General features: G+C 63.3%; 44 protein-coding genes (1 of these 44 running past the window's edge). 25 read left to right on the forward strand and 19 right to left on the reverse strand.

Going from position 1 to position 57,671, the window contains the following annotated elements; genetic code table 11:
* The 3 genes from F7R19_RS02670 to tldD form a co-directional block, all read left to right on the forward strand.
* On the forward strand, nt 1-4,190 hold a 4,190-nt coding region (locus F7R19_RS02670; protein WP_322790253.1), incomplete at its 5' end, for a YhdP family protein.
* Nucleotides 4,191-4,287: 97 nt separating this feature from the next.
* Nucleotides 4,288-5,118: a carbon-nitrogen hydrolase family protein gene (locus F7R19_RS02675; RefSeq protein WP_150979300.1), complete on the forward strand. Its 831-nt coding sequence runs from the start codon at nt 4,288-4,290 to the stop codon at nt 5,116-5,118.
* A 70-nt stretch (nt 5,119-5,188) separates the two neighbouring features.
* Entirely contained in the window at nt 5,189-6,649 is a 1,461-nt protein-coding gene (tldD, locus tag F7R19_RS02680) for a metalloprotease TldD (RefSeq protein WP_061959068.1), read from the forward strand.
* A gap of 89 nt (nt 6,650-6,738) precedes the next feature.
* Here the strand turns inward: tldD and F7R19_RS02685 are convergent, their stop codons facing one another.
* Entirely contained in the window at nt 6,739-7,794 is a 1,056-nt protein-coding gene (locus tag F7R19_RS02685) for a class I SAM-dependent methyltransferase (RefSeq protein ID WP_150979301.1), read from the reverse strand.
* Nucleotides 7,795-8,270: 476 nt separating this feature from the next.
* Here F7R19_RS02685 and aroG point away from each other — a divergent pair, with 476 nt between their 5' ends.
* Nucleotides 8,271-9,350, forward strand: coding sequence for a 3-deoxy-7-phosphoheptulonate synthase AroG (gene aroG, locus F7R19_RS02690; RefSeq protein ID WP_061959071.1), 1,080 nt, complete (start codon nt 8,271-8,273; stop codon nt 9,348-9,350).
* A 92-nt stretch (nt 9,351-9,442) separates the two neighbouring features.
* On the opposite strand, the gene F7R19_RS02695 is transcribed toward aroG, so the two are convergent.
* Entirely contained in the window at nt 9,443-9,841 is a 399-nt protein-coding gene (locus tag F7R19_RS02695; RefSeq protein ID WP_061959072.1) for a c-type cytochrome, read from the reverse strand.
* 15 nt (nt 9,842-9,856) lie between these two features.
* Complete coding sequence (locus F7R19_RS02700; RefSeq protein ID WP_061959073.1) at nt 9,857-10,201, reverse strand: c-type cytochrome; 345 nt, start codon at nt 10,199-10,201, stop codon at nt 9,857-9,859.
* Nucleotides 10,202-10,689: 488 nt separating this feature from the next.
* On the opposite strand from F7R19_RS02700, the gene F7R19_RS02705 reads away from it, so the two are divergent.
* From F7R19_RS02705 to F7R19_RS02715, 3 genes are read left to right on the forward strand one after another with little or no spacing between them, the layout of a single operon-like run.
* Nucleotides 10,690-11,568: an AAA family ATPase gene (locus tag F7R19_RS02705; RefSeq protein WP_061959074.1), complete on the forward strand. Its 879-nt coding sequence runs from the start codon at nt 10,690-10,692 to the stop codon at nt 11,566-11,568.
* A gap of 15 nt (nt 11,569-11,583) precedes the next feature.
* Complete coding sequence (locus F7R19_RS02710; protein WP_150979302.1) at nt 11,584-12,177, forward strand: GNAT family N-acetyltransferase; 594 nt, start codon at nt 11,584-11,586, stop codon at nt 12,175-12,177.
* A gap of 13 nt (nt 12,178-12,190) precedes the next feature.
* A complete protein-coding gene (locus F7R19_RS02715; RefSeq protein ID WP_150979303.1) occupies nt 12,191-13,366 on the forward strand; it encodes a vWA domain-containing protein in 1,176 nt (391 codons plus the stop codon).
* Between the two features lie 15 nt (nt 13,367-13,381).
* Here F7R19_RS02715 and F7R19_RS02720 read toward each other — a convergent pair whose 3' ends face one another.
* Nucleotides 13,382-14,284, reverse strand: coding sequence for a LysR substrate-binding domain-containing protein (locus F7R19_RS02720; protein ID WP_061959077.1), 903 nt, complete (start codon nt 14,282-14,284; stop codon nt 13,382-13,384).
* Between the two features lie 172 nt (nt 14,285-14,456).
* Here F7R19_RS02720 and F7R19_RS02725 point away from each other — a divergent pair, with 172 nt between their 5' ends.
* The 3 genes from F7R19_RS02725 (at nt 14,457) to F7R19_RS02735 (ending at nt 17,394) form a co-directional block, all read left to right on the forward strand.
* Nucleotides 14,457-15,440: a tripartite tricarboxylate transporter substrate binding protein BugE gene (locus F7R19_RS02725; RefSeq protein WP_061959078.1), complete on the forward strand. Its 984-nt coding sequence runs from the start codon at nt 14,457-14,459 to the stop codon at nt 15,438-15,440.
* A 13-nt stretch (nt 15,441-15,453) separates the two neighbouring features.
* A complete protein-coding gene (locus tag F7R19_RS02730) occupies nt 15,454-16,326 on the forward strand; it encodes an N-formylglutamate amidohydrolase (RefSeq protein ID WP_061959079.1) in 873 nt (290 codons plus the stop codon).
* A gap of 276 nt (nt 16,327-16,602) precedes the next feature.
* Nucleotides 16,603-17,394 (forward strand): BspC domain-containing protein, encoded by a 792-nt coding sequence (locus tag F7R19_RS02735; RefSeq protein WP_368013923.1) that lies wholly within the window; start codon nt 16,603-16,605, stop codon nt 17,392-17,394.
* 194 nt (nt 17,395-17,588) lie between these two features.
* On the opposite strand, the gene F7R19_RS02740 is transcribed toward F7R19_RS02735, so the two are convergent.
* Both F7R19_RS02740 and yaaA read right to left on the reverse strand, forming a co-directional pair.
* Nucleotides 17,589-18,740, reverse strand: a complete 1,152-nt coding sequence (locus F7R19_RS02740) for a M14 family metallopeptidase (protein WP_150979304.1) — start codon at nt 18,738-18,740, stop codon at nt 17,589-17,591.
* 20 nt (nt 18,741-18,760) lie between these two features.
* Nucleotides 18,761-19,546 carry a peroxide stress protein YaaA gene (yaaA, locus tag F7R19_RS02745; RefSeq protein ID WP_150979305.1) on the reverse strand — a complete coding sequence of 262 codons (786 nt, stop codon included), beginning with the start codon at nt 19,544-19,546 and terminating at the stop codon, nt 18,761-18,763.
* Nucleotides 19,547-19,586: 40 nt separating this feature from the next.
* Between yaaA and F7R19_RS02750 the strand changes: the two genes are divergently transcribed.
* Nucleotides 19,587-20,138: a putative toxin-antitoxin system toxin component, PIN family gene (locus F7R19_RS02750; RefSeq protein ID WP_084004177.1), complete on the forward strand. Its 552-nt coding sequence runs from the start codon at nt 19,587-19,589 to the stop codon at nt 20,136-20,138.
* Nucleotides 20,139-20,186: 48 nt separating this feature from the next.
* Nucleotides 20,187-21,356 carry a pyridoxal phosphate-dependent aminotransferase gene (locus tag F7R19_RS02755; RefSeq protein WP_150979306.1) on the forward strand — a complete coding sequence of 390 codons (1,170 nt, stop codon included), beginning with the start codon at nt 20,187-20,189 and terminating at the stop codon, nt 21,354-21,356.
* Nucleotides 21,357-21,486: 130 nt separating this feature from the next.
* Here F7R19_RS02755 and F7R19_RS02760 read toward each other — a convergent pair whose 3' ends face one another.
* The gene (locus tag F7R19_RS02760) at nt 21,487-22,128 is read right to left on the reverse strand and encodes a glutathione S-transferase (protein WP_150979307.1); all 642 of its coding nucleotides are present in this window, start codon (nt 22,126-22,128) and stop codon (nt 21,487-21,489) included.
* A 224-nt stretch (nt 22,129-22,352) separates the two neighbouring features.
* On the opposite strand from F7R19_RS02760, the gene F7R19_RS02765 reads away from it, so the two are divergent.
* The 10 genes from F7R19_RS02765 (at nt 22,353) to F7R19_RS02810 (ending at nt 44,209) form a co-directional block, all read left to right on the forward strand.
* Entirely contained in the window at nt 22,353-23,876 is a 1,524-nt protein-coding gene (locus F7R19_RS02765) for a 3-hydroxyacyl-CoA dehydrogenase (protein WP_150979308.1), read from the forward strand.
* 69 nt (nt 23,877-23,945) lie between these two features.
* Nucleotides 23,946-24,725, forward strand: a complete 780-nt coding sequence (locus tag F7R19_RS02770; RefSeq protein ID WP_150979309.1) for an oxepin-CoA hydrolase, alternative type — start codon at nt 23,946-23,948, stop codon at nt 24,723-24,725.
* 56 nt (nt 24,726-24,781) lie between these two features.
* Nucleotides 24,782-25,858, forward strand: coding sequence for a phosphotransferase (locus F7R19_RS02775; protein ID WP_150979310.1), 1,077 nt, complete (start codon nt 24,782-24,784; stop codon nt 25,856-25,858).
* Nucleotides 25,859-26,294: 436 nt separating this feature from the next.
* The gene (locus F7R19_RS02780; protein ID WP_061959088.1) at nt 26,295-27,308 is read left to right on the forward strand and encodes a Bug family tripartite tricarboxylate transporter substrate binding protein; all 1,014 of its coding nucleotides are present in this window, start codon (nt 26,295-26,297) and stop codon (nt 27,306-27,308) included.
* Between the two features lie 428 nt (nt 27,309-27,736).
* Nucleotides 27,737-28,315, forward strand: coding sequence for a fimbrial protein (locus tag F7R19_RS02785; protein WP_061959089.1), 579 nt, complete (start codon nt 27,737-27,739; stop codon nt 28,313-28,315).
* Nucleotides 28,316-28,431: 116 nt separating this feature from the next.
* Nucleotides 28,432-29,226 (forward strand): fimbrial biogenesis chaperone, encoded by a 795-nt coding sequence (locus F7R19_RS02790; protein WP_150979311.1) that lies wholly within the window; start codon nt 28,432-28,434, stop codon nt 29,224-29,226.
* Between the two features lies 1 nt (nt 29,227).
* Nucleotides 29,228-31,885: a fimbria/pilus outer membrane usher protein gene (locus F7R19_RS02795; RefSeq protein WP_061959091.1), complete on the forward strand. Its 2,658-nt coding sequence runs from the start codon at nt 29,228-29,230 to the stop codon at nt 31,883-31,885.
* Nucleotides 31,882-32,841, forward strand: a complete 960-nt coding sequence (locus tag F7R19_RS02800) for a fimbrial protein (protein WP_061959092.1) — start codon at nt 31,882-31,884, stop codon at nt 32,839-32,841. Before F7R19_RS02795 ends, F7R19_RS02800 begins: the two co-directional genes overlap by 4 nt.
* A 30-nt stretch (nt 32,842-32,871) precedes the next feature.
* The gene (locus F7R19_RS02805; RefSeq protein ID WP_150979312.1) at nt 32,872-34,584 is read left to right on the forward strand and encodes a ShlB/FhaC/HecB family hemolysin secretion/activation protein; all 1,713 of its coding nucleotides are present in this window, start codon (nt 32,872-32,874) and stop codon (nt 34,582-34,584) included.
* A 37-nt stretch (nt 34,585-34,621) separates the two neighbouring features.
* Entirely contained in the window at nt 34,622-44,209 is a 9,588-nt protein-coding gene (locus F7R19_RS02810) for a two-partner secretion domain-containing protein (RefSeq protein WP_150979313.1), read from the forward strand.
* A 185-nt stretch (nt 44,210-44,394) separates the two neighbouring features.
* Here F7R19_RS02810 and ggt read toward each other — a convergent pair whose 3' ends face one another.
* Together ggt and F7R19_RS02820 are read right to left on the reverse strand one after the other, a co-directional pair.
* Nucleotides 44,395-46,248, reverse strand: coding sequence for a gamma-glutamyltransferase (ggt, locus tag F7R19_RS02815; protein WP_150979488.1), 1,854 nt, complete (start codon nt 46,246-46,248; stop codon nt 44,395-44,397).
* A gap of 343 nt (nt 46,249-46,591) precedes the next feature.
* On the reverse strand, nt 46,592-47,533 hold the full coding sequence (locus F7R19_RS02820; protein ID WP_061957848.1) for a LysR family transcriptional regulator: 942 nt from the start codon (nt 47,531-47,533) through the stop codon (nt 46,592-46,594).
* Between the two features lie 254 nt (nt 47,534-47,787).
* Here F7R19_RS02820 and F7R19_RS02825 point away from each other — a divergent pair, with 254 nt between their 5' ends.
* Together F7R19_RS02825 and F7R19_RS02830 are read left to right on the forward strand one after the other, a co-directional pair.
* Nucleotides 47,788-49,050, forward strand: coding sequence for an acyl-CoA dehydrogenase family protein (locus F7R19_RS02825; protein WP_061957847.1), 1,263 nt, complete (start codon nt 47,788-47,790; stop codon nt 49,048-49,050).
* A gap of 226 nt (nt 49,051-49,276) precedes the next feature.
* Nucleotides 49,277-49,969 (forward strand): glutathione binding-like protein, encoded by a 693-nt coding sequence (locus F7R19_RS02830; RefSeq protein ID WP_150979314.1) that lies wholly within the window; start codon nt 49,277-49,279, stop codon nt 49,967-49,969.
* Nucleotides 49,970-50,059: 90 nt separating this feature from the next.
* Here the strand turns inward: F7R19_RS02830 and F7R19_RS02835 are convergent, their stop codons facing one another.
* Nucleotides 50,060-50,695: a hypothetical protein gene (locus F7R19_RS02835; protein ID WP_150979315.1), complete on the reverse strand. Its 636-nt coding sequence runs from the start codon at nt 50,693-50,695 to the stop codon at nt 50,060-50,062.
* Nucleotides 50,696-50,904: 209 nt separating this feature from the next.
* Between F7R19_RS02835 and F7R19_RS02840 the strand changes: the two genes are divergently transcribed.
* Nucleotides 50,905-51,351, forward strand: a complete 447-nt coding sequence (locus F7R19_RS02840) for a helix-turn-helix domain-containing protein (protein WP_322790254.1) — start codon at nt 50,905-50,907, stop codon at nt 51,349-51,351.
* A gap of 74 nt (nt 51,352-51,425) precedes the next feature.
* Here the strand turns inward: F7R19_RS02840 and ureG are convergent, their stop codons facing one another.
* From ureG to urtE, 9 genes are all read right to left on the reverse strand, one after another.
* A complete protein-coding gene (gene ureG, locus F7R19_RS02845; protein ID WP_150979317.1) occupies nt 51,426-52,049 on the reverse strand; it encodes an urease accessory protein UreG in 624 nt (207 codons plus the stop codon).
* A gap of 23 nt (nt 52,050-52,072) precedes the next feature.
* Nucleotides 52,073-52,765: an urease accessory protein UreF gene (locus F7R19_RS02850; protein ID WP_061957842.1), complete on the reverse strand. Its 693-nt coding sequence runs from the start codon at nt 52,763-52,765 to the stop codon at nt 52,073-52,075.
* A 6-nt stretch (nt 52,766-52,771) separates the two neighbouring features.
* A complete protein-coding gene (gene ureE, locus F7R19_RS02855) occupies nt 52,772-53,455 on the reverse strand; it encodes an urease accessory protein UreE (RefSeq protein ID WP_150979318.1) in 684 nt (227 codons plus the stop codon).
* A 3-nt stretch (nt 53,456-53,458) separates the two neighbouring features.
* Entirely contained in the window at nt 53,459-55,177 is a 1,719-nt protein-coding gene (gene ureC / locus F7R19_RS02860; RefSeq protein ID WP_061957840.1) for an urease subunit alpha, read from the reverse strand.
* Entirely contained in the window at nt 55,177-55,482 is a 306-nt protein-coding gene (locus F7R19_RS02865) for an urease subunit beta (RefSeq protein ID WP_061957839.1), read from the reverse strand. Before F7R19_RS02865 ends, ureC begins: the two co-directional genes overlap by 1 nt.
* Nucleotides 55,483-55,503: 21 nt before the next feature.
* Complete coding sequence (locus tag F7R19_RS02870; protein ID WP_150979319.1) at nt 55,504-56,151, reverse strand: HupE/UreJ family protein; 648 nt, start codon at nt 56,149-56,151, stop codon at nt 55,504-55,506.
* 52 nt (nt 56,152-56,203) lie between these two features.
* Nucleotides 56,204-56,506, reverse strand: a complete 303-nt coding sequence (locus F7R19_RS02875; RefSeq protein WP_061957837.1) for an urease subunit gamma — start codon at nt 56,504-56,506, stop codon at nt 56,204-56,206.
* Between the two features lie 30 nt (nt 56,507-56,536).
* Complete coding sequence (locus F7R19_RS02880) at nt 56,537-57,406, reverse strand: urease accessory protein UreD (protein WP_170292552.1); 870 nt, start codon at nt 57,404-57,406, stop codon at nt 56,537-56,539.
* A 110-nt stretch (nt 57,407-57,516) separates the two neighbouring features.
* Nucleotides 57,517-57,671, reverse strand: partial view of an urea ABC transporter ATP-binding subunit UrtE gene (urtE, locus tag F7R19_RS02885; RefSeq protein ID WP_150979320.1) — the end only. The gene runs 538 nt beyond the window's last position; the window shows 155 of its 693 coding nt (coding positions 539-693); its start codon lies off the right edge, out of view; it ends in the stop codon at nt 57,517-57,519.

The raw sequence follows: 57,671 nt of genomic DNA on the forward strand, positions 1-57,671 counted from the left end.
GGCGCGCGGCGGCGTTCGTGCGCGGCGCGCTGCGCGCGGCCTGGCTCGGCCTTGTTGCGCTGCCGCGCCATCCGGCCTGGGGCCGGCTGTGGCGCGCCCTGGTGCGCGTTGTGCTGGCGCTGGCGGCGCTCGCCATCGTCGCCGTCCTGCTGATCCGCTTCGTGCTGTGGCCGCAGGCGCATACCGCGCGTCAATGGCTCGAGCAGCAGGGGTCCGCGGCATTGTCCGCCCATCTCACCATCGGCCAGCTCGACACCTACTGGGACGGCTGGCGCCCAGCGTTCCGCGCGCGCGACGTGCGGGCCGTCGACAGCCAGCAACGCACGCTGCTGTCGGCCGCGTCGCTCGAAGGCAAGCTGTCGTGGCAATCGGTGCCGGCGCTGACGCTGCAATTTGCCAGCCTGACCGCCGACCGCACCGACGTGCTGATCCGCCGCACCCCGGCCGGCAGCCTGATGGTGGCCGGCGTCCCGATCGACGCCACGCGCAAGTCCAACGAGAACGATCCGTTCCTGAACTGGCTGCTGACGCAGGGCCGCATCGAACTGGTCAGCGGCAACCTGCGCTGGCTCGACGAAAAAGCCCGGCTGCCGCAACTCGACGTCGCCGACATCCACTTCAGCGCCGAACGGCATGGCGCGCAGCACGTGCTGCGCCTGGAAGCCCGCAGCGCATCGCTGGCAGCGCAGCCGCTGGTCTTCCAGGCCAATCTGCGCCACGACTACCTCCATGGCGCGGGCAACTGGCAGCACTGGAGCGGACAGGCCAGTTGGGCGTTCAACCAGTTGCAGTTACCGGCCGTGCAGCGCTACCTGGCGATTTTCGACAGCGTTTCCAGCGGGGTATTCAGCACCGACGGCACGGTGGACCTGCGCGGCGGCCGCATCCTGCGCAGCCAGATGCGTCTGCGCGCGTCGGGTGTCGATCTGCAACTGTCCGGCGCGCCCGAGCCTTTGAAGCTGGCCAACGCGCAGGCGTTGCTGCTGCACAAGGGCGATCGCGCCGGCAGCCATTCGCTGACGATCGACACGCTGCTGTGGCAGGCCGAACCGCTGGCCGGGCCGCCGTCGACCGCCGACGCGTCGTGGCGCGAAGGCATGCGCAAGGTGACCATCGACTGGACGCGCGACAATGCCGGCCAGTTGCGCAAGTTCGCGCTGCGCGCGCCAACGTTCGACCTGAACACAGTGCGCGCGCTGGCCGCCTCGATGCCGCTCGATACCGAGGTGCTGCGCCAGTTGCGCGTGCTGCAACCGGCCGGCCATATCGACAACCTCGACGTCGCTTGGTCGCGCGACCGCGCCGGTCTGCTGTCGCGCACCCAGGGCGCGCCGCACTACACGGTGCAGGGCACGCTGCGCAGCGTCTCGGTCAACAGCCAGCCCGCGGTGCCAGCCGTCGGCGCCGACGGCCGCCCGCACAGCGGCACGCCCGGATTCAGCAAGCTGTCCGGCAACTTCAATTTCGACGAGCGCCAGGGCTCCGCGCGCGTGGACAGCGCCGGGGCGACGCTGACGTTCCCCGGTGTGTTCGAGGACCCGCGCGTGCCGTTCGACACGCTGCGCGGCGAAGTCCGCTGGACGCATGAAAACGACAAGCTCGTGATCCGCAGCAACGGCATCCAGTTCGCCAATGCCGACACCGCAGGCACGGTGCGTGGCAGCTGGCGCGCCGGCGGCGACGGGCCCAGCGGCATCGCCGACCTGTCCGGCGAACTCGCCCGCGCGCAGGCCAGCCGCGTGCCTCGCTATCTGCCGCTGACGATGCCCGCCACGCGCCACTATCTGGAAGGGGCGCTGGTGGGCGGCGAAGCCTATGACGTCAAGTTCCTGGTCAAGGGCGACCTGCACCACTTCCCGTTTCATCCGCCGTTTGCCAAGGCAGGCGACTTCCGCGTCGAAGTGCCGGTGCGCAACGTCAGCTACCAGATCGCCCCCTACGAGGCCGGGCCAAACGTGGGCGGCGTGGCGAACGGCCACGGCGGAAATGGCGCCACCGGCAAGGGCGGCACCGCGTGGCCCGACTTCACCGACATCCAGGGCAACCTGCTGTTCGAACGCGGCAGCATGTCGTTCGTTGCCAAACAGGCTGGCGTGCGCGGCATTCCGGGCGTGACGCTGCGCGACGTCAGCGGGCAGATCGACGACATGAGCGATCACGGCCACCTGACCATCGACGGTGCGGCAAGCGGCGCCGTGCAGTCGTTCCTGCGCTACGTCGCCTCCAGTCCGGTCAGGGGCTGGACCGGCAATATCACGGACAACGCGCGCGCGCCGGGCAATGGCAACCTCAAGCTCAAGCTCGACCTGCCGCTCAGTCACGCCGCAGGATCCAAGGTCAATGGCGAATTCCATTTTCCCGGCAACGATGTGACGTTGTTCCCGGAATTGCCGACGCTGCTAGGCGCCTCGGGCGTGGTGGCATTCGACGAACACGGCTTTCAGCTCAACAACGTGCGCGGCCGCTTTATCGGCGGCGAAACGCGCATCGCAGGCGGCACCCAGCCCGATGGCACGACACGCGTCACGATCAACGGCACGGCCACGGCCGCCGGCCTGCGCGAGGTGCTCGGCGCCAGCGGCGCGACCGGCGCCGGCGCCCGGATCGATGGCGCAACGCCCTACAGCGCCGTGGTCGGCGTGCGCGACAAACGTCTGCAGGTGCAACTGGCCTCCGAATTGAACGGACTGGCGCTGAACCTGCCTGCCCCGCTCGGCAAGCCGGCAGCCCAGGACATGCCATTGCGCATCGATCTGCGCCCGTCGGCCAACCGCGCGGGCCTGGATGACCTGAGCGTCCAGCTTGGCAATAGCGCCAGCGCGCGCTATGTCCTGCGTCGCGGCGACGCCACAGAGGTCGTCGCCGGCGGCATCGGCGTGGGCCTGCCCGCACCGCAACCGGCCAACGGCGTCAGCGTGGCGGTGGCGGCCGAGCGGCTCGACCTCGATGCGTGGCGCAGCCTGCTCGATACGCCCCCGGGCGAACGCAAGCCCGCCAGCGAGATCGATCGATCGTCGCCGTTCCTGCCTGAGCGTGCGACCGTGCGCACCAGGACGCTCGACGTGTTCGGGCGCGGCCTCGACGACGTGTCGATCGACGTCCGCCGCGAAAGCGGCGGCTGGAATCTGCAGATGGCGTCGCGCCAGGTGACCGGTTCCGCGCAATGGCGGCGCGATGCGAGCAATCCTTCGGGATCGCTTTCGGTCAGGCTTTCGCATCTCGATCTGCCCGATGCCAGCGACGACAATCGCATGTCGGACGCGATCTCGCAGAGCATCGAGGAAATGCCTGCTCTCGATCTGGCCGTCGACAAGTTTGTGCTGCATGGCCGCGACTTTGGCAAGCTGCAGGTCAGGGCGCATACCAGCCATGCCGAGAACCAGCCGGTATGGACGCTCGACAGCCTGACGATCGAACAGCCGGGCGCCACGCTGACCGGCAATGGCAGCTGGCGTCTGCCGCGCCGCCTCCGCGAGGCCGCCGCCCAGGGCAACGCGGCGCCCACCGAGGGCCGCCGCACGCTGCTCAACTTCAAGCTCGACATCCGCGACGCCGGTAATGTGCTGGACCGCATGGGAATGGCGCACACGCTGCGCGACGGCAAGGGAACGCTCGAAGGGCGCATCCTGTGGCGCGGATCGCCGATGTCGATCGACTACCCGACGCTGTCCGGCCGCCTGAACCTGCATCTCGAGAACGGCCAGATCCTCAGCGTCGACCCGGGCGCCGCGCGTCTGCTGGGCGTGCTGAGCCTGCAGAGCCTGCTGCGCTTTGCCACCCTCGATTTCCGTTCGCTGGCCAGCAAGGGCATCGTGTTCGACGACATCACCGGATCGGGCACGATCGAGAACGGCGTGGGCAAGATCGAGGAGTTCCGTTTCAAGGGCAGCCAGGTGATTGCATCGATGTCCGGATCGGCCGATCTGCTGCATGAAACGCAGGATCTCGATGTGTCGGTGATCCCGCGCATCAATGCCACCACCACCTCGGTTGCGGCGGCGTTCATCAACCCGGTGCTCGGCATCGGCACACTGGCCGCGCAACTGCTGTTCGCCGACGAGTTCTCGAAGGTGTTCACGATGCACTACCGGGTCAGTGGATCGTGGGCCGATCCCAAGATCAGCAAAGTAGAGGAAAATAAGGCGTCTCAGGCGCCGATCCAGGACCGTTCGAGCCTTTATCCACGCTGATCGTCGCTCTTCACAGCGTCACGGCTTGATGGCCTTGCGGCGTCCCCCCGATGCGGCCGGGCCGTCCGATTCGGCCCCATCGATTGAGGAAACCACGATGACTGCCACCCCTGCATTTCGCGTTGCCGCCATCCAGACCGTGACAGGTACATCGCTCGATGACAACCTCGCGCGCGCCGAAGCGCTGATCGAACAGGCCGCGCACGGCGGCGCCGAACTGGTGCTGCTGCCCGAGTACTTCTGCCTGATGGGCCGACACGAATCGGATAAGGTGGCAATCCGGGAACATGACGGCGACGGCCCGGTGCAACGTTTCCTGGCGGACGCCGCGCGGCGTCACCGGATCTGGCTGGTAGGCGGCACGCTGCCGATGTGGTGTGGCGACGACAAGCGCGTCTACAACACGTCGCTGGCCTTCGATCCATATGGCGAGCGCGTGGCGCGCTACGACAAGATCCATCTGTTCGGCTTTACCAAGGGCACCGAAAATTTCGACGAGTCGCGCACGATCCTGGCGGGCAAGGCGCCTGTCGCGTTCGAGGCGCCCTGCGGCCGGGTGGCGATGTCGGTCTGCTACGACCTACGCTTCCCCGAGCTGTATCGCGGCCTGTCCGCCGGAAAAGACGGCCGCGGCGTCAGCTTGATTCTGATGCCGGCAGCCTTCACCTACACGACCGGACAGGCGCACTGGGAGATCCTGTTGCGCGCCCGAGCCATCGAGAATCAATGCTATGTGCTGGCTGCGGCACAAGGCGGATTGCACGAAAATGGCAGGCGCACGTGGGGCCATTCGATGCTGGTCGATCCGTGGGGCGAGTTGATGGGCGTGCTGCCCGAGGGCGAGGGCGTGGTATCGGGCGTCGTCGATCCCGCCCGGCTCGCTGAAGTGCGCCAAAACCTGCCTGCGCTGCGCCATCGCGTGCTGTAGCATTCAGGACATTACCGTTTGCATACCGCTGTGGCCTGACGCCGCGCGGTTTATTGGGACAAGGACAATCATGAACGCCGGAGATCTCGGAATCCGCAACCTGGCCACTGCGCAACAGCTGCTGCTGGCACCGTATGGTCTCGACGAGGCCAAAATCCAGCGTGTACTGGCCGACATCTTCACGCACAAGGTCGACTACGCCGACCTGTACTTCCAGCACACCCGCAACGAGGCCTGGAGCCTCGAGGAAGGCATCGTCAAGTCCGGCAGCTTCAGCATCGACCAGGGCGTCGGCGTGCGCGCCGTGTCGGGCGACCGCACGGCATTTGCCTATTCCGACGACATCAGCCTGCCTGCGCTGTCGCAGGCGGCCGCAGCCACGCGCACCATCGGCAAGAGCGGCAGCGGCCGCGTCAAGGTTGCCGGCGCGATGGCGTCCAGCACCGGCCGCAGCCTGTACGTGCCGAACGATCCGCTCGATTCGATGACGGCCACCGAAAAAGTGGCGCTGCTAGAAAAAATCGAGAAATTGGCGCGCGCCAAGGATCCGCGCGTGGTGCAGGTGATGGCCGGTCTGGCGGGGGAATACGACGTGGTGCTGGTGGCGCGCAGCGACGGCGTCCTGGCCGCCGACGTACGGCCGCTGGTGCGGGTGTCCGTGACCGTGATCGCCGAGCAGAACGGACGCCGCGAAGTGGGTTCGTCCGGCGGCGGCGGCCGCTATGCGTACGACTATTTCAGCGACGACCTGCTGGCGCAGTATGTCGACGAAGCGGTCTCGTCGGCGCTGGTCAATCTCGAGGCGCGCCCCGCCCCGGCCGGCGCGATGACCGTGGTGCTCGGCCCCGGCTGGCCTGGCGTGCTGCTGCACGAAGCGGTGGGCCACGGGCTCGAGGGCGACTTCAATCGCAAGGGATCGTCGGCGTTCGCGGGCCGCATGGGCGAGCGCGTGGCTGCCAAGGGTGTGACCGTGGTGGACGACGGCACCATCGCCAATCGCCGCGGATCGTTGAACCTCGATGACGAGGGCAATCCCACGCAGTGCACCACGCTGATCGAGGACGGCATCCTGCGCGGCTTTATTCAGGACACGCTCAACGCGCGCCTGATGAAGATGCCGGTCACCGGCAACGCGCGCCGCGAAAGCTACGCCGCCCTGCCGATGCCGCGCATGACCAATACGTACATGCTCAATGGCGACCGCGACCCGCAGGAAATCATCGCCAGTGTGAAGCGCGGGCTGTATGCCGTGAACTTCGGCGGCGGCCAGGTGGACATCACGAACGGCAAGTTCGTGTTCTCCGCCAGCGAGGCGTACATGATCGAAGACGGCAAGATCACCTATCCGGTCAAGGGCGCAACGCTGGTCGGCAACGGCCCTGAATCGCTCAAGGACGTGACGATGATCGGCAACGATATGCGGCTCGATTCGGGCGTAGGCGTGTGCGGCAAGGAAGGTCAGAGCGTACCGGTTGGCGTGGGCCAGCCGACGCTGCGCATCGAAAACATGACGGTCGGCGGCACCGCCTGAGGCAGTCCGCCCGGCAAGAAAAACGGCCTGCTTCGTCGCGGTGATCGTCGCGGTGAAGCAGGCCGTTTCTGTTTCTGCGAGCGGGGCGGCTACGGCCGCGCCTCATAGACCAGATTAAAGGGCGTCTGCGCGGTCCGGCGGAACGTGCCGAACCCGCCCTGCTGCGTCACGCCGCGCATGCGCGCTTCGCCTGCCTGCGCGCCAAGACACATCGCACCCTCCTGCGCCCGCGAACCGGGCGTGCAAATAAAGGTCGATGCGGAATAGAACACGCGCCCGACCGGATTGAGGTTGTCCTCCAGATTGTCGTTGGCAAACGGTTCGACGATCATCCAGCTGCCATCGGGCTTGAGCGTTTCGCGCACATGGCGCGCAGCGCCGACCGGATCGCCCATGTCGTGCAGGCAATCGAATACGGTCACCAGATCGTAGTCCGATCCCGGGTAATCCTTTGCGGAAGCCACCTCGAATGTGACGCGATCGCTGACGCCCGCGCGCCGCGCGGCTTCCATGGCATGACGGATCGACGGCTCGTGATAATCGAAACCGCGGAAGGTGGACGCCGGGAACGCCTGCGCCATGATGATCGTCGACGCGCCATGACCGCAGCCCACATCGGCTACCAACGCCCCACTCGTGAGGCGCGCCGCCATGCCTTGCAGCGACGGTATCCATTCGTCGACCAGATGTGCGGCGTAGCCGGGGCGGAAGAACCGCTCGGTGCCATGGAACAGTGCGGGGTCGTGCTCGTGCCAGCCCAGCCCGCGTCCGTTGCGAAAGATGTCGATCATCCTCGGGATCGCGCGGAACTGCGCCACGGCGATCTGGAACGCACCCGGGATAAACGCCGGACTGCCCTCTTGCGCGAGCACGAACGCCTGTTCCTCGGTCAGGAAGAACGTGTCGTGATCGGGATCGTATTCGACGTAGCCGCTGGCGGCCTGCGCCGACAGCCATTCGCGCAGGTACCTCGGATCCGTGTGCGTCTTCTCCGCCAGCAGCTGCGCGGTCATCGGCTTTTCGGCCAGTGCCTTGTACAAACCCAGCTCGTCGCCAACTACGACGGTGGCCGCATGCAACACGGCCCCGATGTCTTGAACGAACTTTTCCATGAATGCGGCAAGCCTTGACTCGTCGACTGGCATGATCGGCACCTCCGCCTGCGGATATTTGTTCGGGGCTCGCGGCCGCGCGGGCCATTTCAATATAGCCGCCGCCGCACGCGCCGATCGCCTCGATGTGCCCTGCATCACGCTTGCCATCGCCACGGAAAAGCGATATAAAGATGCTTCGTTGTCGCGCGTGCGGCATTTTCACCCCGCGGTTTGTCCTGCGGTGACGCAATAAAATGCCTTTTGATCACGCGCCGCAGCATATATTTCACGCATCCGCGTAAAACCGACACAAGCACACTACAGCCGATCCGATTTCCGCCATGTCCGCCAAGTTTTACTTTTACTTCTTTTGGCATCTCACACCGCTGGCGGATCGAGAGGGGCAGCTGTAAGCAACCCGAATGCAAAAGAAACCGCCAGCAAACCTGGCGGTTTTTTTATGTCCGCCACGCCCGCCGCGCGACCCATCCAACAGACCCACGACCTCACAAAGACCCGGAGCCATCATGCTGAAGAACACCGACGACCTGCGCATTCGCGAACTCAAGGAGCTGCTGCCGCCGGCGCACCTGATCCGCGAGTTCGCCTGCTCCGAAGCGGCGTCTGACGTGATCTACGGCGCCCGCCAGGCCATGCACCGGATTCTGCATGGCATGGATGACCGCCTGATTGTCATCATCGGACCCTGCTCGATCCACGACACGCGCGCCGCGCTGGAATACGCCAAGCTGCTCAAGGTGCAGCGCGAACGCTTTGCCGGAGAGCTGGAAGTGGTGATGCGCGTGTATTTCGAAAAGCCGCGTACGACCGTAGGCTGGAAGGGGCTGATCAACGATCCGCATATGGATGGCAGCTTCAAGATCAACGACGGCCTGCGCACCGCGCGCGAACTGCTGCTCAACATCAGCGAAATGGGCGTGCCGACCGGCACCGAATACCTGGACATGATCAGCCCGCAATACATCGCCGATCTTGTCAGCTGGGGCGCTATCGGCGCGCGCACCACGGAATCGCAGGTGCACCGCGAACTGGCGTCGGGACTGTCGTGCCCGGTGGGATTCAAGAACGGGACCGACGGCAACGTGAAGATCGCGGTCGACGCCATCAAGGCCGCGTCGCAGCCGCACCATTTCCTGTCGGTGACCAAGGGCGGCCACTCGGCCATCGTGTCCACATCGGGCAACGAGGACTGCCACATCATCCTGCGCGGCGGCAAGGCGCCGAACTACGACGCCGCCAGCGTGCAGGAAGCCTGCGACGCGATTTCCAAGGCCGGGCTGGCCGCGCGGCTGATGATCGACGCCTCCCACGCCAACAGCAGCAAGAAGCACGAAAACCAGTTGCCGGTCTGCGAGGACATCGGCCGCCAGATTGCCGCCGGCGACCAGCGCATCGTCGGCGTCATGGTGGAATCGCACCTCGTGGCCGGACGCCAGGATCACGTGCAGGGCACGCCCGTGGAAAACCTCACGTATGGCCAGTCGGTAACGGACGCCTGCATCGGCTGGGACGATTCGCTGACGATTCTCGAAACGCTGGCCAATGCGGTCAAGCAACGACGCCTGGTCACGGGCAGCGGTAACTGATCGTCAACGCCGCCCCGCAATGAAAAACGCCGCTCGATGCTTGAGCGGCGTTTTTTTATTGCCATGCGGCCGCCGATGCTGCCGCGCCGGCCTTACTTCTTCAGCACCAGGTCGCCCTTGATCGAACCGATATAGGCGGCGATGTCCTGCAGTTCGCCGCGCGTGAACGGGCGCGGCTTGCCGTCCTTGGTCGTCACGGCCGGGTTGCTGTTGACCTGGCCGGCCATGATCGCATTGGTACGGCCCACGATCGGATTGCCGCTGGTCTGATACGCCAGCAGCGCGTGATACAGGTAGTCCGGGTGCTGGCCAGCCAGCTTGGGATAATCGGGGGAAATCGGCGCGTTGAGGTCCTTGCCATGGCAGGCCACGCAGCCGCCCTTTTCCACCAGCGCCTTGCCCGCGGCGATATCGGCCGCCTGTGCGGAGATTGCCGCGGCGCCCAGCACCATCGCGCCCAGCGCGTACGAAACGACGTTCAGCGTCTTCATGTTCACGAGCCTTGGTTATTTGAGCGAGTTGTTCCGGGTGTCCGACTTCTGCTGCGAGTAATACGCAGCCACGTCGGCGATGTCCTTTTCGGACAGGCTCGCGGCAATCGCATGCATGGTGGGATGCTTGCGATCGCCCTTCTGGTAGCTCTTGAGCGCGTTCTCGATGTACTTGGCGCTCTGGCCGCCAAGCAGGGGAACCTGATAGGTCTCCGGAAACGATGCACGATAACCGGGAATGCCGTGGCAACCGATGCACATTGCGACCTTGTCCTTGGCGGTGTCGACGTTGCCCTTGTCCTGGGCAAGCGCTGCCGTTGCGGCCGCGCCCAACACTACCATCGTGAGGAGCTTTTTCATTGTCGTAGCTGATTGGGAAGTGTTAAACCGCGTGTGACCTGCCCTTGCTGCGACGCCAGACGATTAGGGGAATGGGGATGTGAAGCGGATCGCCGCAAATCTGCGGCAGTCGATGCCGGTCAGACCAGGCGCAGCCGGGCGTTATTGCTGATGTGCCGCGGTGCTCAAACACCATTCTGCAACCATCTTGCGCTATTGCCGCCTCCCGATGATCTGCCATGTCTCTGGTGGCAGAACTGCCGGGCGTGAGGAGGATATTGACTGGGGGCGCGTCAAACCGGCGCATTGTACCGCAGCGTGCACGCGACGGTCCAGCCAGCGGCCTCCGGGTGTGCCCCACTCAACGCGAATACCAATCTGCTTTTATACTGGCCCATTCCGGCCGAATTTCGGTGGTTTTGCCTGCCGACGGCCCACCCGGTTGCTGTTTCCGATTGTCCTTCGACCAGCCTGCCAGGCAGGCCGGTCGCGATCCGCCCAGGTTGCCCATGTCCACCAACGCCAACGCCAATCCGTCCCAGCAGGTGAAGTTCGAAGGAAGCGCCCAGTATGTTGCCACCGACGATCTGAAGCTGGCCGTCAACGCCGCACGCACGCTGCAGCGCCCGCTGCTGATCAAGGGCGAGCCGGGCACCGGCAAGACCATGCTGGCCGAGGAAGTGGCCGCCGCGCTCGGCATGCCGCTGTTGCAATGGCACATCAAGTCGACCACCAAGGCCCAGCAGGGGCTGTACGAATATGACGCCGTATCGCGCCTGCGCGATTCGCAGCTCGGCGATGACCGCGTGCACGACATCCGCAACTACATCGTCAAGGGCGTGCTCTGGCAGGCGTTCGAGGCCGACGAGCCGGTGGTGTTGCTGATCGACGAGATCGACAAGGCCGACATCGAATTCCCCAACGACCTGCTGCGCGAACTCGACCGCATGGAGTTCTACGTCTACGAGACGCGCGAACTGGTCAAGGCGCGGCACCGCCCGCTGGTCATCATCACGTCGAACAACGAGAAGGAACTGCCCGATGCGTTCCTGCGCCGCTGCTTCTTCCACTACATCAAGTTTCCCGATGCCGAAACGATGCAGCGGATCGTCGACGTGCACTATCCGGGCATCAAGCGCGAGCTGGTGTCCGCCGCGCTCGAGGCGTTCTACGAAATGCGCAACCTGCCGGGCCTGAAAAAGAAGCCCAGCACGTCCGAACTGATCGACTGGCTCAAGCTGCTGATGGCCGAGGACATCCCGGCCGAAGCACTGCGCAGCCCGGACCGCAAGGCCGCCATTCCGCCCCTGCACGGTGCGCTGCTCAAGAACGAACAGGACGTGCATCTGTTCGAGCGGCTGGTATTCATGAACCGCGCCAACCGCTAAGCAAAGGTCCGCCCGATGACGAAGTTTGTCCAGCCCGTCACGCTGACCGGCCAGCACGCCACGCTGGCGCCGCTGTCGATGGAACACGCCGCAGGGCTGCGCGAAGCGGCCGCCGACGGCGAATTGCATCGGCTGTGGTACACCAGCGTGCCCTCGCCTGAAGGCGTGGAAGCCGAAATTGCGCGCCGCCTCGCTCTGCAAGAACAGGATTCGATGCAGCCGTTCACGGTGCTCGACGCCGAGGGCCGCGTGGCCGGCATGACCACGTACATGAATATCGATGGCAAGAACCGTCGCGTCGAAATCGGCTCGACGTGGTACGCCCGGCGCGTGCAGCGCACCGCGCTGAACACCGAGTGCAAGCTGATGCTGTTGCGCCACGCTTTCGAGACGCTCGACTGCATCGCCGTGGAATTTCGCACGCACTGGATGAACCATCAAAGCCGCGCGGCGATCGCGCGCCTGGGCGCCAAGCAGGACGGCGTGCTACGCAACCATCAACGCATGCCGGACGGATCGTTCCGCGACACGGTGGTCTTCTCGATCATCGCCAGCGAATGGCCAACCGTGCGCGCGCACCTGCAATTCCAGCTCGACCGACCACGTTGATCGGAGCCCAGCCATGCTGATCGACTTTTTCTTCTCGCTGCGTCACGCCAAGCTGCCGGTATCGGTCAAGGAATACCTGACGATGCTCGAAGCGCTGCGCGCGCAGGTCATCTCTCCGTCGATCGACGAGTTCTATTACTTGTCGCGCATGACGCTGGTGAAGGACGAAAAGCACTTCGACAAGTTCGACCAGACCTTTGCGGCGTACTTCAAGGGCATCGAGAGCCTGGTCGACTGGAAGAGCGATATTCCGCTGGACTGGCTGCAGAAGACGCTCGAACGTGAACTGTCGGCCGAGGAAAAAGCCAAGATCGAGGCCATGGGCGGCCTCGACAAGCTGATGGAGCGCCTCAAGCAACTGCTGGAAGAACAGAAGGAAAAGCACGAAGGCGGCAACAAGTGGATCGGCACTGGCGGCACGTCGCCATTCGGCCACGGCGGCTACAACCCCGAGGGCATCCGGATCGGCGGCCCGTCCAAGGGCAACCGCACCGCGATCAAGGTGTGGGAAACACGCGCGTACAAGGACTACGACGATCAGGTCGAACTGGGCACGCGCAACATCAAGGTGGCGCTGCGTCGTCTGCGCCGGTTTGCGCGCGAGGGCGCGGACACCGAACTGGATCTGGACGACACCATCCACTCGACCGCCGCCAATGCCGGCATGCTGGACATCAAGCTGCGGCCGGAGCGCCACAACAAGGTCAAGGTGCTGATGCTGATGGACGTGGGCGGCTCGATGGACGACCACATCAAGCGCGTGGAAGAACTGTTTTCGGCTACCAAGACTGAGTTCAAGCACCTTGAGTACTACTACTTCCACAACTGCCTGTACGACTATGTGTGGAAGAACAACCGGCGCCGCCACGCGGAAAAGATCGCCACCTGGGACCTGATCCACAAATACACGCCCGACTACAAGGTGATCTTTGTCGGCGATGCGACGATGAGTCCGTATGAGATTCTGCAGCCGGGCGGTTCGGTCGAATACAACAATCCGGAAGCCGGCGCGGTATGGCTGAACCGCATGATCGAGCAGTTTCCGCGCTTCGTCTGGCTCAACCCCGAGCCGGAAGGCCTCTGGCAATACCGTCAGTCGATCACGGTGATCAACCAGATCATGAAGAACCGCATGTATCCGGTGACGCTGGCCGGCCTGGAAGAGGCCATGAAAGTCCTGTCGAAATAGCGTCCGGCGTCGGGCTCAAGCCACCACGTCGACGCCCTCCATGACCCACTTGCGAAAGGTCTGAAGCGCCGGCAAGTGGGCCTTCTGCTCCGGATAGCACAGGTAGTAGCCTTTTTTGGCCAGCACCCGCGCGGCGTGGGCCACGACCAATGCGCCCGTCGCCAGTTCCTCCTCGATCAGGCAGCGCGGGATCAGCGCGATGCCCAGCCCCGACATCGCCGCCTGTGTCAAAAGCGTGAACTGATCGAAGCGCGCGCCGCTCCATGCCTGCCGCGTCGAGACGCCCAACTCGGACAGCCAGTCCGGCCACGCCTCGGGCACCGTAGTGTGGTGCAGCAGCGGATAGCGCAGCAGCGCCGCAGGCGTCTTCGCCACCCCGTCCGGCTCGTGCACCAGCAAGCCCGGACGGCATACCGGCAACACCTCGCGCCCGGTCATGTAGTCGGCCAGGCTGCCGGGCCAGACGCCGTCGCCGAAGCGGATCGCCGCGTCGAGATCGGGCTGGGAGAAATCGTAGCCTTGCGCATGGGGAACGAATTCCAGCGTCACCTCGGGATGCCGGGCAAAGAATTGCGGGAGTCGCGGGATCAGCCATTTCGCGCCCAGCGTGGGCATGCTGGCGATATGAAGAATGCCGCCGCGACCCTGACGCGCGATCAGCTCGACGCTGGCGGCCTCGATCTCGTCGAGGCTGGGGCGCACGCGTTCCAGATAGCGCTCGCCGGCATCGGTCAGCAACAGCCGCTGGCGCACCCGTTCGAACAGTTCCACGCCCAGAAAGGCTTCCAGACTGCGTACCTGCTTGCTGACGGCGCCTTGCGTCACATGCAGTTCGCGCGCCGCTACCGTGAAACTGCTGTGCCGCGCGGCCGCTTCGAAGGCCATCAATTCCGTCATGGACGGACATAGGCGCCGCATAAGTCACCTCTTACTTCAATACCAAATGGAATGATCCAGGGATTTTATTTCGTTTGCAAGTAACTTGCCGGCACGCGCAGAATCGGACACCAAGTGCGACACAAATTGTTGCAGTGCTGCTTCGGGTCATACAGACACCGCCTTTCATCCCCCTTTCAACGGAATTCCTTCGATGCAACGCCGTCCCCTGCTGAAAGTCCTTGCCGCCGCCACCGCCTTTGCTGCAGCCGGCCTGACCTTGCCCGCCTTCGCCCAAGGCTATCCGACCAAGCCGATTACGCTCGTCGTGCCGTTCCCGGCGGGTGGCACCACCGATATCGTGGCCCGCATCGTTGCCGACAAGCTCGGCCAGCAACTCGGTCAGGCCGTGGTGGTGGACAACCGCGGCGGCGCGGGCGGCAGCATCGGCACAGGCTACCTGGCCAAGGCGGCGCCGGACGGCTACACGCTAGGCATCGCCACCGCATCGACGCACGGTATCAATCCGGCCGTCTATCCGCGCCTGCAATACGACGCCACCAAGGATTTCACGACCATCACCAACCTGGCATCCGTGCCCAACGTGATGAGCATCCATCCGGGCGTCAAGGCGACCGACATGAAGTCGTTCATCGCCCTGGCCAAGTCGGAGCCGAACAAGTTGGCCTACGGTTCGGCCGGTAACGGCAGCGTGTCGCACATGATGGGCGAACTGTTCAAGATGAGCAGCAAGACCGAACTGCTGCACGTGCCGTACAAGGGCGTGGGTCCGGCTCTGAACGACGCGCTGGCCGGCCAGGTGCAGATCCTGTTCGACAACCTGCCGTCGTCGCTGCCGTTCATCGAAAGCGGCAAGCTGCGCGCGCTGGCCGTTGCCGCGCCCAAGCGCGTGGCGGCCCTGCCGAACGTGCCGACCTTCGCCGAACTGGGCCTGCCCGAGGTCAATGACGCCGCCTGGTTTGGCCTCATCGCGCCGGCCAAGCTGCCGGCCGACATCCAGGCCAAGCTGAATGCCGCCGCCATCAAGGTGCTGGCCCTGCCAGAGGTGAAGGCCAAGCTCGAAAAGCTCGGCGCCACGCCGGTCGGCGACACGCCGCAGCATTTCGCGCAACAGATCGCCAGCGAAGTGGCCAAGAACAAGAAGGTGGCCGCGGCCGCCAAGATCTCCCTGGACTAACCGGCTGTCACGCATGACCGAAGCAGAACGAAAGACCGCGGAAAGCCCGTACTTCCTGCAAATGCCGGAAGGCGCGTGCGGCCCGCTCTTTCTCGATTCCCCGCATAGCTGCACCACGTATCCGGCCGATTTCCGCTTTGCCGCCGGCCTGCCGCTGCCGCTGCTGCGTCAGGCCGAGGACACCTTCGTGGATCAGCTCTACGCCGACGCGCCCGCGCGCGGCGTGCCGCTGCTCTGCGCCGGCTTTCCGCGCAGCTATCTCGACGCCAACCGCGGCCTTGAGGAAATCGACGAGGCGTTGCTCGATGCGCCCTGGCCCGGCGTCAAGACGGAAACGTCGAAGACCCGGCTGGGCAAGGGTCTGGTCTGGCGCGTCCTGGACACGGGCGAGGCGATCTATGACCGCAAGCTCACCGTGCCCGAATTGCAGGCGCGCATCGATCACTACTACCTGCCCTACTACGCCCAGTTGCAGCGCCTGTCGGATCAGGCCGTGGCGCGCCATGGCCGCGTGTTCCACATCAACTGCCACTCGATGCCGAGCGAGGCCGCGAGGTTCGCGACCGAGCACCCGGGCCTGCAGCATCCCGACTTTGTCGTCGGCGACCGCGACGGCACCACCTGCGATACACGTTTCACCGATCGCGTGGAAGCCGTGCTGAAGGAGATGGGCTACGACGTGTGGCGCAACCATCCGTACAAGGGCGTTGAAATTGTGCGCGTGGTGGGTCAACCGCAAGCCAATCGTCACAGCCTGCAGCTTGAGGTCAATCGCAAGCTGTATATGGACGAAGTTGGTCTGACGCAAAGCGCGGGCTTCGACAAGCTCAAGCGCGATCTCAACGCGCTGATCGACGATCTGCTGCGCTTCGCCAGCACTTTCTGATCGGCGCGCCGCGCCACCGGGGTCGCGCGCGCCACCATGGTGCGCAGGCGACGCCGGCCTCGCCGAGACACGTGCAATGCGTGTCTCGGGGTTCGCCTGAGTTGCGAACGCTGGGAATCTTCTGGTATGACAAGCCGTAAATTCGACGGCGATCACGGCAAGTTGTAAGCAGTTCCAATGAAGGGTAACAAGATTTCGGAACTTCGCCCGCGGCGTTTCCTCTATCATGGCAATCCTTCACAACCCCTCCTTGCTTCGCCAAGCAAAGACGATCCCGTGATTCGACGAATTTCCGAACTGTTCGGCAGCCAGCTTCGCATGCTGACTGCCGCAGTGGCAGGCGCTATTGCGTTGGCCGGCTGCGCTGTCGCGCCGACCGACGAGAGCGCCTCCACCACTGGTGCCACCACCGCCGCGCCCGTTGCCGGCACTGCAATTCCGGCCGCCGCGGCCAATACCGCGCCCACCGTAAAACCCCCGCCGGTCATCAACAAGACACCGCCTCCGACGACCACCGTCACGCTGCCCGACAAGGGCCGCGTCAGCCTGGCTGAATATCGCACCCAGATGCGCGAGCAGTTGATGAAATCGGAGAATGCATCGGCCGATGTGGCCGATTGCGCCGCGCATGCAAGCTGGGTGGTGCCGCGCTCGGCCACCTACGACGCACTGAAGATTCCCACCGGCGCGCTCGCCGCCGGGCAAGCTTCGGTGGAACCATGGGAAGGCCGCTTTTCAGCCGGCAAACAGGCCGTGCCGGTCAGTTCAGTCGTGACGTTCAACGCCACCGCGCACAAGCGCCGCGGCGAGGCTCAGTGGCAGCCTGTGAAAGTGCGCTGCGGCTATAACGACGGCATGATGCTGGCCTACGAGCTGCTCGACAGTAACGGCGACACAATCGTCGAACCGGCCGCAGCGCCGGCGGTGGCCACGCCGACCCATTCGAAGAAGAAAACCAAGGGCGCGAAATCGTCGTCGGCCAAATCGACCCAGTCGAGCAAGAGCTCGGCGACGAAATCCACCTCGTCGAAAAGCACCTCGACTTCGAAGACCAAGAAGAAGCAGTAAGGCCGGGGCATCCAGCGGCGCATTGCGCGGGGACGCCCCAGCGCAATGCGTGGTGCCGCGCCGGCTTACCGGAACGCGGCGGCTCCGTGCTGTCGCCGCGTTCCGCAGCCTTCTGTCGCTGCCTTCTGTCGCTGCTTTCGTCGCCGCGTTCGACGCTCTCTTCGCCGAACCTTTCGTGCGCGCAGCGCGCTCGATCAGTCCAGATATTCCAGGATCGCCTGCAGCATTGCCGTGCCGAGTAGCGCGCTCTTTGCGCCGTTCCATCCGACCGTGGGATCGGGCAAGTCGGCGTTGTCCTTGAACGGCATTTCCAGCGTCAGCGCCAGACACCCGAAGGTATGGCCGATGTACTTGGAGGCGAGCTTGAGCGCATCGGCGTTGTACTTGCTGGCCGCGTAGCCGTGCACGTCCTGGAAATCGGGCGTGGCGCGCTTGAATGCTTCGATAAAGCGCGTCTGCTGGGCGCGCTGGGTTTCCGTAAAGCCCGGCAGCATTTCGCTGCCCGCCACGAAGTTGTACGGCAGCGCCTCGTCGCCATGGATATCGAAGAACAGATCGACACCGGTCTGCTCGATCGCGCGGCGCACGTGGTACACCTCCGGGCTCGTCTCCAGGCTCGGCTGCATCCATTCGCGATTCAGGTTGGCGCCGGCCGCATTGGTGCGCAGGTTGCCGCGCGCCGAGCCATCGGGATTCATGTTCGGCACGATATGGAACACCGCGCGGTCCAGCAGCTTGCGCGCCACCGGGTCGCCATTCCACATGCCCGTGCGGGTCAGGCGCTGCAGCACGCCTTCGCAGAACCACTCGGCCATGCTTTCGCCCGGATGCTGGCGCGCAATCATCCAGACGGTTTTCTTGCCCGGGCCCGGCTGGCCCACCGTGACACATGTGAGGTCACGACCATCGACGGTGCGGCCCAGATGCGACAACCTCGCCAGCGGCGATCGCTGGCATGACGCCAGCAGCGACAGATGCCGCTCTTCGGGATACGGCTCGAAATAGGCAAACCAGATGCTGTCGTGTTCGGGCGTGACATCGGCGGTCATCGTCGCGCCGTCGTACTGCGTGGGCACGCGAAACCAGTGGGCGCGGTCGTACGATGCCACCACGCGATAATCGCGCCAGCCGTCGGGATAGGTGCACTCGCCGGCGTTCAGGAACTTGAGCTTGCACGCCTGTCCCGCCGCGCCCTGCAGGCGGAAGTGAAACCATTGCCGGAAGTCGGCATGGGAATCGGCGCGCACCCGCAGCCGGATATCGTCAGCACGCTCGAGCGATTCGACCTCGATGGCGCCCGAATCGAAGAGCGTGGAAACATGCAGTGCCGAGGTCGTCGGAGTCATGGCATTGGTCCTTGTCGTTTTCAGTCTTCCAGGCGGCGGCGAAACACCCAGCGCGAGGCATCCGAGGCGTCCTTGTCAAACGCATAGCCGTCCGCGTTGAAGCGCTTGAGTTTTGCCGGATCGGTCACGCGATGCGTCACCGCATAGCGGGCCATCGTACCGCGCGCCCGCTTGGCATGAAACGAAATGATCTTGTAGCGGCCGCCCTTCCAGTCCTCGAACACGGGCGTGATCACGCGCGCATCGAGCACTTTTGGACGTACCACCTTGAAATACTCCTCGGACGCCAGATTCACCAGGGTCGGCTGGCCTTCGTGCTTCAGTTCGGCCATGTCCTTGTTGATGAGCTTCGTGACGTCGTCGCCCCAGAACGCATAGAGGTCCTTGCCCGCGGCGGTATCGAGCCGCGTGCCCATTTCCAGGCGATACGGCTGCATCCAGTCCATCGGCCGCAGCACGCCATAGAGACCGGAAAGAATGCGGATGTGCTTCTGAGCGAATGCCAGGTCGTCCGTGCTCAGTGTTTTGGCATCGAGCCCGTCGTAGACATCGCCATTGAAGGCCAGCACCGCCTGCTTGCTGTTGGCCGATGTGAATGTGGCCGACCAGTCGGCGTAGCGCGTGACGTTGAGCACGGCCAGCTTGTCGGAGATATCCATCAGCGCGCCCACATCCTGCGGCGCCAGCTTGCGCAGGCGGTCGATCAGCGTGGCGGAACGGTCGATAAAGCGCGGCAGCGTATGGGTCTTGACGCGCGGCGGTGTCTCGTAGTCCAGGGACTTGGCGGGGGACAGGACGATGAGCATGGCAAAATCGCGGACGGAAACAAAGTCGAGATTGTAGCGAATGCCCACCGAGCCCACCGGCACCCCGATCAGCCCCCCTGCCGCCGCATCCATCGGCGCCCTGCCCGTCACATCGATCCCGCGCGTCGTGCTGGATTCCAATATCTGGGTGGACCTGCTGGTCTTCCGCGATCCGCACGTCGAACCGATCCGCGCCGCGTTGGCCGCAGGCGCCATCGCGCCGGTGATACGCGCCGATTGCCGCGAGGAATTGCGCCGCGTGCTGGCCTATCCGCAGTTCGCGCGATTTGCCGTCGATATCGATACCGCGCTGGCCGAAGTGGATCGCCTCACCACGCTGGAGCCGCTGCCTGGTGCCGCCGAGGCCGACGCCATCCGCCTGCCGAAGTGCCGCGACACGGACGACCAGAAGTTCATCGAACTGGCGCATTTCGCGCGCGCCGCGCTGCTGGTGTCGAAGGACAAGGCGGTGCTGAAGCTGCGCAGCCGCCTGCGCCGCGCCAGCGGCGTGGAGGTGCTGCCGCCGCTGGCCTTTGCCCGATGGCTGGCGGACTGGACGCCCCCGCCCGCCAGCGCCGCCGATCCCCGCTAGAATGTCGCACTGGTCTCTTTGCCCGGCTATTCCCGTTCCCGCCCCACCATGTCCGAATCGACCCTTGCCCCGCTGAATCCACCGCTGTCGCGCCTGCCCAAGGTGGGCACCACGATTTTCACCGTGATGTCGGCGCTGGCCGCCGAAAAGAACGCCGTGAACCTGGGCCAGGGATTTCCGGATTTCGACTGCGATCCGCGCATTGTCGACGCCGTGGCCGACGCCATGCGCGCAGGCCACAACCAGTACCCGCCGATGGCGGGCGTGCCGGTGCTGCGGCAGGCCATCGCCGCCAAGATTGCCGCGCTCTACGGCCACCAGTACGACTGGAATACCGAGATCACCGTCACGGCGGGCGCCACGCAGGCGCTGCTGACCGCGATCCTGTGCGCCGTGCATCCCGGCGACGAAGTGATCGTGCTGGAGCCCTGCTACGACAGCTACCTGCCCGCGATCGAGCTGGCGGGCGCCACGGCCGTACCGGTGCGGCTGGAAGCACCGCTGTTCCGGATTCCGTTCGACAAGCTGGCCGCCGCGATCACGCCGAAGACGCGCATGATCATGATTAACACGCCGCACAATCCCACCGGCACGATCTGGCGCGAAGACGACATGCGGCAGTTGGCCGATTTGCTGGCCGGCACCGATATCCTCGTGTTGTCCGATGAAGTCTACGAACACATGGTGTACGACGGCCAGCGGCACGAATCGGTGTCGCGCCATCCCGAACTCGCGCGCCGCAGCTTCGTCGTGTCGAGCTTCGGCAAGACTTATCACGTAACCGGCTGGAAGGTCGGCTATGTGACCGCGCCGGCCGCGCTGATGAACGAATTCCGCAAGGTGCACCAGTTCAACGTCTTCACCGTCAATACGCCGGTGCAATACGGCCTGGCCCAATACATGACGGATCCGGCGCCGTACCTGAACCTGCCGGCGTTCTATCAGGCCAAGCGCGACTTTTTCCGCGCGGGACTGGCCAATACGCGCTTCCGCCTGTTGCCTTCCGATGGCACGTACTTCCAATGCGTCGACTATTCGGCCATCTCGGACATGAGCGAAGCGGACTTTTCGATGTGGCTGACGCGCGAGATCGGCGTGGCCGCGATTCCGGTGTCCGCGTTCTACTCCGAACCGCGGGAATCGGGCGTGGTGCGCTTCTGCTTCGCCAAGAAGGAAGAGACGCTGCAATTGGCGCTCGACCGGCTGGCCAAACTGTAAGCGACGCCGGCGCGGCACGAGGCGCAGGCTATAAGCTGCACGCATTCCCGCCATGAAGAAAAGCCCCGCAGGCTTCCCGCCGCGGGGCTTTTTGCTTATGGTCTGCCGGTTGTGGCTGCCGGTTGTGGCGTCACTTGTTACGGCTGAGCATCAATTCCGTGTTCGCCTTGCGCTCGGCATTGAGCTTCTGCACCGTCGGCCGCTCGGACATCGCCTTCAGGTAGTCCTTGACCGGCAGGCTTGCCAGCAGATCTTCACCGTAGATGATTTTTGTGCACGACGATATCAGCGGCAAATGGCACACCGCGGCGCAGTCGGCCAGCGTGAACGCATCGCCGGCGAGGTACGGAGAAAACTTCGCAAGCTTGCCGAACGCCGGGACGTACTTCTCCAGCGGGTTGCGCTGGCGCTCCTTGACCTTGTCGCTGACCTTGCCGCCGAAGAACGCCTCGGGATACAGCTCGCGCGCGGTCAATTCCAGATACAGCTCGAGGAACGTGATGAGTTCGCGCACCTTGGCTGCCTGGAACGGATCCGCCGGCAGCAGCGGCGACTGGCGATAAGTGGTCTCGATGTACTCGACGATCGGTTCGGACTCGCACAACGGGCCGGCATCGGTGATGATGTAGGGAACCTTGCCCAGCGGCGACGCCGAGCGATCGGTTTCGCCCAGCCAGGCCAGCACTTCCTCGAACGGCAAGTTCTTTTCCAGCAGCGCCAGCTTCACCTTGTTGTAGTAGTTGCTGGCGGAAAATCCGCAAAGCTTCAACATGTCGTCTCTCTCCGTGATGATGTGCGAATGATTATGTGAATGGTGATGTCGATGGTCGTGTGAGCAGTCGGTGATCGGTTGGTGTCGACCCCGGACCGCACCATCGTCCTCTGCCCTGCATTGCCTGGCCGATCAGCGCACGCCGCATGCATGGCGCATCTGTCGCGAAAGCTGCAGAAAACGTACGATCGTGCTAATTTAGCCACAACTTTTTTGGACCAACAATGAGCAATTCCACCATCCAGACGCTTGGCATCGTTGGCACGGGCGCCATGGGCCGCGGCATCGCGCAGATCGCCGCGCAGGCAGGCCTGACTGTCAATCTGTACGACACCAACGCGCAAGCCGTGGCCGCCGCGCGCCAGTACCTGCAGGATACCTTCGCCAAGCTGGCCGACAAGGGCAAGATCAGCGCCGCCGACAGCGAAGCGGCGCTGGCCCGCGTCAAGGCATGCAACGCGCTGCAAGACCTGGCCGCCTGCGACATGGTGGTGGAAGCGATTGTCGAAAAGCTGGAAGTCAAGCGCGATCTGGTCGCCAAGCTCGAAGGAATTCTGCGCGAAGATGCGGTGATCGCGTCGAATACGTCGTCGCTGTCGATCACCGCCATCGCGGTGGGCGCGAAAAAGCCGGGGCGCATCGTCGGTTATCACTTCTTCAACCCGGTGCCGCTGATGAAGGTCGTTGAAGTGATCGACGGCCTGTCCGGCGATCCGGCCATCGGCGACCAGTTGATGGCGCTGTCGCGCCGCATGGGCCATACGCCGGTGCGCTGCAAGGACATGCCCGGTTTCATCGTCAACCATGCCGGCCGCGGCATGAACATCGAAGGCCTGAAGGCAGCACAGGAAGGCGTGGCCGAGTTTGTCGACATCGACAACATCATGCGCGAGCAGGCCGGCTTCCGCATGGGCCCGTTCGAACTGATGGACCTGACCGGGCTCGATGTGTCGCATCCGGTGATGGAATCGATTTACAACCAGTTCTATCAGGAAGCGCGCTATCGACCTTCGCCGATTACGCAACTGCGCTACACCGGCGGCCTGCTTGGCCGCAAGACCGGCGCAGGCTTCTACACCTATCCCGACGGCCAGAAGCAAGTGCCGGCCGCCCGCGCCGTGCCCGATGCGCGCCCCGCCAACGTATGGGTGAGCCGCGCCAACGAACGCGGCCATGCGATGACCGTTAAGCTGCTGACCGCACTGGGCGTCACGCCCGAAGCGGGCAATCAGCCGTCGGCCGATGCACTGATCGTGGTCACGCCGCTGGGCCTGGACGCCACCACCGCTGCGCTCGAAGAAGGCCTCGACGCGACGCGCGTGGTTGCCATCGATACGCTGCTGCCATTCGAGGCCACCAAGCGCCGCACGCTGATGACCACCCCGGCCACCAGCGCCGCCGCACGCGACGCCGCGCACGGCCTGTTTGCCAGCGATGGCGTGCCGGTCACGCTGATCCGCGATTCGGCCGGCTTCATCGCCCAGCGCATCATCGGCTGCATCGTCAACATTGCCAGCGACATCGCACAGCAACGCATCGCCACACCGACCGACATCGACCTCGCCGTGAACCTGGGCCTCGGCTATCCGAAGGGACCGCTGGCGCTGGGCGACACGATTGGCGCCGCGGTGATCCTGGAAGTACTGCGCAACATGAATCGCCTGACCGGCGACATGCGCTACCGCGCAAGCCCGTGGCTGTGGCGCCGCGCGGGTCTTGGCCTGTCGCTGCTGACCGAAGAAGCCTGATCGAAAGAGGCGCCCCGCCGAGACACGGGGCGCCGTTTGTTTTTCTAGCCCCCAGATAACGAGGCTGCGATGACTGCCCAACTGCTGTCCGAACGCGTCGACTCGACGCTGATCCTGACCATTTCCAACCCCGAAGCACGCAACGCCCTGCACCCGGACATCTATGCCGCATCGCAGGAGGCGCTCGAGGTGGCCGCGCGTGACGATTCGATCCGCGCGGTGGTGCTTACGGGCGCCAACGGCGTGTTCTGCGCGGGCGGCAATCTGAACCGCCTGCTTGGCAATCGCTCGCAACCGCCTGCGGTGCAGGCCGCCAGCATCGAAACCCTGCATCACTGGATCGAATCGTTCCACGCCTTTCCGAAGCCGATCATCGCCGCCGTGGAAGGCCCCGCGGCGGGGGCCGGTTTTTCGCTGGTGCTGGCGTGCGACTACGTGGTGGCTGCCAGCGACGCGAAATTCGTCATGGCCTATGTGAAGGTGGGCCTCACGCCCGATGGCGGCGGATCGTACGAGATCGCGCGCATGCTGCCGCGCCAGCTGGCCAGCGAAATCCTGATGGAAGGCAAGCCTGTCGACCCCGCGCGGCTGGCGCACTTCGGCATCGTCAATCGCGTGGTGCAGCCGGGACACGCGCTGACCGAAGCGCTGCGGATCGCCGAAAACCTCGCCCGCGAATCGCCCAATGCGGTGCGCGGCATGAAAGCGCTGATCAACCACGCCGGCACCGCCACGCTGACGGAACATCTCGCAGCCGAGCGCGACAGCTTCGTGGCCGCGCTCCATCACAAGGACGCCGGCGAAGGCATCGGCGCCTTTCTCGAAAAGCGCAGGCCCAACTATCGCTGAAGCCCGGCCGCGCTGACAACGCAGACAAAACAACGACATTGCGGAGAGAGACACTTATGAGCACCAACGTTTCGCACTTTGAAGGTACGCGGCCCGTGGCAGATCAACAGCGCTTCGATGTTGCCGCGCTGGAGGCCTGGATGCGCGAGCACGTCGACGGCTTTGCCGGCCCGCTGACCGTCGAGCAGTTCAAGGGCGGTCAGTCGAATCCCACCTTCAAACTCATCACGCCGGGGCAGACCTACGTGATGCGCGCCAAGCCAGGGCCGAAATCGAAGCTTCTGCCGTCCGCCCATGCGATCGAGCGCGAGTATCGCGTCATGAAGGCGCTTGCCGGCACCGATGTTCCCGTGGCGCACATGTACGCGCTGTGCGAGGACGAAGGCGTGATCGGCCGCGCGTTCTACATCATGGAGTTCGTCAGCGGCCGTGTGCTGTGGGACCAGGCGCTGCCCGACATGACACCCAGCGAGCGCGGCGCGATCTACGACGAGATGAACCGCGTTATCGCCGCGTTGCATTCGGTCGACTACAAGGCCATCGGCCTGGCCGATTACGGCAAGCCCGGCAACTATTTTCAGCGCCAGATCGAGCGCTGGAGCAAGCAGTACAAGCTGTCGGAAACGGAATCGATTCCGGCCATGGACAAGCTGATCGCCTGGCTGCCCGAGCATATCCCGCAGGAAGCCGATGAACTGACGAGCATCGTGCACGGCGATTACCGGCTCGACAACCTCATGTTCCATCCCACCGAGCCCAGGGTGCTGGCCGTGCTGGACTGGGAGTTGTCGACGCTTGGTCATCCGATGGCCGATTTCGGCTATCACTGCATGAGCTGGCATATCCAGCCCGGTCAGTTCCGCGGCATTGCGGGCCTCGATCATCAAGCGCTGGGCATTCCCGACGAAGCCGCCTATCGCCGCCTGTACGAAGCGCGCACGGGCCGCCAGGTCACCGGCGACTGGAACTTCTATCTCGCTTTCAGCATGTTCCGCATCGCCGGAATTCTGCAAGGCATCATGAAGCGCGTGGTCGATGGCACGGCGTCGTCGGCACAGGCGCTCGACGCAGGCAAGCGCGCCCGGCCGATGGCCGAAATGGGCTGGACCTACGCCCAGAAATCAGGCGCCTGATTCGGGTCGTCTGCCTGTTCTTGCTTAGCTGTCGCTGGCCTGTTTGCTTGCCGCGCTGGGCCATTTGACGGTCGTTGATCGACGGTTGATCGACGGTTGCGCGGCTGTTCAAGCCCTGCTCCCGGCCGCGCGCGACCTTTGCAGCTGCGTTTCCAAGTGCGCGGCGCGTGGGCCGTCCTCTCCTACCGTTGATGCGCCCTGCCACCTTCATGTAGGCCATCCATCATTTGAGGGCGGCGGCGGCGCGCTTTAGTCATCCGACAACTGAGCACATTCAGTTGGCTTAAGCTGCGGCCCGCGTTCACGAGCCGTCGCGTTTGGGCGACTTCTGCGGCAGGTTTCTACGTGTTTTCCTGATAGACCGTGCTCGAATTCAAGCCTACACTTCCGTCATGTTGTACGACAACTGATGATAAGTGTTGACTGGAGACACAGCATGACCTCTTCTCGCCGCCAATTTCTCGGGCAACTTTCCGGCATGGCCGCGCTTGGCACGCTAGGCACCGTGGGTTCCGCGGGCATCCTGGCACCGGCGTCCGCGTGGGCCCAGGACAAATGGCCGACCAAGCCGATCCGCCTGGTGGTGCCCTACCCCGCCGGCGGTTCGTCCGACATCATTGCGCGCCTGATCAGCAAACCCCTGGGTGAGGCGCTGGGCCAGCCGATCGTGGTCGACAACCGTCCGGGCGCGAATGGCAACATCGGCGCCGCGATGGTCGCGCAAGCCGGTACGGACAACCACACGTTGCTTCTTTGCGACGTCGGCGCGCTGGCGATCAGCCCGTCCGTCTACACCAAACTCACTTTCAACCCTGAGAAAGATCTGAAAGCAGTATCGATGCTGGCGTACTCGCCGCACCTGCTGGTGGTGCATCCGTCGGTGCCGGTCAGCAACCTCAAGGAACTGGTTGCGCTGTCGCACAAGCAGACGCTCAACTTCGCCGTGACTGCCATCGGCAGCGCCCCGCACCTGGCCGGCGTGGCCGTACAGCAAGCCACCCAGGCCGCGTGGCAATACGTGCCGTACAAGGGCGGCGCGCAGGCCATTGCCGACACCGTCGGCGGCACCGCGCAGGTGCTGATGAACGGCATGCTGGCCACGCTGCCGCAGGTTCAATCGGGCAAGCTCAAGCTGCTGGCGGTGTCCAAGCGCACGCGCATGGCACTGGTGAGCCAGACGCCAACCATCGCGGAAAGCGGCGTGCCCAACTTTGAATCGGGCACGTGGCAGGGCGTGATGGCGCCCGCCGGCATGCCGGATGCGCTGGTTCAGCGCCTCAATGCCGAACTGGTGAAGATCATTCGGACGCCTGAAATCCGCGCGCAACTGGCCGGACAAGGCGCGGAAGTCGTGACCATGTCGCCGGCCGACACCGGCAAGTGGTTCAGCGCCGAAGAAAAGCGCTGGGCACAGGTAGTCAAGGCCTCGGGCGTCAAGTTGGACGCCTGAAGCTTCCCCCGCAGTCACCCCGACGGGCGCGATCTTCGCGCCCGTTTTTCATTTTTACAACACCCGACGTCAACAGGCGCCGCGACAACTCCTGCCCCCTGCACGAATAGCCTGCCGGCGCGTTGCTTGAGCGCACCCAATCATTTCGCGGCGCCCCTCCCATCCATCCGATTGCCAGGCGCAATCGCGCATCTCCCCGCTGACTTCTAGTCGGTCTCTGACGTGTCTGACCTAGAAAACTCCGAAAAGTCAGCACCTATCCCGTCGCATTCCCGTTCAAACGTCCCCAATCGCTGCACGCCCCGAGTGATTTGGATGATCTGCGATTTCTGGCGTTCTCGCGCACGACAAGAATGCAGTCCTGCTCCCCTGGATCGAAACGCCCAGCCAGCAGACATCCGAGAAAGCCAGAAACCTTTACCAAGATCATGAACATTCGAACCACCAAACGAATTCTGCAATACGCCGCGCTGCTGAGCGCAGTGGGCACCGCCATGTCTACCGCCGCCGCGGAAGACGGCAAGATCACCTTCACCGGCAGCATCAGCAGCACCACCTGCATCATCGAAGGTGGCGGCGCAACCGTCACCGGCAACTCGAACGGCAACTTCACCGTCGGCCTGCAGCCGGTCAGCGCAACCGCGCTCGACACCGCTGGCGCACGTGCCGGCGACACGCCTTTCTGGATCAAGCTGTCCGGCGCCGATTGCACCGACGGCAAGGTCGCAACCGTCTACTTCGAGCCTGCCCAGAGCACCAACATCAACGAGGCCACCGGCAACCTGAAGAACACCGTTGTCACCGGCGGCGCAACCAACGTTGAAGTTGGCCTGCTGAACAACAGCAAGCAGACGATCAACCTGTTCACGGGTACGCCGAAATCGTCCGCAACGATCGCAGGCAACACCGCCAAGTTCGATTTCTGGGCGCAGTACGTGGCAACCGGCGGCGCCACCACTGCAGGTAGCGTCAGCACCGACGTCGTCTATTCGATTCTTTACAACTAAATCGATCGCCGGCCGCCCCATCGCACGGAGGCGGCGCCCCCATTCCTAACGGCTTGTCTCCCCGTTTGCGCTGCGTGCTGCGGCGGGAGACCGGTCGATCTGCAAAAGGTATCAACGTGAAGAAAGCTCTCGCAATCGTCATTTCGGCAATGACGTTCATCGCTGCCGCCCCTTCCTACGCCTCCGTCCAGGTGGCGGGCACCCGGGTGATCTTCGACGGCGCAAAGAAAGAACAGACCGTCCGCATTTCCAATACCGGCAAATCTCCTCTGCTCGCCCAAATCTGGCTGGACACTGGCAAGACGACCGAAGGCGGTCTGCCCCTCGCCGGGGAGGACGAAACACCGTTCGTCATTACGCCGCCAGTCGCCCGCATCAACGGCGAAAAGTCTCAAGTCATCCGCATCTTCCAGACCGCCGAAACCGCGGCGCTTCCGAAGGACCGCGAGTCGGTCTTCTGGCTCAACGTTCTCGAGGTGCCAACGAAGGCCAAGCCCAAAGCCAAGGAAAAGGTTCAGGCCGAAGCCGAGGACGCCGGCTCCAGCAACAACCAGTTGAGCATTGCCTTGCGTACGCGGCTGAAGATGTTCTATCGGCCAAGCGGGTTCAAGGCTGACGTCATCGCCGCTTCCGACGAACTGAAGTGGAAGCTGCGCAAGGAAGGCAACGAGTACGTCGTGGTCTGCGACAACCCCAGCCCGGTCCATATTTCGTTCGGCCAGATGCACCTGAAATCCGGCGACCAGTCTGCGGAGTTGGCTGGCGGCATGGTCGCACCGATGAGCACCGAGCAATTCCGTTTCTCTGCAGACCACTTGCCCGCCGGTGGCCCGCTGACGCTGAAGTTCGACTACATCACCGATCTCGGCACCTTCGTTCCCAAGCAGGTAGACCTGCGCCAGGGAGACTAAGGTGTCCAAGCTTGCCAAGGGCCGGGCCGTTTCCGGTCCGACTTCTCGCCACACCCTGCACGCAATCGCGCTGGCTGCCGCCGCGCTGTTTGCCGACGCTTGCCTCACCACGGCAACGGCCACCGAGATCGCCGCCGAACTGGCGCCCGACTCATCGCTGTCACGCACAGTGGAGGATGAAGACGATCAAGGCGACGTCGAATTCGACCGCTCATTCCTTCGTGGCATGAGCCAGTCGATCGATCTTGCCCCCTTCGAGCGTGACGAAACCATTACGGAAGGCATCCACCCCGCGGAAGTCAACGTCAACGGTATGCTCTTTGGCACGCAAAAGCTGTCGTACTCTCGCAATCCGGCAACTCGCCGCGTCGAACCGTGCTTCGACAAGACATTCATTGCGCGCATCGGCATCGATCCCGCAAGACAGCTGAAGGTACTCGAAGGCGATGAGTGCGTGTTCCTCGACCAGGTAGTCGAAGGCGGCACCGTCGAATACGACCGCGGCGAGCAGAAGCTCACAGTCAGCATCCCGCAGGCCTTCCTGCTCAACAGTGCACGTGGCTATGTGCCGCCTGACCTGCTGGACAACGGCGTCACGGCGGCAATGTTCCGCTACTCGCTGAGCTACTCGAACACCCGCAATTCGATCGGGCCGTCGGGCCAATACCTGTATGGCGGCCTGGAAAGCTCGTTCAACTTCGGCCCGTGGCGCTTCCGCTCGTTTGGTACGTTGACCTCGAACGAAGGCACGCCCACGCGCTGGAACCACACTGCAGCGTACCTGCAGCGCGCCCTGCCGTCGCTGCAGGCAGAAGCCACCATCGGCGATTGGAGCACCACCGGTGCACTGTTCGACACCACGTCGATCCGCGGCTTCAGCCTTGCCACCGATGATCGCCAGTTGCCCGAATCGCAGCGCGGCTACGCGCCGACGGTGCGGGGCGTTGCGCGGACCAATGCGGTGGTCACGGTACGCCAGGGCTCGAACGTCGTGTTCGAGTCGAACGTGCCTCCCGGTGAATTCGCATTCTCCGATTTGTACGCAACAGGATATGGCGGCGACCTCGAAGTCACCGTCACCGAGGCCGATGGCAGCATACAGAAGTTTGTCGTGCCCTACGGCAGCCTGGCGCAATTGCTGCGCCCGGGATACACCAAGTTCAGTGCCACATGGGGCGAGATCCGCGATAACGCCCTCTCGGAAGCGCCGATCCTCATGGAAGGCACCGTCCAGCATGGTCTCACCAACGACATCACGCTCTACGGCGGCGTCCAGATCACGGCTCCCACCTACTATGCGGCCGGGATGGCCGGCCTGGCCGTCAATACGCCGCTGGGCGCGCTGGGCCTCGACCTGACGCAGTCGTACGCATTCTGTGTCGACTTCGCACACACGTGCGGCGCCACCGGCCACAGCGTCCGGGCAAACCTGGGCAAGCTTGTCGCAGGCACGGGCACGTACTTCAGCCTGGTCGGCTACCGTTACTCGAGCCCGGGCTTCTATTCGCTCAGCGATGCGCTGCACCTGCGCGAGTATCTACTCGGTAATACGGAGCAAGTGCCGCTGCGCCTGCGCGACCGCTTCGACGTCAACATTACGCAAACGCTCGGTCCGCGTTGGGGCAACCTCTTCCTGACTGGCTCGTATGGGCGACGCTGGGAAGACAACGGGCGTACGCTGAGCTTCCAGGCCGGCTATACCAACAGCCTCGGGCCGGCGCGCTACAACATCAGTATCGGTCGCGTGCAGAACGGCACCGGCAGCGAAGAGAACAGCATGTTCCTGACGGTTTCGCTGCCGCTCGGCAAGTCGGTCGAGAATCCGGCCAACCTGAGCCTGAGCGCATCGCGTATCGACGGCGCGGACGATCTGCGCGCCAACGTAACCGGCAACATCGGCCAGGACGGTCGACTGGGCTATGACGCCTGGGCTGAAGGTGCAACAAGCGGTCACAGCCGGGCGTTCGGTGGTGGTCTGTCATACGTCAGCGACGCCGTGAAGGGCAATGTCTCGTACGGCAACAGCACGCACACCAACACGATCGGCGTAAATGCCACCGGCGGTGTCGTGGTCCACGACGCAGGCGTGAAGTTCGTCAGTGAACTCGGCGACACGATTGCGATCGTTCAGGCCGAGGGCGCCACCGGCGCACACGTGATGCCGAACAAATTCACCACGATCGACGAAGACGGCATCGCTATCGTGCCTTACGTCACGCCGTTCCAGTGGAACAACATCGATCTGGACCTCAAGGACACCGACATGGGTGTCGAGGTCGACAACTCGCGCATCACCACGGCGCCGACTGCCGGCGCCGCGGTGAAGTTGGTGTTCGACTCGCGACGTTCCACTTCGGCTGTCATGCGGGCCAGACGCGCCGACGGCAAGGCCGTTCCGTTCGGCTCCAGCATCAACCTTCCGGACGGCACCACCGCGGGCACTGTTGGCGGCGGCGGAAACTTCATCGTCAGCGGCCTGACCGAAGCCACCGACATCACAGTGAAGTGGGGCAACACCGCGCAGGATCAGTGCGTCGTTCATTTTGTTCCCGATGCGGACGCGGCCAAACCCAATCGGGCTCCCGTTGAGGTTCGTGAAGTTGTCTGCGAGCCCAAAGCCAGCACTTCCGCACCCGCCCCTACCGTAGGTGAATCATGAAATCCATTACCAAGCGCCTCTGGCTCGTCTTGCTGGCATGGGCGTTGACAGCCCCCGTCGCATTCGCGGGGACCTGCAAACTCACGTCCAACGGCGGGCAGCCGCTAAAAGCGGATATCAACCTTAGCAGCATCACGGCGGCGACGGCAGGCACAGCCGGCACCGTGCTCGCATCGCGCGACATTCCCTTGTCCGCTCTAAGTTACACGTGCGGCGACAACACCAACACCGAACTGCGCATGGCGATGGCCTCCGGTGCGGCACTGACGGCCGTGGACAACGTCTACACCACGTCGGTGAGTGGCCTGGGCATCCGCCTGCGCTGGCCTTCCACGACATGGTGGCCAAACGCCCTGCGCTGCCGTACTTCGGGTTCGAACAGCTGTTCGGTCCCGGCGGATTCCGTGCGCGTCGAACTGGTTCAGACCGGACCAATCAGGGCCTCGACCTTGCCCATCGGCACATACGGCACCGTGACGCTGCTGGCGCCGGACGACTCGAGCGCCGGCCAGGTCGTCGCGATGCGGGTAGTCGTCAGCGCGCCGATCAACGTGTTGGTAAACACCTGCGCGGTCACGTCCGACACCCGCGTCGACGTGGGCAGCTTCACCGACACCGCGTTCGACACCAAGTCCACCGGCCCCAAAGTCTCTTTCGACCTTTCGCTCAATTGCCCTAGCGCCTCCGCGGTCAGCATCACCTTCGACGGTGACGCACCGTTCGGCAGCGCCGTAAGCGGCCTGGTCTCCAATGACGGCAGCGCGAAGAACATCGCCGTTCAGCTTCTCGATTCAGGCGGAGTTTCGGGCGTGAAGCTCGCCAAAAAGTATTCGTTGGGGACTGTCACCGGCGCCAAGACCCTGAAGTACTACGCCAGGGCTTATCGACTGGGGACGCAATCAGTAACCGCGGGCGATATCGACGCATTTGTGGTCTTCACGCTCGATGTCCAGTAGCCGCAGTTCACTTCCCATTAGGAATACATCGTGAAACAAGTACTCATCATTGGTATCGCCACCGGCATATTGGCGACCACCGTCTCCGGCGGCGTCCTGGCGGCAACGCCAGCACGTGACGCACGCCAGGAACTCGATCAGCTCGATAACATGCGTCGCCAGCAGGCGATCCAGTCGGAAGTGGAACGGGAACGCGAACGCGAACGCGCCAGCCAGCAAGCCGCGCCGGTGAACGAAACATCGGGCGAGGCGGCCAAGCCAGCCGAAGCGAAGTTCATGATCTCCCGCATCACCCTGCTTGGCGATGACAATCCTTCGCCCAAAGTCACCGAGATCCTCGATGCGCGCCGCGATACGTTGATGGGCGCGAGCGAGATCATGGCGCTGGTCCGCGACCTTACCAACTACTACGCGGAGAACGGCTTTGTCACCACCGTCGTCGTGGTGCAGCCGGGGAAACTGAACGCCGGCGAACTCACGTTGGAAGTCAAATGGGGCACGATCGGCGGCATGACTGTCAACGGCAAGGAGCCCGGGTTTCGGGACCGAACCAGACTGTTTAGCGCCATGCCCTTTTCGACGGGCAAACGGCTGAACATGTCGGATGTCGATCAGGCCGTCGACAACCTGGTGCGCGGTGGCGGCGACGACAAGATCCGGATCGTCGCTGGCGAGCTCGAAGGCACATCGATACTCGATGTCACCAACACCACGCAGAAGATGTTCAGCGGCAGCGTTGGCGTCAACAACAACGGTCGCGAGAGCGACGGCTGGAACCAGTATTTCGCCTCGGTAGGGGTAACGAATCTCCTCGGCTTGAACGACAGCCTGTCGGCCTACTACTCGCAGCAAGACTACAACGACACCCGTAATCTGCAACAGATCGGCTCGGCCAGCTTCAGCATGCCGCTCGGCTATTGGACGCTTGACGCATCGTGGTCTGGGTCCCACTACGAGAACATCGTCGGCGGCATATTTGGCGACTACTTGAGCACCGGTACGTCCAGCCGCTACAACTTCCGCGCCTCGCGCGTCATGCACCGCGATGCCGACGGCAAGACTAGCGCCTACGTCAAGTTTGGCACGCGCAATAGCTACAACGACATCGAATACACGCCGGTCAGCGTCTCCACGAAGAAATACTCGGAATTCGGCATCGGCGTAAGCCATGTCGGGCAGGCACTTGGCGGCTGGGCATACGGCGATCTCAGCATCAGCGCTGGCGTGCCCTGGATGGGCGCGGCATGGCGCGACGATCCCGATCTCGCGGCGTTCGACATGAACTACACCAAGGTCAACGGCATGCTGACGTGGAATCGCTCGTTCCAGCTTGCCGGCATGGACTTCGAGTACGAACTGGGCTCTGGCTTCCAGTACTCGGAAGACTCGCTCGTCACCGACGCCAGATACAGCCTTGGCGATGAATACACGGTCCGCGGATTCAAGGACACGGCGTTCTACGGCGACAGCGGGGCCTACCTGTCCAACACCCTGCGCGTACCGCTCAGGTTCAACATCATCGGCGGCATCAACGTCACGCCGTTTGTCGGCTACGACCTTGGTTTCGTCAAGACCAACGGCCCCCAAGGAGGCACCGATTACGTGATCGGCGCTGCCGTCGGATTCAGATTCAGTGGCAAGTATTTCAGCAGTTCTCTCACCTACGGGTGGCCAATTGCTGCACCCGCCCAGCCGCAACCGCTGGCAAAGGCACTCAACTATCGGCTAGAAGCGCGCTTCTAAACAGCCCATCAAGCCAATTTCATAGCAACAGGTAGAAATGATGAAAGCAAGTCAAAAGAAACGAATTGCCGGCATACGTGCCAGGGGCGGCAGCGCTGAAACACTTGTCACGCAGCGTCCATCGAGCCTGCGGCCGCTTTGCGCTGCAATCATCGGCATGATGCCTATCCTTTCGGGGGCACAGATCACGCCGGATGCCAACGCCGAGCGTCGCCCATCGATGAACCAGACGGCCAACGGCACGCCGCTGGTGAATATCGTCGATCCCAATGCGCGCGGCATCTCGCACAACAAGTTCCAGCAATTCAATGTCGGACCGAATGGTGTTGTGTTCAACAACAGCATGAAGGACGGCATTTCCGCAATCGGCGGCCAGGCCATGAAGAACGCGGGGCTGTCCAACGAAGCGCGCGCAATTATCGGTGAAGTCACCGGCAACGGCCGAAGCTCGCTGAACGGCGCGATGGAAGTGTTCGGCCGCAAAGCCGACGTGATCATCGCCAACCCGAACGGCATTTCGGTCAACGGCGTCAGCACCGTCAACACCAACAGCCTGACGCTGAGCACCGGCCGCGTGCTCGAACAGGCGGACGGCAGCGTCCGGCTGGGCGTGGATCGCGGCAATGTCAGCATCGACGGTGCCGGTCTGTCGACCGATGGCCTGACCCACTTCGACATCGTCAGCCGCACCGTTCAGTTGAACGGTGAAGTCAACGGCAGCGCCGATGTGAAGGTGGTCGCAGGCGCCACCGAATTCAATCCGGAAACCCGCACGCACCAAGCTGTTGCTGGTGCAACCAATCAAGGCATCGCCATCGACGGCAGTCAGCTCGGCTCCATGTACGGCGGCCGCATCGAACTGGTCGCCACGGATAGCGGCGCTGGCGTACGCCACCAGGGCAATATCATCAGCGAACAGGATCTTCGCATCAGCGCCGCTGGCGACCTCCAGATCGGCGCGGCCCAGAGCAACAAAGGCAACATCGATCTCGACGGTCGCAATGTGACGGTCACCGGCTCGGAAAACAGCAACGGGCTGGGCCTGTACAGCCAGGGTGGCATCAATATCCACGGTGAAGAAACCGTGGGCCTGCAGGCAGATGTTGTTGCGTTTGGCGGCGACGTCTCTGTTGCCGGCCGCAATATCGTCGTCACTGAATCGCAGCAAGGCGGCGGCGCCGGCGTGGCCGGGCACGGCAACGTCACGCTTCAGGCAGCCGACACCGTCGACGTGCGCACCGGCATCCTCAGCGAAGCCGGCGCCATTGGCATCAGCGGTCGCAATGTGAGCGTCGCCGGAACAGAAAAGAGCGACGGCGCCGCCGTGATCGGCAAAGGCGACATCTCGCTCAATGCCCTGGAAAAGATGAACGTACAAGGCGACGTCCTGAGCAAGGCCGGCGCCATCGGCATCACCGCGACAGACGTCAACATTGCGGAATCGGCATTCGGCGCGGGTATCGGCATGGCCAGCGTCGGCGATGTGAAGATCGACGCAACGGGTGCGGTCGACATGCACGCAACGGTCTCGAGCGACGCAGGCTCGATCGCAGTTTCCGGCCGCGACATTACGATCGGCAGTTCCGAAAAGGGTCAAGGGATCGGCCTGTACAGCAAGGACGACATCTCGCTGACGGCGGCGGACTCCATCGACGTGACCACCGGTGTCCTCACCACGGATGGCGCCATCTCTATGGCTGCCGACAACATCACCGTCGGCGAATCCGATTACAGCCTGGGGTACGGCTTGCAGGGCCTGGGCGACGTCTCACTCGACGCTAAAAACGATGTCGCCGTGCATGCAGACATCAACAGCGTGCAGGGCGGCATCGATATCTCGGGTGCAAACATTGCCATTACGGAATCCGATAAAAGCTATGGCGACGGCTATGGTCTCAGGGGCCGTGACAATATCGCCCTGACTGCTTCGGAATCCATCAATGTGGACACCGGCGTTTACAGCTCGAACGGCGGCATCGACGTCAGCGGTCGCAATGTCACTTTGAACGGCTCGAAGAACTCGGGCGTTTCGATGCTGGCGCAAGGCGACATCTCCCTCGACGCGCTTGACAAGATGAACATCCATAGCGATGTCATCAGCCAAGGCAGCGGTATTGCAGTTTCGGGCGGCGATGTGGCCATCACCGAATCCGAGTTCAGCAACGGGCTGGGTGTGGCCGGCGCGGGCGACATCAAGATCGATTCGACCGGTGCCGTGAATATTCAGGCAGGTGTGCAGAGCGAAGACGGCAATATCGACATTTCCGGACAGAGCATCTCAATCAGTGGTACGGAGAAGAGCAACAACTTCAGCGTGTTCGGCTCCGGCGATATCACCTTGAGCGCGACTGACGACGTCACGGTCAACACCGGCGTGTACAGCGACAACGGTGGAATCGACATCTCGGGGCGGAACATTGAACTGGCGGGCTCGGATCGCACAAAGGGCAAGGTGCTGATTGGTCAGGGCGACATCGCGATCAATGCTACCGGGGACGTTGGCGTGCGCGCCGACATCGTCAGCAACAACGGGGCGCTAGACATTTCAGGGCGCAACATTTCTATCACGGAATCGGCCGACAGCGACGGCACGGGCCTCGCTGCTCACGGCAACATCACGCTGCAGGCCGCCGATAACGTGGAGCTGAATACCGGCGTCCTCGGCGAGAGCAACATCAACATCTCTGGGCGCAACATCAACCTCGCCGGCAGCGAAAAGAGCGACGGTGTTGCGCTGGCCGCTCTAGGCGACATTTCGCTGAAGGCACTCGAGCAAATCGGCGTGCACGCCGATGTAATGAGCCAATCTGGCGTCATCACTATCGATGCGTCGTCGCTGCTCCAGCATGCGGCCAACATGTTCGCATTGAATAGCGCGGCCAACACGTCCATTCCGGCAATTCGGATCAACGTCGGCGACTACACGATCGAAGGCGAGCTCTTTGCCGTCAACATGCTGGGCGACCCGATCGAAGGCGCGGAGATCCGGCTGGTCCAAGGCAACTACGTGGTCTACGGCCAGGATGGTGAGCCGATTCAAGGTGCGCGGGCGGTCTCGAACGCTCAGGTCTCCGCATCGAGCGGCAATATGGTTATCACCGCGGACAACATGCAGTCCACCGGTGGCGCCCTGATCACCGGTGACGGCACGCTGGAAATCGATGTCGCGCAGTTGCTGAACAACAGCGGCCTGATTAACTCGGGCGGCTCCATCGTTGCGAAGGCAACTACCTTCGAGAACGATGGCTACATCGGCGGCGGAGGCGACATCGCCATCGACGCCGGCCAGTTGGAGAACGCAGGCGGCATTATCTCGAACGGCGCGATCACAGCCTCAACAGAAAATCTGGTCAACACCGGCATGGTTTTGGCCAATGGCGACGTGACCTTGCAGGCGTCGGATGAGCTGGACAACGCCGGTATGCTGATATCCGGCGGCGCGCTGTCGATCCATGACACCAATAAGCTTGTCAACCATGACGATGCGTGGATTCAAGGTGCGTCGGTCAATATTCGCGACATGGACGTATTGTCCAATGCCTCGGGAGCGACGATCACCACCTCTGCCGGCGACATCAATATCGCCGCATTGAACCGCCTCGAAAATACCAGCGCGAAAATTTACGCCGCAGGCAACTCAAGCATTGCCGTTGGTGGGAGTCTTGACAACGCGGACGGCGGTAGCATCGGCGCAGGTGGCTCACTCGATATCGACGCCGCGACCGTCAAGAACGGCGGCGGCGCGTCTCTGGTCGCCAAAACCGACCTTGGCATTACCGCTGACAGCATCGACAACACCGGAGAAGGCATGATCTCCGGCGACACGACCGCGCTGAATGCGAACACCATTACAAACAATGGTGGCGCTGCCATTCAGGGTATTTCAGGAATTTCGATTGAAGCACAATCCCTGACCAATTCCGGCAATAGCAACATCCTCGGCGATGGAACGATTGACATTGCGGCGGCGGACGTCATCAATACAGGCACGTCGCTGATCCAGGCCGCCGAGCGCCTCACCATCGCTACCGAACGTCTGCGCAACGCAGAACAAAGCAACATCCAAAGTGGCGATGCACTCCGGGTAGAAGGACTCGCGGATGACAGCGGCGTCCAAGCTGCGGCAACTCGCATCGACAACAGCGACGGATCGATGCTTTACGGCGCAAACAGCGTCGACCTCATTGCGGACACTGTGTCGAACGTTGGCGACATGGTGCCCGAAGGCACCGCAGCGAGCGACGTGCCAGTGTCGTACATCTATTCGGACGGCGCGGTAAACATCGACGCTCAAACGGTGACGACCAAGGGCAATAGCCAGATCGCAGCAACGAACGAAATCAATATCGATGCGAACTCCGTGTCGAATGGAACCGGTGCTGCGATTGCAACCGATGGGCAACTGACGGTCAAAGCGAGCCGCCTCACCAATCGCGGCGTGATTGCGGCCAACAGCATGAACGTGACCACGAACACCTTCGACAACAAGTACGGCAATGTGGAGGCCAATCGAGACGCCAACATCCAAACCCAGGCGTTCCTCAACCAGGAAGGCAGTATCGTTGCCGGTAGGAACCTGAAGCTCAAGACCCAGGATTCGCTGGTATTCGGCGGCGATGACGGAAATGCCGGCGCGATGACTTCGAACGGTACGCTGGATGTGCATAGCAGCGGCAACATCTTCGTGGAAGACAAGGTTGAGAACTACGGTTCCATCTCGTTGAAATCGGATGGCAATATTTACAACAACGGCGCGATGATTAGCCTCGGGGGCGTTTACCTGACGGGCGACAGCATCTACAACTACGCCAACAGCCTGATCTGGGGTATGCAGGAGGTGTCGCTCGACGCCACCAATGGGTCGATCTATAACAAGCGCAACGGCAATATCCTGAGCCAGGGCAATATGTTCCTGAAGGCAACGGAATCCATCATCAACGAGGCCGGAACGATCCGCAGCGAGAACGATATGGCGCTCGATGCGAAACGTATTGAGAACCGGAGCGCATATACCGGTGGCGACGTCACCGCAGGCCCGTATGTCCAGGAGTATGGGTACGACAAGGAATGGCGCGATATTACCTCGACGACGGAATATAAGTTGTGGATCGCACTGCCCACCTTCACATCGGATATTGCGCTCGACAAGACGGCCGAAATTTCGGCTGGCGGTAACATGTTTATCAACAAGAGCGAGGGTTTTGAAAACCCCAAGCCTTCGCTGTTGAACGAAGGTGGCATTATCGCTTCGGGTAAGAACATGTTTATCCGCGGCGACGTCACCAATCAGCCAAAATATTCATCCGTCAACCTCTTCGACTACGTAACCCAGCCGCTCCCCGGCGATGGCGTTTACCTGTGGACCTACTGGAGCGAAAGCGTTCACATCCCCAATCTCTACAACTTGTTCGATTGGTTGTACGGCAAGGCCAATATTTGCGACGTAAGTCCCTCGAGTTGCCGTACCGTAACAATGGGAGGCAACACCTACACCTATAGCATCGGCGACGACCTTAACGGAAGACGCGACCAAGGATACCCGCAGAAGGCGCTAAAGGATATGGACGGCGCCCAGATCACCCTGATCATGTCCACGCTTTTCGGCCCCACATGGAAAGCCATGGGAGAAGCCGATATGCAGGCGCGTTGGGCGGAGTTGAAAAAGAACGACAACGCAGAACTGAAGCAGATGAAGCAGTACTTCCTGCCTCAGGAAAAGGGCGCGATCTCTGCCGGCGGCAGCATCGTTCAAGAAGGTGGAAGTTTCTCCAACGGCATCGGCGGCGTAAAGCAAGAGAACAAGACCATCACGGTCAACATCGGCGACCAGAAAGTGGATGCCGTGACCCCGGCGTACGACGTATCCGTCAACATCAAGAAGTTCGAGGAACTGGAAATGGGCATCAGCACGCTGCCCACCCTTCAGGACCTGATCAGCGTGAAGGGCATGTTCAACACCTCTTCCGACTGGCGCAAGAAAGGCGAGACAAAAGAAAAGTCCAACCAGGCCAACGTGGACGCGCCTACCACGGAGGGCATCGACACCCCCACCGGCGAACGTGCCCGCGGTTACACGCTGGGCTTGGCGCAGGGCGACGAGGTCCCCAGGAGCACGGGCCCGAAGGTTGTGCCAATGTATGAGACCGCCATGGAGTTCATGGACCAAAGCAAGTTCTATGGCACTGACTACTTCTTCGACCAGATCGGCTACGACTCGACCGTCCCGGCCTATGTAATTGGCGACAATTACTTCATCAACGAGCTGATTCGCCGTCAGATCAACGACGCCGTCGGCACGTTCTTCGCTGTGCGCGATAACGTGCAGGGCGCCGACATGGTCAAGATGTTGATGGACAACGCAGGCGAAGTCGCAGCCAACTCCGACCTCGGTCTGGTGGTTGGCCAAGCGCTGAGCAAGGAACAGATCGGGGCGCTCGACCAGGACATCATCTGGTACGTGAACGAGAGCGTTGACGGCGAGACCGTGCTGGTGCCTCGCGTCTACCTCGCCAAGACGACCATGACACAGATCCGTGATGGCGAAGCCAATGGTGCGGCCGTCGTCAGCGCTGGCGACCATATCGTCATTGACGCCGACAGCATGACCAATGCCAGCGGATCGATCGTTGCTGGGGGCGACGTGATCATCCGCGCGAAGGACGATCTGGTCAATGTCAGCGCGGGCATGACCGGTGGCATCTCTGCAGGCGGAAGTGTGTCGCTGGATTCCATCAACGGCTCGATCAAGAACAACGGCGCCTACATCAGCGCGGGCCAGGACGTGTTCATGAAGGCCGACAACGGCTCCGTGGACATCAGCGCCAGCGTGGGCTACGACGCCGACGGCAAGCACCGGATCCATGAATTTGCCGACAGCATCAACGCCGGCGGCAACATCCAGATCAAGGGGAAGGATGTCACGCTGAACAGCGCCACTATCGATGCCAAGAAAAACGTGGGCATCGAGGCGACAAGCGGCTCTATCCAGTCCAACGAGATGCACGAGATGGATGCGGATTTCAGTCACAGCTACCAAGGCGGTGGGCTGAACTTCAAGATCACGGAAAACGTGTCGTCAAGTGCTGACGGTATTGGCAGCACGATCAAGGCCGGTGAAGGCTTGGGCATGAAGGCTGCCGAGGACATCGTCCTGGAAGGCGGTAAATATTCGGGCGAGAGCGGCAAGATGGAGGCCGGCAATAAACTCGATATCAAGACCAGTACCGACTACGACTATAGCTACGAGCATATCTCCATCCAGGAGCTGTCGTTGGGCGGCCATGTGTCCATGGCGGGTCATACTGCCAGCGCTGGGGCGGGTGTGATTTCGGGCGGCTATGCGGAAGCTGGCCTCAATGACCCGACCAGTCGGCAAACCAACCAGGCGTCGAATGCCACGGACGCACGCCGTCCGGGCAAGGCGAACATGAACGACACAATAGGCGCGGAGTTCGGCCTGAGCAAAATCACGGAGACTTCGACTGAGCAATCGCTGACCAACAAGAACGCGCAGTTGAACTTTGGCAGTGGCGGACTGGACATGAGCGCCGGCACGGTCGATTTTGGCGGCGCCGACATCAAAACGCCTGGTGCACTGTCGATTGCCGCTGACACGATTCAAACCACCAAGTACGAGGACAAGAAGGACTCCACGTACTCGAAGACCGAGTCGTTTATCGGCGTCAAGGTTGAAGGTCACAGCGCTATCGCCGATACGTTCAACAAGTACACCGATCTCGGCATTAATGGTGGAATGGACGGCAACGTCGATGGTGGCATGACCGCGATGCAGGTTGCCGGCGACGTTTCCAATCTCGTTTTCAACGATCTGGCGGGCACCTCGGTCAGTTTTGGCATCGAAACGTCGACCACCAATAGCAATACGAAGGAGCGCTCCCAGAACGTCAACACCCTCGACGCTGGGTCCATCTCGATGACGGCCAAGAACGATATCGATCTGGCCGGTGTCAAGATGAAGGCTGACAACGTTTCTCTGGAAGCCGGCAACGACATCTCTATCGAGACCGCCAAGGCCTGGTCGGAAACCAACACCTCGACGGACTCGTACAAGGCCGGCATCAGCGAGGGCGCTTCCTGCTCGGCAATCGGTGGGTGCGGCGTCGGTGTGTCGATCGACGTCAGTGGATCGCACGACCAGTCCAGCGAGTCCAGCACGAAGAACACCACGTCGACCATCGACTCCAAGGAGTTCTCGATGAAGACCGGCGGCGATGCCACGCTGGCTGGCACCACCGTCAACACGAATACCGCCAAGCTCAATGTCGGCGGGGATCTCAATATCGAGACCGTGCAGGACACCGTGGACAACGATCGCTCGAATGCGAATTGGAGCTTCTCCGTCGGCGCGGCGGTTACGACCAATGGCATCATCATGCCAACGGTAGGGGCAAGCGCCGGCGGCGGATCGGAGTATCGGGACGAGCGCACATCGGCAGCGCAGGCGGGAATCGTTGCCAAAGACAGTGTCGAGGCCACAGTCGGCGGTGACGTCAACCTGGCCGGCGGTAAATTGGTCTCGGAAAGCGGCAAGGGCAAGCTCGATGTCGGCGGCGAGATCAACGCGAAAACCGTATCCGACACCATCGAACAGGATGGCGGTTACGGTGGTGGTGGCGGCGGCGTCGGAATGACTTCAGTGGGCTCCATCAGCGGATACGGCAGCACCGTGGAAGAAGTGCACAAGCAGACCGACCGCAATGCAACCATCGCCGGTTTCGAGATGAGCGAGGGCACTCAGATCAATGGGGACCTCAACCGCGATGCGTCCAAGGCAACGGAAGTTATCCGCGACGAAGTCATAGCTGGCAACAGCTTCTCGTTCACGGTTGGTATCGGCGACCTGGCGGATGCTGCGACGAAAAAGGGCAAGTACGACATGGACGGGAATACGCCCGATGGTGGTACGTACCGGCCTCTGCCCGACGTGGACACCCCGAACTGGCGTCCGGCGGACACCCCGGATGCGCCGCACACCCGCCCCGATACGCCCGATGCGCCGCATCATCCGGTGACGCCGGACCATACGCCGGCGCCGGATCATCCAGTGACGCCGGACCATCCAGTGACGCCGGACCATAAGCCAACGCCAGAACCGCGGCCCCTCACGCCGGAGGCCCCGATCAAGCCGGTGCCCAACGACCGGGGGACATCCGTCACGCCGGAGCATACGATTACCCCGACGCACAACGGTACGTCGGAGATCGTAAAGCCGGTTAGACCTGACACGGCCCAGCCGCTGCCGACGCCGCCGGTTACGCCGCCGGCAGCGCCGAAGAAGTGGGCGCCCGTGGACACGTCCTCGGGCCTGAATAAGCCGGTACAGCCGACCCCGGGCGGCAACGGCAAGTCGTATGACACGATTGGCGTGCGGGATCTGCCAGTGCTGTCGCCTGGCTCGTCAACCGCGCCGTCCATCATGCCGAAGCCGAACACCGGCAACGCGGGTAAGGACGTTACGCCGATTGGCGAAAGAACTCTGCCAACGCTGTCGCCGGGTTCCAACACCGGTGTGCCGGTCATGCCGAAACCGTCCGAGAAGTTCCCGACCGGCAAGGACACCAGTCCGGTCGACGACGGCGGCATGGCACGGAGGTATTCGCGCTAATCCGCAACACGGGACGCCGCAACGATCCCCAGAGCCAGCTAGCGCGGCATGCTAGTTGGCAGGCAGTTCGAGTCAGGTTGATCGACTGCCTTTTGACACCCCACGCTTGCGAAAGCGTGGGGTTTTTTATTGCCGAACGGTTTCGTCGGGCGAATCACAATTCAGGACCGGATTCGCACCCTGTGCTACTCACCGAGCGCCACCCCCTCGCGCCGCGGATCAGCGCCACCTGCCCACACGCTCTTGCCGTCAGGGCCGGTCTTGCGCATGATGGCCTGCGTGCCGCTGGTCATCTCGATCTCCGCAACCTGATGCCCTTGCTGCTTCAGCGCTTCAACCAGTTGAGGCGTCACAAGGCCCTTCTCCACTTCGGTGGGACCGTTGCGACTACCAAAATTCGCCATGCCGACTGCCTGCTGCACATCCATGTCCCAGTCCAGCAAGCCGACCAGTGTCTTGGAAACATACTCGATGATCTGCGAGCCACCCGGCGAACCCACTGCTGCCACCAGCCTGCCGCTCTGACGATCGAACACCAGCGTCGGTGCCATCGACGACCGCGGGCGTTTGCCCGCCTGCACGCGGTTGGCCACCGGCTTGCCGTTCTCGCTTGGCGCGAACGAGAAATCGGTCAGTTGGTTGTTGAGCATGAAGCCGCGCACCATGATGTGCGATCCGAAATACGATTCGATCGTGGTGGTCATCGACACCGCGCCGCCACGGTTGTCCACGGCAACGATCTGTGATGTCGAAATACGCGGCGGCGAGCGGTCCGGCGCGAACGCCACCTTCACGCCAGCCGGCGTGCCAGGCTGGGCCTTGCCCATGCTCTTGTCACCGATGAGCGCGGCACGTTCGCTCAGGTATGCCGGATTGACCATCGCGCTGACATCCACGGGCACGAAATCCGCATCCGCCACGTAGAGACCGCGGTCAGCATAGGCCAGGCGGTCGGCCTCGGAAATCGCATGCACCGCCAGCGGATCGGCTTCCATGAGCGCCGGCGTATTGACTTGCCTCGGCTTGAGGCTGGCCAGCGCATAGCGTGGGTCGCGTTTCTCCAGCGCTTCAAGCGTACCCAGGATCTGCGCGATGGCGATGCCGCCCGATGACGGCGGCGGCATACCGCACACCTTCCACTGCTTATAGTCGGTGCACACGGGCACGCGCTCCTTGGCCTTGTAACCATGGAGGTCGGCCGTCGAGAGGCTGCCCGGATTGCTGTGCGCATTCACCTTCGCGGCAATGTCCCGCGCAATCGGACCGCTGTACAGCACATCCGGCCCTTTCCTGGCGATTTCGCGAAGCGTCTGCGCCAGTTGAGGATTCTTGATGATCGTGCCGACCGGCTTGGCCTTACCCTGAGCATCGAGGAAGTAGCTGCTCATCTCGGGCGAGCCGGCCATGAACTTGTCCGCCGCCACCTGGGTGTAAAGCCGTTGCGACATCGGGAAACCTCCCTCGGCCAGCGCGATCGCCCGCTGAAACAGCCGCGACCACGGCAGGCGCCCATGCTGCCGATGGGCCATTTCGAGAGCGCGCAGCACCCCCGGCACGCCGACCGATCGCCCACCGATCTGGGCTTCGGAAAACTCCATCGGCTTGCCGTCCGGACGCATGAAGAGATTTTCGGTAGCGCCGGCCGGCGCGGTTTCTCGACCGTCATAGGCCTGCACCCGCTTGCCGTCCCAATACATGATGAACGCGCCGCCGCCGATGCCAGTGGCCTGCGGTTCCACCAGCGTCAGCACCGCCTGCATGGCTATCGCCGCGTCGATGGCCGATCCACCGGCGCGCAGAATCTCGCGGCCAGCTTCGGTGGCCAGCGGATTGGCCGCGGCGGCGATATGTTTTTGGGCAAACGTGGTGGTCATGCCGGGCCTGTATCCCGACGAGACCTCGGGAGCCGGCGGCATCGCTGCTGTTGCGGGCGCTGCCGCGGTGGCGGGCGCTGCCACGGCCTTGGGCTCCTTTTCCGTAGTGCCGCAGGCCGCCAGTAGCGAGACCACGGCCACGGCCAGCACGCCGCGGTGCAGCATCGTTGCGGACACAAGCGGTGTCTGCGCGGGGTTCGACAAGGAATCTGCCCGGCGCACCGCCGGGATTACTGCCACTGCGTCTGCCATGCCATCTCTCCTGGGGGGAAGCTGTGGCGATTGTAGCGACGATCAGCGCATCCGGAATCGCAAATGTTCCGCATGGCGGTGGTTACCGGCATCGCTCAGGGAGACGACGCGTGACGAGGGCCGGCGATCGGCGGCATTGCGGCGGGCAAGTGGGTGGCCGGTAGGGGATGGCTGGAAAATTGCCAGTGAGCGGCGTCGGACCGAAGCCCTCCAGAGCAATCCACAGCCGTTCAACCACGGCGCTCCAGCGCGTCGCTCAGGTTTCCGCTTGCGCGACGTCCGACATGCCATTGCCCAGCGACGACATCACCGCCATCAACTGTTCGCGCAGCCAGCGGTTAGCGCCATCGTTCTCGCCGCCCGCATGCCAGTACAGATGCAGTTCCAGCGACGGCACCTTGAATGGCAGCGACAGCAGCCGGTTGGCGTACGGTTCATTGGCAATGCGCGCATAGCGCAGCGGCAGCGTGGCCAGCAAATCGGTACAGCTGACCACGCGGCAGGCGGCCGCATAATGCTGGCAGCGCAGGCGCACGCGGCGCGTCAATCCCATACGGTGCAGCGCCTGATCCTCGAGGCCGGCGCCGCGGCGGCGCGACGACACGTGGACGTGCTCGGCCGACAGATATCGTTCGAGCGTCAGTTCCTTCTTGACCAGCGGATGATCGCGCCGCGCCAGCACCACCATCGGATCCGACATGAATGCGCTGTGATGGATGGCCGGTGACACCGGCAACAGGATGTCGATGGCGGCATCGATGGTGCCCGCCAAAAGTTCCGACTCCATTTCCCGCCGATCAAACCGGATCGCCGCGATCTCCACGTGCGGCGCCATGGCCGTCACACGTGCCATCAACGGCGGCAGCAGCGTGGACTCCAGCGCATCGCGCATGCCGATCGTGAAGCGCCGCGTGGTGTTGGCAGGATCGAAGTGCGGCGTGTCCTGCAGCGTGCGCGCGAACGATTGCAACGCACCGCGCACTTCGCTGGCCAGCGACCGCGCCAGTGGCGTGGGTGCCATCCCCTGCCCCCGGCGCTCGAACAGCGGATCGTCGAACAGCGTGCGCAAGCGGCCCAGCGCGTGGCTGACGGCCGGCTGCGTCAGGTTGAGTTGTCGCGCCGCGGCGGTGATACTGCCCTCGCTGTAGATGGCGTCGAACACGACGAAGAGGTTGAGGTCGATCCGGCTGAGCTGCATCGCAAGTTCCTGCTCGATAGTTTCACTTCACGCGACGGCGTCGATCTTGGGGATGACGCCAGGGCCGATCCGCGGATCGGCCCTGGCGCCCCTCCGCTGCCGCGCATTCTGGCATGAAAATGCAGGATATTGATACTGGCCAATCCAGAAAATTCATTTTTCTTATTGCCTGGGTTGGGCTAGAGTAGCCAGCAGTCGGCACAGGCGTGCCAGGACGGACTTACCCCGCCCACAAGGGAAACCGAGGAGACCCCATGCAATTCGAGTACTCGCCGAAGGTCAAGGAAATGCAGGCCAGGCTGCTGGCGTTCTTCGACCAGCACATCTATCCCAATGAAAAGCGCTTCTACGCCGAAGTCCAGGCCAATCGCGAAGCCGGCAACGCATGGGTGCCCACCAAGGTCGTCGAGGAACTGAAGCCGCTGGCGCGCGAAGCCGGGCTGTGGAACCTGTTCCTGCCCCGCTCCAAGCGCGCGCCCGAAGGCCTGTCGAACCTGGAATATGCGCCGATGTGCGAAATCATGGGCCGGGTGCCCTGGTCGGCCGAAGTCTTCAACTGCGCGGCGCCCGATACCGGCAATATGGAGACGCTGGAGCGCTATGCCACCGAGGAACTGAAGGATCAATGGCTGGAACCGCTGCTGCGCGGCGAGATCCGCTCGGCCTTCCTGATGACGGAACCGGCCGTGGCGTCGTCGGACGCCACCAACATCGCCTGCCGTATCGAGCGCGATGGCGATCACTACGTGATCAACGGCACCAAGTGGTGGTCGTCGGGCGCAGGCGATCCGCGCTGCAAGGTTTACATCGTGATGGGCAAGACCGATCCCGACGCCGGCCGCCATGAGCAACAGTCGATGATCGTTGTGCCTGCCGATACGCCGGGCATCACGATCAAGCGCTTCCTGCCCGTGTTCGGCTACGACGACGCGCCGCACGGCCACATGGAAATCGAACTCAAGAACGTGCGCGTCCCGGCCGCCAACATCCTGCTGGGTGAAGGCCGCGGTTTCGAGATCGCCCAAGGCCGCCTGGGCCCGGGCCGCATTCACCACTGCATGCGCAGTATCGGCGTGGCCGAGCGCGCGCTGGAATTGATGTGCAAGCGCAGCCTCGAACGTGTGGCATTCGGCAAGCAGATCGCCCGTCATGGCGTGACGCAGGAACGCATCGCCGAAGCCCGTTGCGATATCGAAATGGCGCGACTGCTGACGCTGAAGGCCGCCTACATGATGGACACCGTTGGCAACAAGGTCGCCAAGGCCGAGATTGCGATGATCAAGGTCGTCGCACCCAACGTGGCACTGCGGGTGATCGACTGGGCCATCCAGGTGCACGGCGCGGCCGGCGTATCGAGCGACTTCCCGCTGGCCAACTGGTGGGCGCATCAGCGCACGCTGCGCCTGGCCGATGGTCCCGACGAGGTGCACCGCAACGCGATCGCCAAGCTGGAACTGGCCAAGCACATGAGCCTGAATCCGGACAGCGTCGAGATGCCCGTGACGCGCGGATCGTGATGACGGCTGCGCGCGCAACGATCGCGCGCGCCTGACACGGCAATCGGCAGATCAGACCAGAAAGCCCGACAGCAAAACTGTCGGGTTTTTTGTTTGGTTCGGACTGGTTTCGGGCTAATCAGGGGCTGATACGGGTACGGGGTGAGGCGCGGTTCATCCACCGCCAGCAGGGTTTTTCCTTCTGTGCTCTAATGCCCCGGCCAATCTTCCATGGAGAGCGTTGTTCATGATCGACGTCTACACGTGGGCCACTCCCAATGGCCACAAGGTCCATATCATGCTCGAGGAATGCGGACTCGAGTACAAGGTTCACCCGATCAATATCGGCGCCGGCGACCAGTTCGGCGAAGCGTTTCTCAAGATCAGTCCCAACAACAAGATTCCCGCCATCGTCGACTCCGACGGTCCGGACGGCAAGCCAATTTCATTGTTCGAATCGGGCGCGATCCTGTTGTACCTGGCCGGCAAGACCAGCAAGTTTCTGCCCGAGGACGTGCGCGGCAAATATGACGCGCTGCAGTGGCTGATGTTTCAGATGGGCGGCGTCGGACCGATGCTGGGTCAGGCGCACCACTTCCGCATCTATGCGCCCGAGAAAATCGAGTACGCGGTCAATCGCTATACCAATGAAGCGAAGCGTCTGTACGGCGTGATCGACAAGCAGCTGTCCACGCATCCGTGGCTGGCCGGAGACAGCTACTCGATTGCCGACATGGCGACGTTCCCGTGGCTGCGCAGCTGGCAAAACCAGGGCGTGGAACTCGACGACTACCCCAACCTGAAGCGCTGGTTCAACGAGATCGCCGAACGTCCGGCGGTCAAGCGCGCCGTGGAGGTTCTGGCCAAGGAGCGCAAGCCGCTGCGCACCGACGCCGAGCGCGAAGTGCTGTTCGGCGCCACGCAGTATCAGCGTCGCTGAAATCAAGCCGCGCCAGATGACGACGCGCCGCGCGCTCGGGCTACACGCCATGCGGGCGCGCGTCATCGCGCCGGACCGCCAGCGCCGACGTCAGTCCGCAGGCGGGCGCGTGCAACAGAGCAGCCCCGCCGCGGGCGACAGCGCATCGATGCAATAGTCGTCGCCGGGCGACGGCGCGAAGGCCGTGCCCGGGGGCAGATAATCGGTATGTAGTTCTGCAGGATGATCTTTATTGCGCCACTGCAGGCACAATGCGCCGTGGTGACAGGCGGCCCAGACCAGCCCGCACGCGTGCAGTCGCTCGCCCCAATCTGCCTCGTCCGGACCGAGCGCGGCAAACTCCCCAAATCCTGCGCCGCGAGACGGCGCATTCAGTGACTGCGCGACGGTGCTCACCAGCACGCTGTCGAGCACTGTCTCCATCTCCATATGCAGACCCGGCTGGGGGACAAAGATGTCGCCGCCAGTCAGCAACGCGACCTCGCGGCCGTCGGCGATGACACGCACGCCGCCGTCGAGGCAAGCCCACCATTGCGGCGAAGCCTGCTGCGCTAACGCTAAGGGATAACGCTGTGCCGCGGGCAAAACCGCGTGATGGCAGGCGAGCCCGAGGCCGGCCGTTGCCGGAATGACACATAAGGGGGATACGACGCGGGTGTCGGCAGTGGCCATCGGCCCCGGCAAATCGCGATGTACGCGGGCGTCGAAGAAGGTGAAAAATTGCATGGCATTCCCTTTAAACAGAGCATGGGACGCGAGTGGTCCCGGAATGCGCAATGGCGGCGTGAAGCGGTTTTCCGCCCGACGACCCTTGCGCAACAGCCCCGTTTCGGCACGATGTTTGGCATCGTCCGGTCAGCCATTGGTGCTGCATCCTTTGCTGGATGCATCCCTTAAGATGAGGATCTGGCACCGATAGAACGACGAACTATAAGTTGTCGTTACCGATAGGTCAAACCCTTAGGCTCGCTCGACTTAGCGACTTATTATCCACAAAGCAGTATATGACAGCAGACCCATTAAAGCTGTTCGGCCGTCATCTGACTTGGCTGCGCAAGCAGCGCGGATGGTCTCAGGAAGCGCTGTCGCTGGAAAGCGGCTTGGCGCGATCGTACCTCAGCGGCATCGAACGCGGCACGCGCAATGTTGCGCTTTATAACATATGTACGCTTGCAGATACCCTCGGCGTTGCGCCGATGGAGATGCTCGATTTTAGAAAGCACGACAAAAGTGACACCGTGGACGCCATGCGTTCACCGTTCGACGCCCACCAGTCGCCCGCGGTGCAGGCCACCTTACGCTATATGGCCGAACTTAACGATGTCGATCGCGATGTCGTGGCGGGCGTGGCGCGCGCACTGGCGCGCCGGCATAGCCGCTAGGCTGCGCGGCGCCGCCTGGCGCCATGGCAGCGACGCCTTAGCGTCACTCTGCGCCACCGCCGCGCGCACGCCGCTCAGACGTTCAACATACCCTGACGCTCGATGAAGGCGATTACCTGATCGAGGCCCTGGCCCGACTTGACGCTTCCCATCACGAACGGGCGCTCGCCGCGCATCTTGCGTGTGTCGCTTTCCATGATGTCGAGCGACGCGCCGACGTAAGGCGCGAGATCGGTCTTGTTGACCACCAGCAAATCCGATTTGGTAATGCCGGGGCCGCCCTTGCGCGGAATCTTCTCGCCGCCCGCCACGTCGATCACGTAAATCGTCAGATCCGACAATTCCGGACTGAACGTGGCCGCAAGGTTGTCGCCGCCCGATTCGATAAAGACGATATCGGCATCGGGAAACTTCGCCAGCATGCGGTCCACAGCTTCCAGATTGATCGATGCGTCTTCGCGAATCGCAGTATGCGGACAGCCGCCCGTTTCCACACCCATGATGCGCTCGGCCGGCAATGCGCCGGAGATGGTCAGCAGGCGCTGGTCTTCCTTGGTGTAGATGTCGTTGGTGATGGCGATCAGGTCATAGTGATCGCGCATGGCCTTACACAGCATCTCCAGCAAGGTGGTCTTGCCGGAGCCGACCGGGCCGCCGACGCCAACGCGCAACGGTGGGTGCTTTTTGGTACGTGTCATGTTGGGATCCGTGTCAAACCGCTTCAGGAGCGGAAAAGGCGTGAATATTGCGTCTCGTGCCGCGCGGACAGCAAGCCCAGCATCGGCGAAAAAGTGGAGAGTTGCGGCGGATCGGCGTTGGCGCGACGCTCGGCCTCATCGACCGTGTCGAGTACGGCACGATGCAGGCCGCGCAGGATCTGCTGGCCAGCCACCTGCCCCAGGGGCACGGCCTTCAGCGCCGCGGCCACCTGGTTCTCGGCCCAGTTGAAGGCGTAGGCGGCCAGCCCATCGCGCGCGTCGATGCCAAGCGCCACGCAGGCCGCGGTGAACGCGGTGGGCAAACATAACGGCGAGATCGTGCGTAACGCATCGCGCATGGGGTCGTCGCCCCACGCCATTTGCGTCACCAGCTTCGCCAGCGACCATCCCATCTGCTCGGTTTCCAGCCGCAATTCCGAAGTTTCGCGCGTGACATGAAACCACGCATTCCATCGCTCCAGCGCGGCGCGATCCTGCGCCTGCCAGGCGCGATGCAGCAGCAGCCAGACTGGCGCCTCGCACTGCGCCTGCACATGGTTGAGGTTGTCGTGGATCCAGCGCTCGGCGGTCGCGGCGTCACGCACCAGGCCGCAGTCAATCGCCGCTTCCAGCCCCTGCGAATAACTGAACCCGCCGATCGGCAGCGCGGGCGATGCAAGATGCAACAGCGAAACAAGTTGCGGCAATGCAGTCATGGACGCTCAGTGCTTGTGTCCGCAATCGGCACCGTGCCCATGCCCGCAATCATGCGGATGGCTGTGGTCGTGGTGCCCGTGCGAATGGTCGTGGCCGTGCGAATGGTCGTGGCCGTGCGAATGGCCGTGGCTGTGGCCGTGGCTGTGGTCGTGCGCATGCGAATGGTCGTGGCCGTGATGCTCGTGGAACACGGCCTGCGCCGTCGCATAGTCCTCGGCGAATGTCGCGTCGTGCCCGTGCTTGTGCCCGCCGCCATAAGCGCCGGCTTCCGGCTCGAACGGCAACTCCGCGCGTTCGAGCCGCACGCCTAGCCGGGCGAGCATGTCGGCCAGCACCGGGTCGTACTCGAGACGCAGATAGTCGCGCCCGACTTCCACGGGTGTATGGCGATTGCCAAGGTGATACGCGGCTCGCATCAACGACAGGGCATCGGTCGACGACACCTGCAAAACGGATTCAGGCGCGGCGTGAACTTCGACGAACGTGCCATCCTGCGCCACCAGCAAATCGCCGCCGCGCAGCACCGTGCCGCGCGGCAGGAATACTGCCGCCTCGTTGCCGTTATCGAGCACGGCGCGCAGGCGGCTCTTGCTGCGTTCGCCAAACGGCAAGACCAGCTTGGGTGCGTTGCGCACCAGCACGGGCGCAATGCCGTGTGGGGCGGGCAGGTGTTTATCGATGTGGATCACGGCTCAGAACAGGAAGTAACGCTGCGCCATTGGCAGCACAGTTGCGGGCTCGCACATCAGCAGTTGGCCATCGGCCACCACCTGGTAGGTTTCCGGGTCCACCGTGACATGCGGTTGCCAGGCATTGTGCACCATGTCGCGCTTGCTCACCGTGCGCGTGCCATGCACGGCGGCGAGCGTCTTGGCCAGCCCGTAGCGGCCGCCCACGTCGGCAGCCAGCGCGGCCTGCGAGACGAAGGTCAGCGACGACTTGTGCAGCGCGCCGCCGGCCGATGCGAACATGGGCCGATAGTGCACCGGCTGCGGCGTCGGTATCGACGCGTTCGGATCGCCCATCGCCGCCGCCGCGATCATGCCGCCCTTGACGATCAGGGTAGGCTTTACGCCGAAAAACGCCGGGCGCCACAGCACGAGGTCGGCCCATTTGCCCACTTCGATCGACCCCACTTCATGGGCAATGCCATGGGTCAGCGCCGGATTGATCGTGTATTTGGCGATATACCGTTTGACGCGGAAATTGTCGTGGCCGCCGCGCGCATCGTTCGGATCGCCGGGCAGCTTGCCGCGCTGCGCGGCCATCTTGTGCGCGGTCTGCCAAGTGCGCAGGATCACCTCGCCCACCCGTCCCATTGCCTGCGAATCGCTCGATATCATCGAGAACGCGCCCAGGTCATGCAGGATATCCTCGGCCGCGATGGTCTCGCGGCGGATGCGCGATTCGGCAAACGCAATGTCCTCGGCGATGGCCGGATCGAGGTGATGGCAGACCATCAGCATGTCCAGGTGCTCGTCCAGCGTGTTCACGGTGTACGGGCGCGTCGGATTGGTCGACGACGGCAGCACGTTGGCCTCGCCGCAGACCTTGATGATGTCCGGCGCATGTCCGCCGCCGGCGCCCTCGGTGTGATACGTATGGATCGTGCGGCCCTTGAATGCGGCAATCGTCGCCTCGACGAAACCGCCCTCGTTGAGCGTGTCGGTGTGGATCGCCACCTGCGTATCGGTGGCATCGGCCACGGACAGACAGGTGTCGATGGCCTGCGGCGTGGTGCCCCAGTCCTCGTGAAGCTTCAGCCCGATGGCGCCGGCCTCGATCTGCTCGGTCAGCGGCGCGGGCTGACTGGCGTTGCCCTTGCCGAGGAAGCCGATATTCATTGGATAGGCGTCGGCCGCCTGCAGCATCCGCTCCATGTACCACGGCCCCGGCGTGACGGTGGTGGCGAAGGTGCCCGTGGCGGGCCCGGTGCCGCCGCCGATCATCGTCGTCACGCCGCTCATCAGCGCTTCTTCGATCTGTTGCGGACAAATGAAGTGGATGTGCGTGTCGATGCCGCCAGCGGTAACGATCATGCCTTCACCGGCAATCACTTCGGTGCCCGGGCCGACGATGATCGTCACGCCGGGCTGGATGTCCGGATTGCCCGCCTTGCCGATGGCCGCGATGCGGCCATGCTTGATGCCGATATCGGCCTTGACGATGCCCCAGTGATCGATGATCAGCGCGTTGGTGATCACCGTGTCGACGCAGTCCTTCGACATGCGCTGGCTCTGCCCCATGCCGTCGCGGATCACCTTGCCGCCGCCAAACTTCACTTCCTCGCCGTAGATCGTGAAGTCCTTCTCGACTTCGATCACCAGGCCGGTGTCGGCCAGGCGCAGGCGGTCGCCGGTAGTCGGGCCGAACATTTCGGCATAGGCTTGCCGGGAAATTTTTACGCTCATCACAGCGCTCCCATGATCTTGCCGTTGAAGCCATAGACGATGCGATCGCCGTCGAGCGCCACCAGTTGCACCGTGCGCGACTGACCGGGCTCGAAGCGCACCGCCGTGCCTGCAGCGATATCGAGCCGGAAGCCGCGCGTGGCTTCGCGATCGAAGTCCAGCGCGGCATTGGTTTCATAGAAATGAAAATGCGAACCCACCTGGACCGGACGATCGCCGGTATTGGCCACGGTTACGCTGACCGTCTGGCGGCCCGCATTGAGTTCGATTTCGCCGTCCAGCGGCATCAGTTCCCCGGGAATCATCGCGCTCTCCATCGATGACCGTCAGGCCATCAGCAGACCAACACCATAGAGCGCCACGCCGGCGCCGGCCGCACGCGCGATCCAGCCTGCGCGGCTGCGCAGGAACGCGCCCGCGCCGATGCCCATGACGTGCAGCACCATCGTGCTGACGGCAAACCCGCCGACATACGCGAGCACGCCGGGCAACGCCCCCGCCGTGGCGGGCAGTTCCGCGCCATGGGCGTAGCCGTGGAACAGCGCGAAGCCGCCCACGATGGCCATGCCGGCCAGCGCCGACAGTCGTGCGCGCGCCGCCACCAGCAGGCCGATCACGAGCAGCGATGCGGCGATCATCGGTTCCACGGCCGGCAACGCAACACCCATCAGGCCTAGCGCCGCGCCCACCAGCATCATCGCGACGAACGCCAGCGGCAGGCGCAGCAGATCCGACGTCGAAGCGCCGCGCTCGAAGCCGCCTTTCGGGGCGGCGGCCAGCGCGCTCCAGACCCCGACCGCGGCCATCGCCAGCAAGTGGTCGGCGCCGGTGAACGGGTGCGCCAGGCCGGCCATCAGGCTGGCGCCCACGGTAGCGCCATCGTGGCCCGGATGGGCAAAAGCCGAAGCCGTTGCCAGCGACAACGTGGCGCCGGCCATCAGGCGCGACGGGAACAGGCGAAGCATGCGGTGCATAGGATTCATCCTCTTATTGTTGAAGGTTGGATTCTGTTCGGGGCGTCCGATATCAGACGATCGGGTGGTGCACGGTGACCAGCTTGGTGCCGTCCGGAAAGGTGGCTTCCACCTGGATCTCGGGGATCATTTCCGGCACGCCGTCCATGACGTCCTCGCGCTTGAGCACCGTGGTGCCTTCGTGCATCAATTCGGCCACGGTACGACCATCGCGCGCGCCTTCCATGATGGCCGCCGTGATCAGCGCCACGGATTCTGGATAGTTGAGCTTTAGCCCGCGCGCGCGGCGGCGTTCGGCCAGCAGCGCGGCGGTGAAAATCAACAGCTTGTCCTTCTCGCGCGGAGTCAGTTCCATATTCGGTTCCTGGTTGTACGGGATGTCTTGTCAGGTGGCCCACAGCCGCAGGGGCCGGGCCGGCACGCCGTGGATCGGCATGCGCAGGGTGGTCCAGCTGTCGACCAGCAAATGCCGCACGGCCTCCATGTCGCGCCCCAGCACGCGCAGCAGCAGCATAGACTGGTCCGGCGCGGCAAGGCACGTCACGCCCGCACGCAGATCGGCGCGATACGGCAGGCGCTCGGCCAGCGATTCGGCCAACTCCTGTGTGGCGCCCTGCCCGACTGCCCACAGCGTGCCGAGCACCGGCAGTCCGTCCATGCCCGCCACCGCGCTGCGCAGCGGCGATGCGGCGTCGAAATGCGATTGCTCGATCCACAAGGTGCGCTGCGGCCCCGCCACGCGCGTATCGAGCGAAAGCTGTCCGCTGGCCCACTGCTCTCCGGACGCCAGCCGGCCCAGCACCACCGCATCCCAGCCGATTGCGCTACCGCCGGGCGCCACCACGACATCGGTGGAAATGCGCGCGCGCGCATCGTCGAACATGATGTTCTCCTGCGGCAGCCAGTCCAGCCGCGCATCTTGCGCAACGTCGATGCGCACGTGCTGCGCCGCATCGCGGCCGAGCGACTTGTACCACTTGGTGGCGCCGGGCGTGGCCAGCACCGCGTGGGCGCCGGGCTGCACGCCAATTTCGATATCGAGCAGATCGCCGCCGGCCACGCCCGCTGGCGGATGCAGCACGACGCCATGGCAGATGTCCCCTTCAGGGTAGAGCGCCTTCTGCACGCGCAACGGGCCTTCGTGGCGGCGTTCCACCATGGCGGTGCGGCCCGCGCGCGGCGCGAAACGCAGGCGCAGGCTGGCATGCCATGCCACCGGCATGGCGAGCGAAGAAGGAAAATCCGGATGACGCATCGATAAAGGCAGGAACGGGGCGCGCGGCGACGCCGCTGGGTTGACGGCTCAAATCATAGCGCGCGGCCGGCCGCACCGAAAGGCAAAAAACACGGTCGCGGACCACGGCGTCAAACCGCGATCAGCTCCCGCACGCCATCCTGCTCCATGGTGGCGCCGGCGCCCTTGGCCACCACCTCGCCGCGGCTCATCACCACATAGTGGTCCGCCAGATGCCGGGCGAACTCGTAGTACTGCTCCACCAGCAGTACCGTCATGCCGAATT

Origin of the sequence: Cupriavidus pauculus, from assembly GCF_008801835.1 — a bacterium.
Lineage (GTDB): Bacteria > Pseudomonadota > Gammaproteobacteria > Burkholderiales > Burkholderiaceae > Cupriavidus > Cupriavidus pauculus.

Bases quoted from the DNA above. Each gene is read 5' to 3' on its own strand.
- F7R19_RS02760 (WP_150979307.1), bottom strand. From the start codon at position 22,128: ATGTTGAAGCTTTGCGGATTTTCCGCCAGCAACTACTACAACAAGGTG.
- aroG (WP_061959071.1), top strand. From the start codon at position 8,271: ATGCTGAAGAACACCGACGACCTGCGCATTCGCGAACTCAAGGAGCTG.
- ureC (WP_061957840.1), bottom strand. From the start codon at position 55,177: ATGAGCGTAAAAATTTCCCGGCAAGCCTATGCCGAAATGTTCGGCCCG.
- yaaA (WP_150979305.1), bottom strand. From the start codon at position 19,546: ATGCTCATCGTCCTGTCCCCCGCCAAGTCCCTGGACTACGAGACACCG.
- F7R19_RS02830 (WP_150979314.1), top strand. From the start codon at position 49,277: ATGATCGACGTCTACACGTGGGCCACTCCCAATGGCCACAAGGTCCAT.
- F7R19_RS02700 (WP_061959073.1), bottom strand. From the start codon at position 10,201: ATGAAAAAGCTCCTCACGATGGTAGTGTTGGGCGCGGCCGCAACGGCA.
- ggt (WP_150979488.1), bottom strand. From the start codon at position 46,248: ATGCTGCACCGCGGCGTGCTGGCCGTGGCCGTGGTCTCGCTACTGGCG.
- F7R19_RS02750 (WP_084004177.1), top strand. From the start codon at position 19,587: ATGCCCACCGAGCCCACCGGCACCCCGATCAGCCCCCCTGCCGCCGCA.
- F7R19_RS02835 (WP_150979315.1), bottom strand. From the start codon at position 50,695: ATGCAATTTTTCACCTTCTTCGACGCCCGCGTACATCGCGATTTGCCG.
- F7R19_RS02695 (WP_061959072.1), bottom strand. From the start codon at position 9,841: ATGAAGACGCTGAACGTCGTTTCGTACGCGCTGGGCGCGATGGTGCTG.
- F7R19_RS02775 (WP_150979310.1), top strand. From the start codon at position 24,782: ATGAGCACCAACGTTTCGCACTTTGAAGGTACGCGGCCCGTGGCAGAT.
- F7R19_RS02740 (WP_150979304.1), bottom strand. From the start codon at position 18,740: ATGACTCCGACGACCTCGGCACTGCATGTTTCCACGCTCTTCGATTCG.
- F7R19_RS02870 (WP_150979319.1), bottom strand. From the start codon at position 56,151: ATGCACCGCATGCTTCGCCTGTTCCCGTCGCGCCTGATGGCCGGCGCC.
- F7R19_RS02705 (WP_061959074.1), top strand. From the start codon at position 10,690: ATGTCCACCAACGCCAACGCCAATCCGTCCCAGCAGGTGAAGTTCGAA.
- F7R19_RS02730 (WP_061959079.1), top strand. From the start codon at position 15,454: ATGACCGAAGCAGAACGAAAGACCGCGGAAAGCCCGTACTTCCTGCAA.
- F7R19_RS02675 (WP_150979300.1), top strand. From the start codon at position 4,288: ATGACTGCCACCCCTGCATTTCGCGTTGCCGCCATCCAGACCGTGACA.
- F7R19_RS02865 (WP_061957839.1), bottom strand. From the start codon at position 55,482: ATGATTCCCGGGGAACTGATGCCGCTGGACGGCGAAATCGAACTCAAT.
- F7R19_RS02785 (WP_061959089.1), top strand. From the start codon at position 27,737: ATGAACATTCGAACCACCAAACGAATTCTGCAATACGCCGCGCTGCTG.
- F7R19_RS02685 (WP_150979301.1), bottom strand. From the start codon at position 7,794: ATGCCAGTCGACGAGTCAAGGCTTGCCGCATTCATGGAAAAGTTCGTT.
- ureG (WP_150979317.1), bottom strand. From the start codon at position 52,049: ATGACACGTACCAAAAAGCACCCACCGTTGCGCGTTGGCGTCGGCGGC.
- F7R19_RS02710 (WP_150979302.1), top strand. From the start codon at position 11,584: ATGACGAAGTTTGTCCAGCCCGTCACGCTGACCGGCCAGCACGCCACG.
- F7R19_RS02780 (WP_061959088.1), top strand. From the start codon at position 26,295: ATGACCTCTTCTCGCCGCCAATTTCTCGGGCAACTTTCCGGCATGGCC.
- F7R19_RS02810 (WP_150979313.1), top strand. From the start codon at position 34,622: ATGATGAAAGCAAGTCAAAAGAAACGAATTGCCGGCATACGTGCCAGG.
- F7R19_RS02715 (WP_150979303.1), top strand. From the start codon at position 12,191: ATGCTGATCGACTTTTTCTTCTCGCTGCGTCACGCCAAGCTGCCGGTA.
- F7R19_RS02825 (WP_061957847.1), top strand. From the start codon at position 47,788: ATGCAATTCGAGTACTCGCCGAAGGTCAAGGAAATGCAGGCCAGGCTG.
- F7R19_RS02755 (WP_150979306.1), top strand. From the start codon at position 20,187: ATGTCCGAATCGACCCTTGCCCCGCTGAATCCACCGCTGTCGCGCCTG.
- F7R19_RS02770 (WP_150979309.1), top strand. From the start codon at position 23,946: ATGACTGCCCAACTGCTGTCCGAACGCGTCGACTCGACGCTGATCCTG.
- tldD (WP_061959068.1), top strand. From the start codon at position 5,189: ATGAACGCCGGAGATCTCGGAATCCGCAACCTGGCCACTGCGCAACAG.
- F7R19_RS02880 (WP_170292552.1), bottom strand. From the start codon at position 57,406: ATGCGTCATCCGGATTTTCCTTCTTCGCTCGCCATGCCGGTGGCATGG.
- F7R19_RS02875 (WP_061957837.1), bottom strand. From the start codon at position 56,506: ATGGAACTGACTCCGCGCGAGAAGGACAAGCTGTTGATTTTCACCGCC.
- F7R19_RS02800 (WP_061959092.1), top strand. From the start codon at position 31,882: ATGAAATCCATTACCAAGCGCCTCTGGCTCGTCTTGCTGGCATGGGCG.
- F7R19_RS02725 (WP_061959078.1), top strand. From the start codon at position 14,457: ATGCAACGCCGTCCCCTGCTGAAAGTCCTTGCCGCCGCCACCGCCTTT.
- F7R19_RS02850 (WP_061957842.1), bottom strand. From the start codon at position 52,765: ATGACTGCATTGCCGCAACTTGTTTCGCTGTTGCATCTTGCATCGCCC.
- F7R19_RS02720 (WP_061959077.1), bottom strand. From the start codon at position 14,284: ATGCGGCGCCTATGTCCGTCCATGACGGAATTGATGGCCTTCGAAGCG.
- F7R19_RS02820 (WP_061957848.1), bottom strand. From the start codon at position 47,533: ATGCAGCTCAGCCGGATCGACCTCAACCTCTTCGTCGTGTTCGACGCC.
- F7R19_RS02765 (WP_150979308.1), top strand. From the start codon at position 22,353: ATGAGCAATTCCACCATCCAGACGCTTGGCATCGTTGGCACGGGCGCC.